Origin of the sequence: Methylobacterium sp. Leaf469, from assembly GCF_001424745.1 — a bacterium.
Taxonomy (GTDB): Bacteria; Pseudomonadota; Alphaproteobacteria; order Rhizobiales; family Beijerinckiaceae; genus Methylobacterium.
Window position 1 is genome coordinate 115344 of the sequence record NZ_LMRE01000043.1, and the last position, 55992, is coordinate 171335.

Consider the following 55992-nt stretch of genomic DNA (forward strand, 5'->3'; position numbering starts at 1 on the left):
CGTGCTCTATCTGACGGGCTCGTTCTTCATGCTCGAAGTCTATGATCGCGTCATTCCCAGCCGATCCGTGCCGACTCTCGTCGGCCTCTGTGCCCTCGTTCTCGTGCTTTATGGCTTCCAGGGGCTCCTCGAGACCCTGCGCGCCCGGGTGCTGATCCGGATCGGCGCGGCCCTGGACGAGGCTCTCAGCGCGCGCGTCTTCGACATCGTCGTGCGCGCGCCCCTCAAGGGCGCCACCCCCGGCGATGGCCTCCTGCCCTTGCGCGACCTTGATGCCCTGCGCGCCTTCCTCGGCGGGTCCGGCCCGTCCGCCTTCTTCGATCTGCCCTGGATGCCGATCTATCTGCTGATCTGCTTCCTGTTCCATCCGCTCATCGGGGTCGCCGCGGTGGTGGGAGCGGCCGTGCTCGCGACCTTCGGCCTCCTGACGGATTGGGCGACGAAGCATCCGGCGCAGACGGCAACCGGCCACGGCCTGCGCCGCAACGGCCTGGCAGAGGCCGGGCGCCGCAATGCCGAGGTTCTGGCCGCCATGGGCATGCAGGGACGCCTCGCTGCACGCTGGACCGGGGCCAACCGCGACTACATGCGGGCCCAGCAGCACGCCTCCGACGTCGCCGGCGGGTTCGCGGCTGCGTCCAAGGTGTTCCGCATGGCCCTGCAATCGGGCGTGCTCGCGATCGGCGCCTATCTCGTCATCAACGGCCAGGCCAGTGCGGGCATCATCATCGCGAGCTCGATCCTGGTGGCGCGAGCGCTCGCTCCGGCCGAACTCGCCATCGCCAACTGGAAGGGTTTCGTCCAAGCCCGGCAATCCTGGGCGCGCCTGTCGGAGCTCTTCGCCCGCATGCCGGCGAGCCGCCAGCGCCACGCGCTGGCGGCTCCCAGCCGATCCCTTCAGGTCGAGAGTCTCAGCGTCGCCCCTCCTGGCACTCCGCGCCTTGTGGTCCAGGACGTAAATCTCAGCCTCCAGGCTGGCCAGGGGCTCGGCATCATCGGGCCGTCCGCCTCGGGCAAGTCGAGCCTGGTCCGCGCCCTCGCGGGCGTCTGGCCGGCGGTGCGCGGCAAGGTCCGCCTCGATGGGGCGGCGCTCGACCAGTGGTCGGCCGACGACCTCGGAGTCCATCTCGGTTTCCTGCCCCAGGAGGTGGAGCTGTTCGCCGGCACCATCGCCGAGAACATCGCCCGCTTCGACCCGCTGCCCCCCTCCGGGGCGGTGATCGCCGCGGCGCAGGCGGCGGGCGTGCACGATCTGATCCTGCGTCTTCCCGAAGGCTACGACACCCGGATCGGCGATGGCGGGGCGGGCCTGTCTGCGGGCCAGCGCCAGCGCATCGGGCTGGCGCGTGCGCTCTACGGCGACCCCTTCCTGGTGATCCTGGACGAGCCCAACGCCAACCTCGACGCCGAGGGCGAGAATGCCCTGACCGAGGCGATCCTCGGCGTTCGACGGCGCGGCGGTCTCTGCATCGTCATCGCCCATCGGCCGAGCGCGCTCGCCGCCGTCGACCTCATCCTGATGATGGCGGAGGGGCGAGCCCAGGCCTTCGGCCCCAAAGACGAAGTGCTGAAGCGCGTGCTGCGCCCGGCGCCCGTTCTCGTGGAGACGCGTCCCGCCGACACCCGCGCCAAGGCCGGCGCCCTGCAGGAGCGTGCCTGATGGATCTCGCGCTCCCCTCCACGGGTCCCGCCTCCCCGGGGCCGCCTGCCGCCACCGAGAAGTCGATCGCGCGGGAGTCGATCCGCCGCCATCTCGTCGTCGGCCTCGTCTTCAGTCTGCTCCTGGTGGTGGGGGTCGGCGGCTGGGCGACGTTCACCGAGATCTCGGGTGCGGTGATCGCGCCAGGTCAACTCGTGGTCGAGTCCGATCTGAAAAAGGTGCAGCACCCGACGGGCGGTGTCGTCGGTGAGTTGCGGGTACGCGAGGGCGCCCGGGTCCAGGCCGGCGACATCCTCATCCGCCTCGACGAGACCCAGGTCCGGGCCAACCTCGACATCATCCTGAAGGCGCTGGACGAGCTGTCCGGCCGCCGCGCCCGCAACGAAGCCGAGCGCGACGGCGCCACCCACATCACCTTCCCGCCCGAGTTGCTGGCGCGCGCCGGCAGCGACCGGGCGGTAGCCCACCTGATCGATGGGGAAACCCGGCTGTTCAGTGCCCGCGTCGCCGGGCGCGCGGGTCAGAAGGCGCAGCTGCGCGAGCGAGCACAGCAACTTCGCGAAGAAATCAAGGGCCTTTCCGAGCAGATCGCGGCCAAGGCGCGCGAGGTCGGGTTCATCACCGGCGAGCTGCAAAGCGTGCGCGAACTCTACAGCAAGAACCTGGTGCCCCTCGCCCGCGTCAATGCCCTTGAGCGGGATGCCACCCGGCTCGATGGCGAGCGCGGACAGCTCATCGCCGCGACGGCCTCCGCGCGTGGCAAGATCGCAGAGACCGAGTTGCAGATCCTGCAGATCGATGGCGACATGCGGACGGAGACCGGAAGGGATCTCGCCGAGATTCGGGGCAAGTGGTCGGAATTCGTCGAGAAGCGGGTCGCGGCAGAGGATCAGCTCAAACGCGTCGACCTCCGCGCACCGCAATCCGGCATCGTGCATCAGATGACCGTGCACACCATCGGCGGGCTGGTGACGCCCTCCGAGCCTGCCATGCTCATCGTGCCAGAGGCCGACCAACTCGCGGTCGAGGTGAAGATCCAGCCGCAGGACATCGACAACGTCCGCCTCGACCAGCCGGCCGTCCTTCGCTTTCCCGCGTTCAACCAGCGCACCACGCCGGAGATCGGCGGCGTGGTGAGCCGGGTCTCCGCGGATGTCAGCGTCGATCCGAAGACGGGTTCGAGCTACTATACCGCCCGGATCCGTGTGCCCGAGGACCAGCGGCAGCGGCTCGGCAGCGTGCGCCTCGTGCCCGGAATGCCCGTGGAGAGCTTCGTGCAGCTCGGGGATCGTTCGGTGTTGAGCTACCTGCTCAAGCCGTTCTCCGATCAGGTCGCCAAGGCGTGGCGCGAGCGGTAGCGGTGTCTGGTGCCGCCGATCAGGGGGCGATGCTCGATCCCTTTCTCGGCGCCCGGGAGACCAGACGATAGAATGTCCCGATCGCGACCACAAAGACGGCCAGACCGATGAGGGGGGTGAAGGGGGTGACCCCGGGACCTGTGATCGCCAGGGAGGCGCTGCGGCCGGTGAGGGTGTCCGCACCGGCCAGAAGTACGCCGATGAAGCTCTCCCCGACGAGGAAGCCCGAGGACAGGAGCACGCCGCGACGGCGCACCGCCTCGTAAGCGTCGTCCGTGGCCGACGTGCGACCCTCGAACCCGCTCCGAAAGGCCCGCTCGCTCAACCAGGCGATGACACCCCCGATGGCGATCGTGACGACGACGTTCAGCGGAAGATAGATCCCGATTCCCACCGTCAGAGCGGGAAAGACGCGTCCGCTTCGGCGCAACCAAGCCTCGAAACCCACGAGCAAGGCGCCGAGCCCCATGCCCGTGAGCACCATGGCCCAGGGCAGCTCGCCGTGAACGATGCCGCTGGCTATCTGCGTCATCAGGGCTGCCTGTGGCGCCGGCAGGGCCGCGGCTTCGTCCATGCCTTCCCGCGGCAGGGCGCCGACGAAGCCATAGGCGTTGTAAAGGAGCGCCAGCAGGGGTGCGATGACCAGGGATCCGACGCCGACACCGACGATCAGCACCGACTCCTGTCGCCAGGGCGTCGCGTCGACGAGCTGGCCCGTCTTCAAGTCCTGCAGGTTGTCGTTGGCGATGGACGCCATGGTGACGATCACCGCCGCGATGAAAAGGGCGAGGCCGATGACGAACCGGTCTCCCTCGGGTCCCGCCGCGCGGCCAACCACGAGGGGCAGCAACAGGGCCACCAACATCGTGGTGAGGATGCCAATGCCGGAGATCGGACTCGATGACGAACCGAGTAGACCCGCAAGGTAGCCGCACGCCGCCGCCATGAGAAAGCCGAATGACACGGTGAACACCGTCGCGGCGAGGATCAGCACCGGAAGCAGGCCGGCGAGTTCGGCACCCATCGAGAACTGCCCGAACAGCAGGGCCAGTGGAACGGTCAGCGCGGCGGCCGCTCCGACGACCCAGGTAATGGGAATGTCCCGCTCCTGGCGCGGCAGTTCGCTGAGTCCTCGGCCGGTACCGCGCGCGGCCTTCAGGGCGGCCCGGACGCTGGCGAGGATCGGTCCCACCAGGGTCGCCACGGTCCAGGCGCCTCCGACCGCGATGATGCCCGCCCCGATCAAGCGCACCTGCCCCGACCAGACCGCTTCCGCCGCGGCATCGGGCGCGAGCCCGCCCTCGGGCGCGAACGCCGTCATGAACGGGACGGCCAGGCCCCAGGCGATGATCACGCCGGTGAGCAGGGCGAGGCAGGCGCCGATGCCGACGAGATAGCCGACCCCGACGAGGGCGAGGGAGAAGCCGGTCCCGACGCGAAACAAGGCGTGGCCCGCCTGCAGGGTCGTGTGGAGGCCCTCACCGAGAAGGCGCAGGCCGCTCGTCCCGAACGCGATCAGGGCCGCCGCGCCGCCGGCGCCGAGCAGGTCGCGCAGGCCGGAGCCCCCGGCGCCGTGATCGCCCGATGTGTCACCGGCTTTCAGTACCTCGGCAGCGGCGGCCCCTTCCGGGAACGGCAATCCCGCTTCGGCCACGAGCGCCCGCCGAAGTGGGATCGAGTAGGCGACGCCGAGCAGTCCGCCGAGGAGACACACGCCGCTCGTCTGCCACAAGGGAAATCCGTTCCAATGTCCGATCAAGATCAGGCCCGGCAAGACCAGGATGACGTTGCACAGCGTCCCTGCCGCCGAGGCTTGGGTCTGAACGATGTTGTTCTCCAAGATGGAGCTGTCGCCGAACAACCGCAGCAGTCCCATCGATAGCATCGCGGCTGGGATCGACGACGAGAACGTCATTCCCGTCTTGAGGCCCATGTAGACGTTGGCTGCCATGAACACGACCGTGATGGCGGCCCCGAGCAACAGACCACGAAGGGTCAGCTCACGGGACCGGTCCGCATGCGTGCGATGTCGGCCGGTCTGAGCATTCATCGATCAAACCTTCCCGTGCGTCCGATGCACCGCCATCGGCCGATCGCTCGGCGGCCCGCCCCGGATGTGCCCGGACGGTGTCCACGGTGCCTGGAGAAGCCATTGTGTATGCCATGAAGAGGTTATCGGAAAGGTCGATAGCCTAGAGCGAAGCTATCCAAGCATAAAAATCAAGAATTAACATAGTTTAATTTAGGTTTATCATCGCACATCGGAACAATAGAATCATACATGCGTTGTCGATCCAACATCATCGCTCAAGCTGGCGCGCCGCTGAATCCGTGCTGCCGCGGGCAAAGTCCGCGCCCGGATCGCTCTATGCTCGGGCGACAGCAATCCAAGACGAACCACGCCAAGAAGCACCGGATCCGCATGCTCTTTCCGACGGACGATGCCAGTCACCCCCTCGCCGAGCGCTTTCGTTCTTTCATTCGCGATGTGTCGTTCTCATGCGTTGGCGCAAAGTCCGCCCTCGCGCGCAGTCAGCTCAAGATTCTCGTTGCGCGCGATATTACGGCACACGCAGACGACTTGCGGATCTATACGGCAGTGCTTGCCTTCATTTGTCGCTATCGCGCCCGGCCCGACCAGTTTCAGAGCTTCGCGGTGCTTTTCGAACAGCCGGCATCCCTCACTGAAGTGGCCTTCGAGCATTTTCTCTGGACGCGGGCCCAAGCGTTGTCGAACCAGGACAGCGGCTTGGGGCACGCCTACGATTCCCGCGTCAGCCCCGATCCGGAGGATCCGCACTTCTCTCTCAGCCTCGGGGGAGAAGCGTTTTTCATCCTTGGTTTGAATCCACGGGCGAGCCGGCCGGCGCGACGTTTCGAGCGGCCGGCACTCGTCTTCAACTTGCACGACCAGTTCGAGCGCCTCCGGACCGCCGGTCGCTACGAAGGTCTGCGCGACGCCATCCTTCAGCGCGACATCGCGCTTGCAGGTTCGGTCAACCCGATGCTGGCGCGGCACGGTGAACGTTCGGAAGCCTGCCAATACAGCGGGCGTCACGTCCAGGAGACCTGGGCCTGTCCGTTCACGCGTCAGCCGGAGACCCGTCCACGGCCGGATGCTCAGGACGGGATACGCATCGTGGAGGATCTACGGAGCGGTGCCTTCGCGGTCTGACGCCGCCTTCCGAAACGAATCCGATTGTCGCACAGGGAGACGAGCGAGATGAACCCGATACGGCGTGAGACGGAGGACGCGCTCGTCGGCCTGATCCAGGCGGTGCGGGCAACGGGTTACGCTTTCACTACGGTGACGCCGGCGAGCCATGCCCGTGTCAACGCGCGACCGGGCGCAGACTGGGCACGCGATCTCGGCGACGTCCTCGGCTGGAGCCGCCCGTTCCGCGAGGGGGTCGTGCCGCCGGATCTCCTCGGCGCCATGTACCGGGCGGGTGTGATCGAGACCGTGGAGGGGGGTGCGCGCGCGACCATCCGGGTCTCGAGCCTCGATGGGGAACTCTTCCTGCACTCGGCCTACCCGCCAAGCGCCACCGATGCGGTCTTCTTCGGGCCCGATACCACGCGCTTCGTCTCTGCGGTGATCATGCATCTCTCCGAGCGTGACCAGCCTATTCACCGCGCCGCCGATATCGGCGCGGGGTCCGGGGCTGCGGGCATCGCCATCGCGAAGCGCGCACCGGGCGCCGAGGTGGTCCTGGTCGACATCAACCCGGCCGCCCTGTGCGCCGGCCGGATCAATGCCAGGGCGGCCGGTGTCGGCGGCATCGTACCCCGGCAGAGCAATCTGCTACGGGAGATCGAGGGTCGGTTCGACCTCATTGTCTCCAACCCGCCGTTCATGATCGACCGGAGCGGGCGCACCTATCGCCACGGCGGCGGTGCCTTCGGCGAAGGCTTGTCCCTGGCCGTGGTCGAGGCTGCCGCCGAACGCCTCGCCCCCGGCGGCAGCCTCGTGCTGTTCACCGGATCCGTCATCGTGGGCGGCACCGATGGTTTCCGCGACGCTGCGCTGCATCTCTGTGAACGGGCCGGTCTGCAGGCCCAGTACCGCGAATTCGATCCGGATGCCTACGGCGAGGAACTCGACGACCCGGCCTATGCGGAAGCGGACCGCATCGCCCTGGTGGTGCTCACGGCGACCCGTCCCGCGTGACGTCCTGACGTCCAACGAAAATTCCGAAAGATCCGCTTCATGACAGAGACCGTGGTCGACGTGTCGATGGCCCAGGCCGATGTGTTGTCGAACATCCTGCAGGGATTGTCCGAAGCGCAGAAGCGCCTCCCAGGCAAACTCCTCTGGGACGAGAACGGCTCGGATCTGTTCGAGCGGATCTGCGCGAGCGTCGATTACTATCCGACCCGTACCGAAATTGCTCTTCTGACTCAGGTTTCGGCCGAAATTGCTCCATCGATCGGCTCCTGTGTCACGATCGTCGAGTTCGGCAGTGGAGCGAGCCGCAAGATCCGTACGCTGCTCGACGCCCTTGATCGGCCGGCGCGCTACATCGCCCTCGATATCTCGGGGGATTACCTCGACGCCGCCATCGCGGGTCTCGCACCGTCCTATCCCGGCGTCCACATGATCCCGGTGCACGCCGATTACACGACGCCGGTGCAGGTGCCCGTCGATCTCTCCGGGACCACGGTGCTGGGGTTCTTCCCCGGAACGAGCATTGGCAATTTCCTGCCCGACGATGCGAAGCGGTTTCTCGAGCGGGCCCGCGCCACCCTCGGACCGAGCCGTTTCCTCGTGGGGGCCGATCCGACGCGCGACGTCGCGAGCCTGATGCGCGCCTATGGGAACGCCGACGGCCTGATGCCGGCATTTCACATCAACCTTCTGGCGCGCCTGAACCGCGAGTTCGATGCCGATCTCGACAGCGACAATTTCCACCACACGGTGCAGGTGCACCACGATCCGTTTCGGGTCGAAGCGCACCTCGTGGCGCACACGAGCGCGATCTACCGCCTCGGCGGCACCGCGATTCGATTTCGGGCCGGCGAGAGCATCCTGACGGACGTCTCTTACAAGTATTCACCGGACGAGTTCCAAGCCCTCGCGAGGGAAGCGGGATGGTATCCGGAGCGGGTATGGCTCGATCCGCAAGGCTTGTTCAGCCTCCATCTGCTCCAGACCTGATGGCGGACGGTAGACTTCCGCCAGTGCATGTCAGGGTGCGTCAATGACGATTGATCGAAGTGACCTCGCGGACTTTCCGACCTCGGCAGCGATTCTATTCGGACTCGGTATCGGCGGATTTTTCGACGGGATCGTGCTGCACCAGGTCTTGCAATGGCACCACATGCTCACGAGCGCCGGGTACCCGCCCGACAGTGTGGCGAATCTTCAAATAAACACCCTGTGGGATGGGCTGTTTCACGCAAGCACCTACCTGTTCGTCTTCGGGGGGCTCGTCGTTTTGTGGCGCCACGCACGCCGGAACCACCTGCGCTGGTCGGGCTGGCTGCTGCCGGGTGGCATTCTGATGGGCTTCGGACTCTTCAATCTCGCGGAGGGCACGATCAACCATCACCTTCTGGGCCTGCACCACGTCAACGAAACGGTTCCACGTGCACAGTGGATCTATTGGGATCTGGGTTTCCTGATCTGGGGCGGTGTCATGCTGATCGGTGGTTGGATCATGCTGCGATGTGGTCGAATGCACACGTGATCGCTGCGCGGTCGGTCGGAGACATATCGGCCCTACCGTGAAGCCCAACGATGTCCGGCGAGGCATCAACGGAGGGAACTGGCCGAGATCGGTCGAGTGTTCGCCCGCAATCGCGCCGATGCACAGAACAACCGTGTGGTTCTGACGCCAGCACGGTTGTTCCGGGCGCGCGTACGAAACAAATAGGCGTCCGGTCGCTCTACCGCCCACCGCCGCTGCCGCCACCGGCACTTCCGTTCGGAATCGCCCGCTCGGGGAGGCTCGCATTCCCGCCCGCTGCCGAGTCCGTGGTCACCGTGTCGGCTCCCGTCGGGCCCCGCGAGATCACCAAGTCGATGTCGTTGCCGGTGGTGTTCGGTTGTTGCTGCACGATGGTTCCGGGTGGGAGCGTGTCCCCGCGCCCGATCGGAGTCTGCGCCAGGGCCAATGATCCGGTGGCGGTCAAAAAGCAGAGTGCAGCATAGGCCGAAGTTTTAGATTTCATTGCACGCTCCTGTGGTCGGATCGATTTGAGGTAAGACAGCTGTTCGAGGTTGGCTGCTGTCCGGGAAGTCATCGGCACCATTCGGGCCGGTAAGTCGACCAAAGCCTCGATCTTCTCGGAAGATGACCGGGTGTCACGCCGCCTCAAAGGCGAGTGGGGTGCGGCGCGTACGAATGAGCGTCTAAATGATCGGTTTGCCACCCGTCACCGCGACCGTGGCGCCTGAGACGTAGCTCGCTTCGGAACTCGCCAGCATCACGTAGACCGGTGCGAGTTCGCAGGGTTGCCCCGGACGTTTCATTGGTACTTGCGAGCCGAAGCTGCGGACCTTTTCCTCGGGCATCGTCGCCGGGATGAGCGGTGTCCAGATCGGGCCCGGCGCGACGCAATTCACCCGAATCTCGCGCTCCGCCAGCATCTGAGCGAGTCCGCCGGTGAAGTTCTGAATGGCGCCCTTCGTGGTGGCGTATGCGAGCAAGTGGGGGCTCGGCGAGTCGGCATTGACCGACGTGGTGTTGATGATAGCGCTGCCCGGTTTCATATATGGGAGCGCAGCCTTCACAAGGTAGAACATTGCGTGAATGTTCGTTGCGAAGGTGATTTCCCACTCAGCGTCGGAGATCTCTTCCGGGTTCGCGAAGGTTTTCTGGTGAGCGGCATTGTTGACCAGAACATCGACTCGCCCGAACTCCACCACGGCCCTGTCGACGATGGCGCGGCAATGGCTGGAATCCTTCACATCCCCCGCCATCCGGATCGCCTTGCGGCCTGCGGACTGGACCAGGCGGCACGTTTCCGCAGCGTCGTCGTGCTCGTCGTAATAACTCACGAGTACGTCCGCCCCTTCGCGTGCATAGGCCAGGGCCACGGCGCGGCCTATTCCACTATCGGCACCGGTGATGATCGTGCTCCGGCCTGCGAGGCGTCCCGAGCCCTTGTAATGCGCCTCGCCGTAATCAGGTTTCGGATCCATATCCACATCGCGCCCCGGCGGTGTGAGGGGGCGCTGATTCTCGAACGGCGGCTTTGGGAATTGCGTCATGGCGAACGAGGTTTCCTTGCCGAATTTTTCTGTCGAACAAGTTCACTTGCAGAACTGACCCTGGAGCCGTCGACCCGGGAGACCGCGTGTCGACCGAGGCCGCATCGTGGATGCGACCTCACCGGTTACGGGTATGCGGGGAACGGGGATGGCGAAGCGACCGCGAGAAGACCCGAGCCGCTCCGACACCGCCGGTTCGGAACGCCTCAAATCAGGCGATCTGTTCCTTTTGCGCGCCGCTGTCGGGGCGTGCGGGCCCCAGAACCGGCTCTTCACCCATGGGTACGTTCTGCACCACGTTGTAGGTTCCCTTGCCGTCCAGCGACGGACCGCTCGTCCAACGGCCTTCCGGCGGCACCGTGCCGTCCGCGGCCGTTCCGAAGAAGCTATAGCTGAACTTCTCGTGCTCCTTGCTTTGCGGGAAGCTGTTGGGGATCGGCAGGGCACCCTCGTGGCCCCCCAATTCTTCGACGACGGCGAGCCATTGTTGCTGGTGCATCGTGTCGCGCGCGATGAGGAAGCTCCACATGTCGCGCATTCCAGGGTCGTTCGTGGCGTTGAACAGGCGAACGGCCAATGTCCGCCCCGTCGCCTCCGCCGCCACGTTACAGTACATGTCGGCGGCAAGATTCCCGCTGGCATAGATGTGTGACATGTCGAACGGAGCGCCGTCACAATTGGCCGGAAACGCAGCCATCCCCGTGGACAGCAGATGTCGGTGCAGCATTCCCTCGACGAGATGCCGGGGGTTCTCACCACCCATGACGGCGCCCACCACGGCATCCGCCACACCGGCTTCCTGAACCTTCGTCGGGGCCGTCTCCAGATTCATCGCGACGGCGGTCGCCAGCATCTCGATGTGGCCGATCTCTTCGGTCGCGGTGTGAAGAAGCATGTCGCGATACTTCGTTGTCGGTCCCCGTGCGCCCCAACCCTGGAAGAAGTACTGCATACAGACGCGGATCTCACCTTCGATGCCGCCGATCGCCTGTTGCAGCATACGCGCGTAAACCGGATCGGGTGAATCGACCTTGACGGGATATTGGAGACGCTTGTCGTGATAGTACATGGTTTAAGCCACCTCAATGCATCGCCGCCCCATGCTTGCGGCCCGGGACGGCATGGATGGTGAACCGCGGTCCCACCGCACGGCATGCGCGGCAGGAGAGGACTTGGAGGTGTGGGCCGAGTCCAACGCCGTAAAACGGAACTGGACTTGACTCATGCCTCCTTATCGAAACGGACGTGGCCGACTCGAATACAGGACCAGGAAGGCAGATCTCGCGCTTTAGCCTGCCGACCCGTGTCCTGATGTGACTTCAGCGGTCAGGAACCACGACCGCCGTGGCTCGCCTCGCCGCCTTTTTTGCCGGCCTCCGAAGCCCGCTCGCGGTCGTTGGCAAAGTTGCCACCGCTGGCCTGTCCGCCCTTGTGGCCAGCCTCCGAAGCCCGCTCAGGGTCGTTGGCGAAGTTACCGCCACTGGCTTGTCCGCCCTTGTGCCCGGCTTCCGAGGCACGTTCCCGATCTTCGGCGAAGTTGCCGGATCCACCGCGGTGCTCGGACTGACCCTGATTGCCGTTGGATTGTGTCATCTCACCCTCCTGATTGTTCGGTAGATGAGATCCAAGAACTCCAGACTTAAAAACAATGTTCCAAGAAAAATCGTGGTATCGAACCAAAAATATGTAGATATAATCTATGATAAAGCGAGATAACTCAGGATAAGCCGATGATAGATGCTGGTTTTATCCGCAGGCTTGGGACGGCGTGCCCCTCCGAACAGATCGCGAGCCCAGGATGGGGTTTTGGGACCCGCGAGGCCCACCGCAGCTCGACAACCGGCGGTCAGGCATGCGCTCGGTCAGCGCAGTCCACAAAGATTCCGGTCCGATGGAGCTGCTGCATTCCGAGGTAAGGGGCGCCTGCCATGTCTGCAGACCGGGCGCGCCTTGATTTCCCGCTAGCCTCATCTGGACCGATGTCGCATGCATCGCTCGACGCGCTATCTCCGCGTCAGGGATCGGCGGTCCGGACCGATGTCCGTGGTATCGCCGAGGAGTCTGCGTCCGGACCCGATGACTTGCAATGCGTCTCGGCTGGAGCACTCCCGCCGGGCGACGGCCTCGAGGTCTCGCAGGTAGATGATCACAGGTTCGCGAATGGTGTCGGTGCGGCCGATCACGGGCTCGACTTTAGCCGTGACATGCGTGATCACCGTATCCCAGAATTCCGGGGTTTTCGCGCGATTTCTTGGCATGAGGTACGACTCCTCCGATCGATACCGACACGTGTCGGACATCGAAAGGGAAGCTTCATCAACATAGGTTTCAGGTGGTGTGCGATTCTCGTTGTGCACCTTCGATCCGCTGGGCCGTTCATGGGGCCTGCATCCCTGCGAGGGGGCTTGCATGTTGCAGGTGGGCCTGGAGGTGCGCCTGGGTCGGACTAGGCACTCGGGACAAGGTCGGCGTCGTGTGGGCTTAGGATCTGTTCACGTCCGGTTGTCGACACCTCGGGCACGAGGATGAGCCGTCGAAGGTTCACGCCATGCGAGGATTCCATGAGCAGCGATGACGGGGACGACTGGTCTCCTTCCCCGGACGGCAATCTGGCGGGTCGTTGGTCCGAGCCTGAAGCGCACCCGATCGCGCTTCCACACCGAAGCCGGAACGTCCTGGGCATGATGCGTTCCGTCATCCGGCGTACGGTCGAGTCGAGTGAGACGCTCGAAGACTTCGCCCTGCATATCGAAGGTCGCCTCGACGCGCTCACCCGTACGCAGTCGGCGATCGATTGCGCGTCGGATGGAGGCGTGGATCTTGCCACCCTTCTGGCGACGGAGTTCATGGCCGGCCAAGCCCGTGAAGACGATCAGGTTTCCCTCGATGGGCCATCGGTTCGGCTGGCACCAAGGGCCGCGATGAGCCTGGGATTGGCATTCCAGGAACTGACTACGAACGCGATCAAGTACGGAGCCCTGTCGGCCCGGGGCGGCCACGTATCCGTGACATGGCGCCTGAAACTATCCCACGATGCGCATTGGCTCGCGGTCACGTGGCAGGAGCGCGGCGGTCCGAGGATCGCGGCGGCACCGCTCGTCACTGGCTTCGGTACCGAGATGCTGAACCGTACGCTCGCGGATGAACTCCAGGCCGAGACGATACTGAGCTATGATGCGGACGGTCTGCGCTGTAGCCTCAACTTGCCCTTCACCGATCACGCCTTCGCGCGCGAGACGTGAGATGTGATTCGCTGAGCCAGGCGTCGACGACGGCGGCTCGCCCGATAGGCACGTTCGTGAAGAAAAAGAGGGTTCCGATCCGTCGTGGCCTGCGACGGCACGATGCGATCGCTGCTCGGTGATGTCCAATCCAGATTTCACAACGTGCCGGCTATAGATGGTTCAGTATAGTCTAGCGCCGACCGACCAATAGATCACTGCGTGACGATGGTTCGGTGCTCTACCGAGGTTCGAGCTTTAATCCATCAATCTTATGTGAAATCTACCGCGGAACGAATCCCTGAGATTTGTTTTGGATCGTTTGCCTACGCGCTTCCCGGTTGAGGTCCAGGATCGGGCGAACTCATGACACGAGTGAGGTGCCCGTCCCGGTGCTGCGTGTTCTACTGTGGTTCGGGCTCGCCCGAATATCAGGAATTTATATTTCCATCTGGATGACGAATATTTGATCCATCTGATATAAAAATCGGCGAGGTTTATACAAATGTCACTCAATGGTAATCAATACGGCTCGGCGGAAAAGAGAAAATCGAAAAACTTGCTGTTAATCCTGGGAATTTTGGTGGTACTGATCGCCGTCGTTTTCTTGGCACTCTACTTGTTCGGACAGCGCTTCGGCGTTCCAGTCTGAGCATGCCCCATCGGATCGGCAGGAAAGATTTCAGCTTCATGGGGTCGAAGTCGCAAGGACGACGGATTCGCGTGACCATCCTATCCAGCCTCTGCATCCTATCCTTGACGTGGCTCCCAGCACGCGCGAACCCTTCGATGGCTGGCGCGATGACGCAGAAGTCGGATTGGCGGGAAAAGTGCGAGCGACGTGCCCAGCAGAATGGGATGCGGCACAAACTAAGGGCGCCGTTCGTCACGCAGTGTATCGCAGGATATCGCATCAACGCGGGCAAAGATCTTCAATCGAAGAAACAGAAATTCTAATCACCTCCGGTCGGTCGATGCCTCGTCATTGAGAAGAAAGCGCGCGCCGCGGAGCCGAAAGAGAGCTTTGGAATGGTCGTATCCCTGGAGGGCGAGTGAGCGCGGTCGATCTGGGTTCGAATTCGCGCCCCGGGTATTTCATCGGAAGCTCGGCGCCACAGCCTTGTCACTTCGGCAGCCTCCTCGCCATTCCCGGCAATGTACGTGTAGCCGCGACGCTGGGCAGCACGCATCTCGAAAGGCCGAGCGCTCGGGGTTGACCGACCGCGAGACCCATGGCTTCTACGGGCGCTGGCACTCCCGACTCCGTAGCTCAGCTGGATAGAGCAGCCGCCTTCTAAGCGGCAGGTCGTTGGTTCGAGCCCAACCGGGGTCGCCAGTTTCTGCCGCACCAACTCTTCGAATCTCGGAGTGTTTCGATACCGCCGACCCGGACCCCCGGCGTTCGCCCGTCGCTCAGGCGGATCCGACCCGGTACTGGCGCGGCGGGGCCGTGCCGTTCACCGCGAAGTCGCCGACCGTGCGGTCGCGGTAGATCCGGGGATTGTGCGAGGCGATGGTGCGGGCGTTGCGCCAATGCCGATCCAGGCCATGGCCACCCTTCACCGCCGAAGCGCCGAGGGCGTCGAACAGCGTCGTGGTGGCTTCCAGCACGAGGTTGGTGACCACGCTGACGGCCTGGTTGACCTCGACATCCGCGATGGCCGCAGTGGACTCGGCGGATCGACCGGTGCGATGCACCGCATAGGTCCGTTCCAGGGACTCGGCCGCCTTGAGGACGATGGCGCCGGCGGCGTAGGCCGCGCCGCGCACGCGACCGACCACCTGCTGCACCTGAGGGTCGTCACCCGAACGGCTGCCGTTGCCGTGGCTGTAGACGCGCTGGCGCTCCGCCACGAGACGCGTGACGTCGAGGGCCGCCGAGCGACCGATCCCCGCGAGGGTCGCGAGATGGACGAGTTGGAAGAACGCCATGGCGTAGGGGAAGCGTTCCGGATCGGGCTTGATCAGCTCCGGCCCGAGGCCGACGTTCGTGAACACCGCCGTGCCGCTGGCCGTCAGCGCCTGTCCGAACCCGTCCCAGTCGTCGAGGATCTCGACACCGGGTGCGCGCACGGGGACCGCCGCCACCATGGCGACGCCGGCCTCGTCCTGCGCCGAGACGTGGATCCAGTCGGCGAAGAGCGAGCCGGTGGTGTAGAACTTCCGGCCGTCGAGGCGCCATTGCGCTCCGTCCGGCCGCAACACCGTGTCGAACTGCCCGACCTTGGCCTCGCCGGTCTCGGAGACGCCGCTGCCCACGGTCTCGCGGTCACCGATCCGGCCGATCCAACGGGCCCGCCACGCATCCGACGACGAGCACAGCATGTCCTCGGTAAAGCCGAAATGCGCCCGCAGGGCGTTGGTCACGTTGGGATCGGCCTGAGACAGCTCGATGAGCAGATTGAACAGCTCGGGCAGACTCGCGTCGAAACCACCCGCGTCGCGTGCCAGCCGGAGGGTGGTGAAGCCGGCCTGCTTCAGCCAGCCGATTTCCTCATGGGGCAGCGTACGCTCCCGGTCGCGGGTCACGGCGGTGGCGCGGATCCGCGCGAACACCGGCCGGAAGCCCGTGGCGAGATCCTCGTAACGTGCGCTCGGCCCCGCGCCCCATCCCGCATCTGTTTGTACCATCGATCGTTCCCATCCCGGCGAAGGCGCGGAATCGAGGGCACCCGGCAAGGCTCTGCCCAACCCGATGTCACGCCGCATCGCCTTGGAGTCGGCAATCCGCAGTGTCGAAGCAAGTCTCAAATGGCAGGATCATCGTATTTGAAAGATGACTGTCAGTCTTGGTGTCTACAGAGACCAGCTGTTTCCAAGTGGGGTATCGCGTGAAAGATCATGCTCCGGCGTTCTGCGACGGCCGGGCGGATCCCCGGGCCGTTCAGCGCAGGCGCGGTAGGATCGTCTCGGCGAACCGGCGCATCTCCGCCTCGAACGGTTGGAACTGGAGCATGAACAGGTCGATGCCGGCTGCGTGAAAGGCGGACAGGCGTTCCGCGATCCGACCGTAGCTGCCCACCAGCCCCGCGGCGGTGCCACCGTTGGTGCCGACATGGCGGACGGGTCCGTCGGGCTGGGCGAGACCGGGCTTGGCGAACATCACGGCGGCCGGGTCCGTCCGCGCGCGGGTGTCGGCCCGGATGGCGGCGTCGCGTTCGGCGAGTGCGATGAGCCGCGCATGCTCGGCCTCGGCCTCGTCGTCCGTGTCGCGGGCGATGACGAAAGCCGAGAGGCCGTAGCGCAGGGGACCATTGGCGGCCGGGCGCCGGGCGACGTCGGCGATCAGCGCCGCGACCTCTTCCAGGGGCTGGCCGTTGATGAACCAGACATCGCCGTGATCGGCCACCAGGGCGCGGGCCGGTTCGGATTCCCCGCCGACATAGAGGGTTGGCCGGCGGCCACCGGTGCCGGCGGGCCGCAACTGGTAATCCTCCACCCTGAAATGTTCGCCCGTGAACCGGACCCGTTCGCCCCGCATGAGCCGGTCGACGAGGCCGATCCATTCCCGGCCATAGGCGTAGCGTGCGTCGTGAGCCGGAAACGGCAGGCCGGCCCGCTCGAACTCGGCCTTGTTCCAAGCATTGACGAGGTTGAGCGCGAAGCGTCCCTCGCTGATCCGGTCGATGCCCAGCGCCGCCTTCGCGAGTACCACCGGATGGACGAGGCCCGGCTTGATCGCCGCGATGATCTCGATCCGGTGCGTCAGGGCGGCCAGCGCCGCCGATGCGCTCCAGGCATCGAGCTGGTCGCGCGCCTCGTCGTAGGGGTTCATGGTGTGCTGGGCGACGAGCACGGAATCGAATCCGAGGGTTTCGGCCTCCAGCACCAGGGCGCGGGTGCGTGCCCAGCTCGCGTCGTCGGGCTCGTCGGGATCGTGGTGGGCGGCGCGCGATCCGTGCACGGGCGCCCAGACGCCGAAGCGTGGGGAAGCGGCGGCCATGCTCAACCCCGGCTCGCGGCGGGTCGCCAGATCCGCACGGCGGTGGCGTCGATCTTCCGGGGGATCAGGCCGGCCTCTTGGAAGGTGTCGGCGATGGTCTGCTGCTCGGACAGGGCGGCCTTCTCCACGGGCTGGATGGCGTAGCTGCGCCGTTCGTTGACCGTGGCGACGATGTCGGGCGGCAGGTCGCCCCAGACGGGGCCGAGAAGCGCGACGGCGTCCTTCGGGTTGGCCTTGACCCATCGCCCGGCCTCCACGAGGGCATCGAACACAATTCCCACCACCTCCGGGTGCGCGGCGGCGAAGTTGTCGTTGACGAGAAAGTAGCGGTTGTACCTCGACAGGCCGGTCGCGTCGGCAAGCACCCGAACGGGGCGTTTGGCCTGGGCGATGGCGAGGAACGGGTCCCAGATCGCCCAGGCGTCGAGGCTGCCCCGGGCGAACGCGGCGGCCCCGTCGGGCGCCTCGAGATAGGCGGGCGTGATGTCGGAGAACCGCAGGCCTTCGCGCTTGAGGGCGGCGGCGAGGATGAAGTGGCAGCCCGAGCCGCGCGAGACGCCCACCGTCTTGCCCTTGAGGTCCGCCACCGAGCGGATCGGGGATTCATCGGGCACGATGATCGCCTCGGCGCGGGGCGAGCCCGCCTCCATGGCGTAGAAGGTCAGGGGCGCGCCAGCCGATTGCGTGAAAACCGGAATCGCGTCGGCGACATCGGCGTGGAGGTCGACGGCGCCGCTGTTCATGGGCTCGATCACGCCGGTGAACTGGTGCCAACTCGGCGCAAAACCCTTCGCGGCCAGGCGCTCGACCAGGGTGCCCTTGAGCTTGAGCACGGTCAGCAGGGTCGACGAGCGCTGGAAGCTGAGGCGGACCGGCTTGTCTGCGCCGAGCGCCGGGCGTCCACCCGTGGCACCGAGGGCCAGGGCGGCTCCGGCGCCGCCGAGGAGGCCGCGCCGCGTCCAGGGGGCGGAAGTTGTCATGGATCGTATCCTTGGGCTCGTTCCCGGAGCGTTTGCCCGGAAGACGGAGGTTGGCCATCGGACGGGACGGAATCGTTGCGGCCGCGGCGCGGGGCCCTTGGGAAGCGGGCCCGCGGCGATCGAACGCCCGAAGGTGTGGTGGCCGAGGAGGGCCGCGGCGCCGGCCAGCAGGGCCGGGTCCGGAGGTGCCTCAGCAGAACCGGACGGATCCGGCAGCATCGCGTGCAGGATGCGGATGAGGCGTCCGGTCATGCCGCCCCCGTCGGCAGCAGGTCGCCGTAATGGCGCGCGGCCACATCCGGGTGCGAGCGCAGACGGCCCTTGAGGGTGTTGCGGCCGACCTCGTGGAAGAGCGGTTTGTCGGGATCGCCCACTGGGCCCCGTGCCTTGTCCGCGAGGGAAGGCGGAAGAGTCAGGAGCGGCACGACGGCGTCGTGACGTGCGCCGAGGAAGAACGCCACGGAGAGCCGGTCGCGCCCGGCCGGTGGCGTCAACACCCGGTGTACCGTGGCGCGCAGGTAACCGTCGGAGGCGAGCTCCAGCAGCTCGCCGACATTGACGACGAACCGGCCCTCCCGCGGCTCCACGGAAATCCAGCCCTCCGGCCCTTCGACCTCGAGCCCGCTCTGCCCGTCCTGAACCAGGAGGGTGAGGAGCCCGCTGTCCTTGTGGGCGCCCACGCCCTGGTCGCCCTCGGTGCCGTCGCGGCCGGGGTAGCGGATGATCTTGATGTGCTGGTTCGGGGCGCCGGCGTAGATCGGCTCGAACGCGTCCTCGGGTTGGCCCAGCGCCTCGGCGAAGGCGCGCAGAACCCGGATGCCGACCCGCGTCACCGCCTCCTGCCAGCACAGCAGGCCGACCCGCAGCTCCGGCAGGCCGGCGGGCCAGAGGTTGGGGCCCTGAAGCCGCGTCCAGGCCGGATCGCCCGCACGCCGCGGCAGGGCGGGACGCTCGGCGCCGATGTCGAACTGCTCGCGCCAGTCCGGGGTGCCGCGGGTGATCTCGCGCCCGGCTTCCGTGTAGCCGCGAAAGTGCGGCGAGCGGATCATGGCCACCGCTCGCTTCTCGGAAAGCGACAGGGCGAAGAAGCGTCGCGCCAGGGCCTGGGTCTCGGCAATCTGCGCCGGGGAAATGCCATGCCCGGACAGGGTGAAGAAGCCGACGTCCCGGGCCGCCTGCCGCAGGGCGGCGAGGAAGGCCGCCCGTTCGGACGGTCCTTCGTCGAGGCGGCGCAGGTCGAAGTCTGGAACTCCGGCCACGGGTCAGGCCGCCTTGGCGTAGGTGCCGACCGCCGCCAGCGCCTGGTCGAGGTCGGCCAGGATATCGTCGATATGCTCGAGGCCGATGGAGAGGCGCACGTAGCCGTCGGACACGCCCGAGGCGCGTTGGTGCTCGGGCGAGAGCTGGGCGTGCGTGGTGGTCGCCGGGTGGATGGCGAGGCTGCGGGCGTCGCCGATGTTGGCGACGTGGTAGAACAGCTTCAAGCCCTCGATGAAGCTGCGCCCGGCCTCGCGCCCTGCGGCGAGTTCGAAGCCGACGAGGCCGCCGTGCCCGCCCCGGAGGTATTTGGCGACCCGCTCGCGCGCCTTGCCGGTGTGGTGCGAGGGATGGATCACCCGCTCGATCTCGGGCCGGCCGGAGAGATAGTCTGCCACCGCCTGCGCATTGTGACTGTGGCGCTCGATGCGCAGGGCCACGGTCTCGATGCCCTGAAGGGTGAGGAAGGCGTTGAGCGGCGAGACCGCCGGGCCGAGGTCGCGCAGGAGACGGACACGGGCGCGCAGCACGTAGGCGATGGGTCCCAGCGGCTTGGCCGCCTCCGTCCAGACGGCCCCGTGATAGCTCGGGTCGGGGGTGGTCAGGGCGGGTTGGCGCTCCGGATGGGCCGACCAGTCGAACGTGCCGCCGTCGATGATCGCCCCGCCGATGGCGATGCCGTGACCGCCGAGATACTTCGTCGTCGAATAGACGACCACGGCGGCACCGTGGTCGAACGGGCGCGCCAGGAGCGGCGTCGCGGTGTTGTCGATGATGAGGGGGATGCCGAGCGGCCGGCCGATGGCCGCGACCTCCGCGATGGGAAACACCGCGAGTTTCGGATTGGCCAGGGTCTCGCCGTAATAGGCCCGTGTGCGCGCGTCGGTGGCGCGGGCGAAGTTCTCGGGATCGGCGGGGTCGACGAAACGAACCTCGATGCCCTGCTCGACCAGGGTGTTGGCGAACAGGTTCCAGGTGCCGCCGTAGAGATCGGTGGAGGAGACGATGTTGTCGCCGGCCCGCGCGAGGTTCTGAACCGACAGCGCCGAGGCCGCCTGCCCCGAAGCGACGGCCAGTGCCGCGGTACCGCCTTCCAGGGCCGCGAGGCGCTGTTCGAGCACATCGACGGTCGGGTTGTTGACCCGGGTGTAGATGTTTCCGAACTCTTTGAGAGCGAACAGGCTCTCGGCGTGGCCGGTGTCGCGGAACTGGTAGGACGTGGTCTGGTGGATCGGCACCGCGACGGAGCCCGTCGTGGAATCGGCACGCCATCCGGCATGGAGCGCGAGGGTCTCGGGATGCGAGGAAGCGTGTGGGCTCGGCATGATGGGATTCCTGCAGGGCATTCGACGAATGCGTCGCCTTCCCACGGAACGAACGAATTTCGATCCAGTAAGGCCAGAGCAATTCGTTCGGTCGGATGATTATCCCAGCGCCTGTCGTCACGATCATTTGCTGAGTTGCCTGATGATGAAGCAACGCGGCCCGTAGTCAATGAAACGGTCTTTTGAAGAATCCTATTCTGCGACGAAAATATTCGCGATCATGCGCCGCACGGGGGACGGAACGTTTGTCGCGTCCCGGGGAACCCATCCAAAAAGGAGCACGCAGGTATTTCCATACGTCGGAAAGGCGCCGATAGTCCGTGCCTTGACGTGGGCGCCGTTGGCGTGGCGCCATCGATTTTTCGCTGATTCCCGTCGCTTCGCGCCACGCGTTCGGCCCGGTTCCGGACGCATGGCAACGAAGGAGCGTGGCGAAGGCATAGGGTATCGGACGCACGGGCATGAACGACGGCGCGATTCTTCTCCTGACCGATCGGCCCGATCGTAGTGCGGCCCTGGAGACGATTCTCAATACAGTGGGGCGTTGCGAAGTCGTGGCCGGAGACGGAAAGCTTTCGCTCGGCACCCGGCCCATCGCCATCGTGGCCGACCTCACCCTGACCCGCCGTGAATCCGTCGGACGTCTGCGTGCGGTGCTGCCGGTGGGCCAGGCCACGCCGCAGATCGTGAGCCAGGTTGCAAATCCGGTCGCCGGCCGCGTCGTTCGCATCCCGGTGATCTGCCTGATGCGCTCGACGTCCGATCAGGACTTGCGGCAGGCCCGCGACCTCGGCGCCACGGTCTGCCTGCCGGCCTATACGGCGCCGCACCTCGTCGCCCAGGTGATCCGGGATCAGGTCTCCGCGCGCGGCGAGACCGCGAGCGGCGTGTCGGGCCAGGGAATCGTGCGCGCCACCGAGGCGCTCACCGGCCTGTTCGCAGCGGCCCGCGAGGGCGGCGACATGGCGCTCGGCGTCGTCGAGGCGGGTCTGACGCCGATCCTGGCAGCGGTGCGCGAAGGCGGGCTGACCCAGTGGCTCGACACCGTCTGGACCCACGACGACGCCACCTACCAGCACTGCCTGCTGGTTGCCGGCGTCTCGGCCCAGTTCGTCAATTTTCTGCAGTTCCGCGAGCAGGACCGGCAGCACTTCGTCCGGGCAGCCCTGCTGCACGATCTCGGCAAGGCCCGGATCCCGCAGGCGATCCTCAACAAGCCGGGCCGCCTCGACGCCGACGAGATGGCGATCATGCGCACCCACCCGGTGATCGGCTACGAGATTCTGCGCGACAGCGGCTGCGACGCCGCGACTCTGAGCGCCGTACGCCATCACCACGAGATGCTGGACGGATCCGGCTATCCCGACGGTCTCGCCGGATCGGCGATCGGCGACACCGTGCGGCTCCTCACCATCTGCGACATCTACGCGGCCCTGACCGAGCGGCGCTCCTACAAGCCGCCGATGCCCATGCGCGACGCCCTCGCGGTCCTCGAGAGCATGGATACCAAGCTCGAAGCCGGCCTCGTGCGGTGCTTCGGTGATGCCATGTCGGCCACGACAGCATGACGGTTATGCAGCGATCGCGCACGGGACAGGCCCTCGGGCCGCGCGGTTGTCGTGGGACGTGATGGCGGTGATCCGCCTGCCGCTGTCGAAGTCGGCCATCGCGGAGGCCGCCCCCCGGCATCGGCTCGATCGCCGTGGCTGCACGGACGCCGTCGGAGAATCTGGCGCACTGGCGACCCGTCGGGACCGTGGCGCTGGCGGCGGCTCGTCCGATGCGGGCGCTGGCCGGCTCCGCGATCCGGCCCTTCCGGTGGGTCGGAACGCCGACGGCCCGATACGGCAGGCCCCGGGCCGAAATCGCCCGGAGCCTGCTGTCACACGTCACGGGGGTGGGGCGAACCCCATGAGCCTCAGGGCTGGAGGACGCCGTTGATCACGTGGATCACGCCGTTCGACTGCATCACGTTGGCGACGGTGACCGTGGCGGTGCTGCCCTTGGCATCGGTCACGTAGACCTTCTTGCCCTTGGATTGGACGACCAGGGGCTCACCCTGGACGGTCTTGAGCTGGGCTTCGCCACCGCCATCCTTCGCGAGCTTCATCAGGTCCTTGGCGGTGTAGGTGCCGGGGACCACGTGGTAGGTGAGGATCTTGGTGAGGGTGGCCTTGTTCTCGGGCTTCACCAGGGTCTCGACGGTGCCGGCGGGCAGCTTGGCGAACGCGGCGTTGGTGGGGGCGAACACCGTGAACGGGCCGGGACCCGACAGGGTCTCGACGAGGCCGGCGGCCTTCACGGCGGCGACCAGGGTGGTGTGGTCCTTCGAGTTGACGGCGTTCTCGACGATGGTCTTCGAGGCGTACATCGGCGCGCCGCCGACCATCGGGTTCTTGGCGAGGGCGGCGGCCGGGAGGGCGGCGCCGATGGCGAGGCTGAGGCCGAGGGCGGCGAGCTTGGAGGCCAGCGGGCGGCGGGCGGTGAGGTTATGCATCGGATTCTTGTCTCCTCTGATGTCCCGAGCGGGGCAATCGAGGTGACTTACGGCGCGTTTGGAGAGAAAGTTTCAGGAATGATCTGTTAGACGATCCGCTCGCCCGGTCGGTCCTCCCGTGGGGATCGCCAAGACTTGCGAGAAGGACTTGCGAGAAAGCCAGCGCCTCGGGCGCCAAGGCTTCGAGACCGAGCAGGGAGAAGAGCGATGGGACGTTCGGTGGCGGTGCCGTGTGACTGACGATGTTCTGCTTCAGACGCGACTGACAGCCATCGCGGCCGGTGACGAGACGGCGCTGAAGGCGCTCTATGACGAGACGGGAGCGAAACTCTTCGGCCTCGTCCTGCGTATCGTCCGTAGTCGTGAAGCGGCCGAGGACGTGCTTCAGGATGTCTATCTCCGGATCTGGCAGAAGGCCGAGACCTACGCGCCCGCAGCCGGCCGGCCGATCACTTGGATGTGTGCCATCGCCCGCAACAGGGCCATCGATGTGGTGCGCGCCCGCAAGGAGACTCCTCTGGCGGATCTCGTCGACGGCGAGGATTGGATGAATCAGGTGCCCGACCCGCACGACGGCGAGAGCGATGTTCTGGATCGCGGTGCCCTGGCCCTGTGCCTCGGCCGCTTCGACGCCGTGCACCGGCAATGCCTCGTGTTGGCCTATTGCGAAGGGTTCTCCCGCGAGGAACTGGCGGCGCGGTTCGATCGACCGGTGAACACCATCAAGACGTGGCTCCACCGCGGACTGGCGAGCCTGCGCTCGTGCCTGGACGCCAACGCATGACCGGCGATCCCTTCGATACCGAGGATTCCTTCGGCGCCGGCTCGCCCGACCGCGACATACAGGCCGCAGAGTATGTGCTCGGCACCCTGCCGCAGGCCGAACGCACCGCCTTCGCCCGTGCCCTGGCGACGGATGCGAACCTGCAGGCCGCCGTCGCCAACTGGCAGACGCGCCTGGCGCCCCTCGCGGAGACCGTGCCGGAGGTCGCGCCGCCGGCGGGAACCTGGCTGCGCATCCGGGCGGCGCTGAGGCCAACCGGCGACGATCCCCGCGTCGAGAGCCTGACCCGTGGTCTGCGGCGATGGCGCCTGGGAGCGCTCGGCGCGTCGGCCCTGGCCGCCGGTCTCGCCTTGGCGCTGGGCCTCGGCCGCTTCCTGCCGCCCGACCCGGATACGGGCCAGTACGTCGCCGTGGTCAATCGGGGCGGCGAATTGCCGGCCCTGGTGGTGCGGGTCGACACGCGACGCGGCGTCGCGCAGGTCCGCTCCGTTGCAGCCGACACGCCCCGCGAGAAGAGCCTGGAGCTTTGGTACATCGCTGGCGGTGGCGCACCACGCTCCCTCGGCCTTGTCGAGGCCGGGCGTGCGAGCATGGCCATGCCGGAAATCGCGCGTGGCGCCAGCCTCGAGACCGCCGTGCTGGCCGTGAGCGTCGAACCGCCCGGTGGCTCACCGAGCGGGGCACCGACGGGACCGGTGGTCTATTCGGGCAAGCTTCTGCGGGACTGAATCGCCCGACGGCAGGCCGGATCCCTCGCCCCTCGGCGACCGCCCGTTGCGGCCGTCCAGTTGTCCACGTTCCACAAGGGTTCCTGGCGGTCGACGGTCGCGAGGAGCTCTTCGATGGGCTTCGACAGCATGGCCTCGAGACGAGGGCGGCATCGAAGTTCTATTCGCGGTCGAACGACAGGTCGCCGGGGCTGCAATGCTCGAGATCCCCCCGCCGGGCGAACCGAATGTTTCCGCAGCCATATCGCCGGGGCGGGTTGCCCATGTGCCCAATCGCTGGCAGGCCTCGCCGCATGAAGGTCTCCTCCGTTCCACGGCCCGTATCCGCCCTTCGTGCCGCCCTGCGGAGCGATGCCGGCGGTGGCCTCGTCCTCATGGCGAGCGCGGCCTTGGCGCTCCTCATCGCCAACTCGCCCCTGGCGTCAGCCTACTTCGGATTGCTGGCAGCCCATCTCGGGCCCTTGAGCGTGCTGCATTGGGTCAACGACGGCCTCATGGCGGTGTTCTTCCTGCTGGTCGGCCTCGAGATCAAACGTGAAGTCCTCGACGGCCGCCTGCGTACGTGGCCCGACCGGATCCTACCGGGTGTGGCGGCCCTCGGCGGCATGCTCGCGCCGGCGTTGATCTACGTGTTCGTGAATCGCGCCTCACCGGAGACCCTGCGCGGCTGGGCGATCCCGACGGCGACCGATATCGCGTTCGCCCTGGGAGTCCTGGCGCTCCTCGGGCCGCGCGTGCCGGTCTCCCTGAAAGTGTTCCTCACGGCGCTCGCCATTCTGGACGACCTCGGGGCGGTTCTCATCATCGCCGCGTTCTATACCACCAGCCTGTCGCTGCCGATGCTGGTCGGGGCCGTGATCACCGTCGCGGTCCTGGTCGCCCTGAACCGAGCCGGGGTGAGCCGGCTCACCCCGTACCTGCTCCTCGGCGCGGTCCTGTGGGTTCTCGTTCTCGGGTCCGGCATTCACGCCACCATCGCGGGCGTGGTGCTGGCCCTGACGATCCCCTTGCGCACCAGCCCGGCCAAGCCCGACGACCCGGCATCCCCGCTGCACAAGCTGGAGCACGCCCTCCAACCCTGGTCGTCCTTCGTGGTGCTGCCAATCTTCGGCTTTGCCAATGCGGGCGTGGCGCTGGGGGGCATGTCCGCCGCGATGCTGTTGGAACCGGTGACGCTCGGCGTGGCCCTCGGGCTGTTCCTCGGCAAGCAGATCGGGGTGTTCGGCATGATCGCCGTCGCCGTCAAACTCGGCCTCGCCCCGCGTCCGGCCCATGCAGGGTGGTGGCAGCTCTACGGCTTGTCACTCCTGTGCGGCGTCGGCTTCACCATGAGCCTCTTCATCGGTCTCCTCGCCTTCGCGGACACACCCGCCCTGGAGACCGAAACCAAGATCGGCGTTCTCCTCGGCTCCGTCAGCTGCATGGTCGCCGGGGCCCTCGTTCTCCTCTTCGCACCACGGCCCGGATCGACGGCTCGAAGCTGACGCTCGACGGAAACCCATGCTCGCCCAGACGTCTCCCACGGCCCCCGACGACATCGCCCACGTCATTCAGATCGCCCTCGCGCCGGCCTTTCTGCTGACGGCGCTGGCGACCCTGCTGAACGTGTTCTCGACGCGCCTCGGGCGCGTGGCCGACAAGGTCGACGCCGCGTCGTCCCACCTGCGCGGGGCCGGCCCAAACGAAGCAGGGCGGCTCGCGCGGCAATTGTCCTACCTGCGCCGACGCTCGTTCGTGCTCGATGTCGCGGTGGTGCTCGCCTCGATCGGCGGCATCATGACCGGCCTCGCCGTTCTGACCCTGTATGTCGGAGCGTTGCGCGATGCGGCCACCGCCTCGATCCTATTTGGATGCTTCGGCGTGGCGCTGATCTGCACTGTCGCCGCCATTGCGGCCTTCCTGTCGGAAATCCTCATGGCGGGCCGCGGTGTTCGGGACGAGGTCGATCGGCAGACCCGCCACGCGACGGATCTCGAAGGCTCCGGTCCATGAGAACCGGCGTCGGCGCAAAGCCTACCGGCCGGTCTGAAACTTGAGATCGAGGGCTGCGAGCGCCAGGAGCGGCGGCGGCATCGGAACGCCGGCCTTGCGCATGGTGCGGGCCGCCGCGCGGCAGCCGGCCTGGTCGTTGCTGGCGGCTGCGGTCTCGATACCCGCCACGGTGGCGGCGTCGGGTTTCGGCGGCGGGGGCGAGGCCGCCGGTGCAGCCGCCGCCTTTGCCGATGCGTTCGCCTGGGCGAGGGCACTCTTGCGATCGCCGGGCGCCACCGTGTCGCTGGATCCCGTGGCGCCGCTCAAGCCGGATTTCTGTTGAGGCTCACCGCCACCGCCGGAGGGCTTGCCCTCGCTCTTGCCGGACGGGTTCGACACCGCCGTCGTCTGGCTCGGTGGCGTGGCGCCCTCCTGCTTCTTGGCTTCCGGCGCCGTCACGAACGCCAGCAACTCCTTGCAGAGATCGGCCGGTCCGCCTGACGCCGCCGGAGGGGCGGCGTCCTGCGCCGAGGCCGGTAACGCGAGCAGGGTCGCCGTCGTGAGGAGTGCGATGCGCGACAGGGATTTCAGCATGCTCGTTTCCTCAAACTCCTGGGACCGCGCGGGTGTCTGTCCGATGCGACTGGTCCGCAGATCCGATGGCACGCGCGTCAGGACCGCTTCGGGTGGGAGGCTTCGCCTTCGGCCTTGCCGTGAGCGGCGTCGTTGGCCTCGCCCACCACCGGCATGCCGTTCCATTTCGGTCCGACGAGATTGATACCCGGCTCCGACACGCGCGCACCCGAGGTCGCGAAGGCCTGATAGGCGAAAGTCTGGTTGCTGGTGAGCGCATACATGGCCAGCACGCCGAGGGCGATGGCGGCGATGACGGCGGCGGCGAAGGCTTTCATGACGTGTTCTTCCTCGTCCGTATCATTCGGCCGGCGCGGGGTGGCGTCCCGTGAGCTGCGGGCCGCTGGCCGTCTTGGCCTGTTCCTTCTCCACCCAGAGGTCATGGTGCGCGCGGGCCCAGGCGAGATCGACCTTGCCGCTGCCCATGGCGTCGTAGGCGCCCTTCATGCCGAGCGTACCGATGTAGATGTGCGCGAGGATGCCGACGATGAAGGCGACACCGATGAGGGCGTGGATCACCTGCATGACCTGCATGCCGTTGATGTCGAGGAGCGCGAACGGGAACAGCATCATCAGGCCGGTGACACCCATGGCCGCACCGAATCCCGCGACCATCCAGAACACACCCTTCTGGCCGGCGTTGAAGCGCTCGGCATGGGGGTGGGTTTTTCCGATGAAGCCGCCGCCGGCCTTGATCCAGGCCCAATCGATCCGATTCGGGATGTTGTCCTTCACCCAGACGGCGATCATGATCACCACGCCGAGCATGAACGGCCACGCGAGGTAGACGTGGCTGTACTTGGCCCATTGCGCCAGGGTGCCGAAGGCCTCCGGGCCGATGACCGGCATGAGCAGGCGCTTGCCGAAGATGTAGTTCAGGCCGGACAACGACAGGATGATGAAGCACGTGGCCGTCATCCAGTGGGCGAACCGTTCGAACGCGTTGAACCGCAGGATCTTCTTGCCCGATTCCTGGGTGTCGTCCGTGAGGATGCGTCCGCGCCACAGGAAGAACCCACCGAGCGCCGCGATCATGCCGAGGATGCCGAGCGCGCCGATCCAGGGTAGCCAGGACTCGCGAAAGGCCCGGTACTCGCGGCCCTGCGGCTGAATCAGGTTGGCGGATTTCCGGTCGGGGATGCTGACGCGGCCGGTGATCTTGTCGGCCTGCTTGAACAGGAATTCCTCGTTGACCGAATCCGCCGTGGGCTTGGCGCCCATGGGGTTCTGCCCGTCCTGGGTGATCGGGTTCTGCGCCCGTGCGGCGTCGAAGGCGCCCGGGGCGGCCAGGAGCGTCGTCGCGAGGACGAGAGTGCTGAAGAGCGTGACTGCCCGCCGCATCGGCGTTCCTTTCGAATGCTTCTCGTCGTTGAGGCCGCCGCGGGCGGCGGCCCCGGAGGGGCGATCAGATCGCCACGGTCTCGCGGTAGGCGGTCTTCCAGCCCCAGGCGCCGGAGCCGTAGCCGCGCTTGACCACGCGCTGCTTGTAGATCTCGGCGATCATCTCGCCGTCGCCGGCGAGCAACGCTTTCGTCGAGCACATCTCGGCGCACAGCGGAAGCTTGCCCTCGGCGAGGCGGTTCGAGCCGTACTTCTCGTACTCGGCCACCGAGAAATCGGCTTCTGGACCGCCCGAGCAGTAGGTGCACTTGTCCATCTTGCCGCGCGAGCCGAAGTTGCCGACGCGCGGATACTGGGGCGCGCCGAACGGGCAGGCGTAGAAGCAGTAGCCGCAGCCGATGCAGATGTCCTTGGAGTGCAGCACCACGGCGTCGGCCGTGGTGTAGAAGCAGTTCACCGGGCACACGGCGGCGCAGGGCGCGTCGGTGCAGTGCATGCACGCCATGGAGACCGAGCGCTCGCCCGGCTTGCCGTCGTTGAGGGTGACGACGCGGCGGCGGTTGATGCCCCAGGGCACCTCGTGCTCGTTCTTGCACGCGGTGACGCAGGCGTTGCACTCGATGCAACGGTCGGCGTCACAGAGGAACTTCATACGGGCCATAATGGATGCGCTCCTCTCACGCGGCCTTGATCTGGCACAGGGTACACTTCGTCTCCTGCATGCCCGTCACAGGGTCGAAGCCGTAGGTGGTGACTGAGTTCGAACTCTCGCCCAGCACCACCGGGTCGGTGCCCTTCGGGTAGTAGTCGCGCATGTCCTTGCCCTCGTACCAACCCGAGAAGTGGAAGGGCATGAAGGCGACGCCCTTGCCGACGCGGTCGGTGACGAGCGCCTTCATCTTGGCCTTCGCGCTGTTCTCGGCGCCCGTCACCCAAACGAACTGACCGTCCTTGATGCCGCGCTCGGACGCATCACCGGTGTTGATCTCGACGAACATGTCCTGCTGGAGTTCGGCGAGCCACGGGTTCGAGCGGGTCTCCTCGCCACCGCCCTCGTACTCGACGAGGCGGCCGGAGGTGAGGATGATCGGGAAGTCGCGCGCGACGTTGCGCTCCACCGCCGATTTCTGCACGGAGAAGCCGATGTTCGGCATGCGGAACTGACGCTCGTCCGGCCGGGTCGGATACTTCGCCACGAGGTCGGGGCGCGGCGTGTAGATCGGCTCGCGGTGCACCGGCACGGGGTCCGGCAGGTTCCAGGCGTTGGCGCGAGCCTTGCCGTTGCCGAACGGGATCACGCCGTGGTCGAGGCAGACGCGCTGGATGCCGCCGGACAGGTCGGTGGCCCAACTCACGGTGTCGGGCTTCTCGCCGCCGATCTTCAGGATGGTGGCGCGCTCCTCATCCGTGAGGTCCTTGTCCCATCCGAGCTTCTTGAACACCCCGAAGGTGAACTCGGGATAGCCGTCCGTGAGGTCGGAGCCCTTGGTGAAGGAATCTTCCGCCAGCAGGGTCTCGCCGTTGCGCTCGGTGCCGAAGCGCGCCCGGAAGGTGCTGCCGCCATCCTTCACGTGAAGCGATGTGTTGTAGAGGATCGCCGAACCCGGATGCCGGAGTTCCGGCTTGCCCCAGCACGGCCAGGGCAGGCCGTAATAGTCGCCGCCGACCTCCGGATCGTCCTTCGGCGCGCGCAGGGTGATGAGGTCGAACTTCGCCTGGTTGCGCATATGCGCCTTCAGGCGCTCGGGGCTCTGGCCGCAATAGCCCGTGGACCAGCCGCCGCGGTTGATCTCGCGCAGGAGATCCTCCGCCGAGGGAATGTTGTTCTCGACCTTGATGTTCTTGAACAGGGTTTCGGCGAAGCCGAGCTTGGTCGCAAGCCGGTACAGCACCTCGTAGTCGTTCTTCGACTCGAAGGCCGGTTCGACGATCTGCTCACCCCACTGGATCGAGCGGTTCGAGGCCGTGCGCGAACCCTCCATCTCGAGGGAGGTGCAGATCGGTAGCAGGTAGGTGTTGTCCTGGCGGGCATCGAGGGCTGCGAAAGTCGTGGGGTGCGGATCGGCCACCACCAGCAACTCGAGCTTGTTCATGCCCTCCACCGCCTCGGGCAGGCGGGTGACGGTGTTGCCGCCGTGGCCGAACACCATGAAGGCCTTCAGCGGGCTGCGCTGGTCGATCTGCTCCGGCGGCAGGTTCACCGCATCGAACCACCGGGTCGAGGTGATGCCCGGCGCTTCCATGTTCTCCTTGCGCGTGCGGGCCTTGCGACCCGCCGTGGCCGGCACCTCGTCGAAGCGCGACTGCAGCCACTCGTAGGGTACGTCCCAGACGCGGGCCCAATGGCGCCATCCGCCCTCGACGAGGCCGTAATAGAGCGGCAGCGACGTGACATCGAGGCCCAGATCGGTGGCGCCCTGCACGTTCGTGTGACCGCGGAAGATGTTGGCGCCGGTGCCCGGCTTGCCGACGTTGCCGGTGGCGAGACACAGGATGCAGAGCGCACGCACGTTGGCGGTGCCCACCGTGTGCTGGGTCGCGCCCATGCACCAGATCAGGGTGGCGGGCTTCTCCTTGGCGAACTTCTCCGCCACCCGGCGCAACTGCTCGCCGGGCACGCCGGAGACGCGCTCGACCTCCTCGGGCGTCCATTTGGCGACTTCCTTACGGACGTCGTCCATGGCGTAGACGCGCTGGGCGATGAACTCCTTGTCCTCCCAGCCATTCTGGAAGACGTGCCAGAGGATGCCCCAGACGACCGGGATGTCCGTGCCGGAACGGATGCGGACGTACTCGGTGGCGTGGGCGGCCGTGCGGGTGAAGCGCGGATCGATGACGATCATGTTCGCGCGGTTGATCTCCTTGCCGGACAGCACGTGCTGCATGGAGACCGGGTGCGCCTCGGCCGGATTGCCGCCGAGGATGATCATCGTCTTGGCGTTGCGGATGTCGTTGTACGAGTTGGTCTGGGCGCCGTAGCCCCAGGTGTTGGCCACCCCCGCCACCGTGGTCGAGTGGCAGATGCGCGCCTGGTGGTCGACGGAGTTGGTCCCCCAGAATGCGCCGAACTTGCGCATGAGGTAGGCGGCCTCGTTGGTGAACTTGGCCGAGCCGAGCCAGTAGACCGAGTCGGCGCCGTTCTTTTCACGGATCGCCGCGAGCTTGTCGCCGATCTCGTCGATGGCCTGGTCCCACGAGATGCGCTGCCACTGGCCGGCAACGAGCTTCATGGGGTATTTCAGGCGGCGATCGGAGGAGACGAGTTCGCGAATGGCCGCGCCCTTGGCGCAGTGCGTGCCGCGGTTGATCGGGCTCGCGTAGGACGGCTCCTGACCGACCCAGACGCCGTTGACCACTTCGGCCGTCACCGTGCAGCCCACCGAACAGTGGGTGCAGACGTTCTTCTTGATGACGGTCTCGGGGCCGACCGCCGAGGAGCCGGCGGCGCGGGCCTGCCGCACGGAGCCGAGCTGGAGCGAGCCTGCCGCCGCGAGCGCGCCAGCGGCGAGACCGGATTTCTGCAGGAACCCGCGGCGGTCGAGCATGCCGGAGGCGAGGCCGGCGGCCACGGCCTGATGCTTGGTGCGGCTCGCCGCGCCGCTCTTACGCTTCGTCAGCATGGCTGCCTCACTTCTTGCCGGCGTCGTTGGTGCTGTTCTTCAGCGTCTCGTACCCGTTGGTCCGGTAGAACGCCTTCACGTGGTCGGTGAGCCGGTAGCGCCCCTTGGTCTCGTCCTGGCCGGGGTCGTAGGCCTGGGCGTCCGTCGCCGTCATGGGCGTCGCCGAGACACCGACGGCGGCCGCGACCGTTCCGCCGCCGAGCGCGCGGAAGAACTGGCGACGACCGAGCCGGTCCTTCTGGTCTTTCGGATCCTGTCGCATGGTCGACACTCCTCAAACGGCGGGGGATGCGCCGTCGGCGCGATCCATTGAATTCGGATGGCGGGGGGTCATGCGTCCATCGCGAAGGCCTGCGCCTCCACCTCGATGAAGGCACGACCCAATCCACCGACGGTCCGATAGAAGCGCGCGGCCTTCGCCCGCTCCAGATCGGCGAAGAAACGCCCGGCCCAGGGCTCCAGATGCCTCGTGAAAAAGTCTCGCGCGGCGTCGGGTGCCGCGTCGAACCGACCGGCCACGAGCCCGGCCATGCAATCGAGGAGGATCGCGAGGTGATCCTCGGGCTCGGTCATCGCCGTATCCCGCTCGATCCCGAGACTCCGCAGATCCTCACGCACCCGAGCGAGGGGCCGTTCGTTGAGGAAGCCGGTGAGGTAGTAGGACGCGTAGGGCAGGAGCTCGCCGCGACCGACCCCGACGAAAAGGTCGTGATATTCGCGTGCCACCGTTTCCGGGGCCACCTCGCGGCTGGCGCGCGCCAGAACCTCGACGGGCTGGCCGAGCAGACTGTCCCCGCCCCGAAGTCGCCCGAGGGTTTCGAGCACGGCCCGGTCCGGCGCATGCCCGAGGAGAACGGCGAGAAGATCGTAGTGCTGGGCGCGCCCATGATCGACGTCGTCGACGGTCGCGCTCATCGGAGCGTGACCGTTCTGACGCCCTTCGTCCGCGTGCTCGTTGGCCCCTGCGACGGAACGCATCCCACTCTCGAACCTGAACCTTGCGACCTTGAACCCGGGACGATCCCGATCTGCGTGACCTTCACGGAACGTCCGCTGCGCCATGGCGCGAGCCGACGGTATCCGGGTGTTTCGCTCAGCACCGTAAGCCGGGATCGTACTTTGGAGCTACGATAAAAAGCGTTCGAGACTGGCGCAATCCCGATTCCACAGCTCAGCTTGGCCTAGCACCGCCATGGCGTCGCAGGCGCGATACTGAAACTGTATTGATCGATGTTGCGCGTGCTGGTTCCGGGGAATTCGCAGGAGCGGTACTATCCATCGGTTTTGCCAGGAGCTTCGACGCGTCCGACGCCTCGGCGACCGGCTGCCCTTCGGAAGCAGCGCTCTCGAAAGTCTCGCTTTCGGCATCGGCCTGCGGTGCCGGTTCCACCCGGCTCGTGTCGGCGGCGAGCGGTTCGGATGGATCGCGGTTGAACAGCCGGCCGAGCATGGCCTTCACGTCGTCGACGGGCAGGAGCGGGCCGAGGCCCGGCACGCCGCCGGGCGTATTCCAATCGTAGGCATATTCCCGCGCTTCGCTGACGAAGTCGCGGATGGCGGGATCGACGGACCACATCTTTCGAAGCGCGGCGTTGCGCATGGCCGAGGGCACGCCGGCACGCAGGAACGGCGTCAGGTCCGTCTCCGCCGTGAGGTCCGCGAGGGAGGGCAAATCGGCTAGGAGGTCGCGTTCCGCCTCGGCGGCCGCATCCGACGCGATGGTCTCGTCCGCCGGGGTGGGGGGATGGTCGACGAAGTCCTCCGCAACCGGCGGGATCTCCGCCCGCTCGCTGAGGCGAACGTCGCGCTTGCGCCGGGCCCAGCGCGACAGGAAGCCGTCGCTCATGACCGTCTCCCCTTGCGGCCGGCTCCGGTGCCGGAACCGCCGGCCTGCCGGGCCAGGGCCTCGGGGTCGGCCCGGTCTCGTTTGCGCTTCTCGAACACGCGCTCGATGTGGTGCGCTTCGAAGAAGGCGAGGAGCTTGGCTTGCAGATCGGGCGGCATCGGCACCGCCTCGACCACCTCGCCGATGCCCTCGGCCATGGATTCGCCCTCGTAGGGGTCGGCCGTGACGGTGGCGACCTCGTAATCCCCCTCGCCGAGCTTGCGCAGGGCGACCCAGAGGGAGGGGCGTCCGGACACGAGATTGTCGCGGTAATGCGCGGTCTCGGCCGGGTGCAGATGAACGTCGTAGGCACCCGCATAATAGGTGCCCTCGTCCTCGGTGCCCGAGAGGCGCGTCCCCGGCGGCGCGGCGGGGGCCGCCGGCAGGATCGCGACGGGGAGCCAGGCGTGGGTCGCCCACGGCCCTTTCAGGCGACGCTTCTCCACGACGACACCGACTTCGAAGTGATTGTCGGGGGGGGAGTCGGACATGGGGAGATTCCTCAAGCCGCCGGGGAGGCGGCACGCAGGGGCAGGCCGGCGACGATGTTCTGCGGCTTCATCTGGACCTGGTTCGTCGTTGTGCCCGCGAGGATCAGGTAGACCGGTCTGTCGCCGACCTTCGGGTCGACCTGGCCCGTGTCGGCGAAAACGAGCCGGAAGAGTGCGATCACCCGCTCCTGCGTCGTGGAATCGACGGTCTCGCCCCGCCAGAGCGCGTTGCCGATGCGCGTGCCCTCCGCGTCGAGGCCGACGAACCAGCGCCAGTCCGTGTCCTCGAGCCGGTCGAGGGGGGTCACCGTGACCTCGGTGTTGAGGAGGTGACGCACGAACACCTCGATGACGCGGGCCAGACCCTCCCGGCTCCGGGGGCTCGATCCGAGATTGAGCGCCATGGAGAACGCGTCCGAGCGGCTCCAGTAGGTCCAGGCATTCTCGTCGTTCAGCACATCGAGCTCGTTGGCGGCTTCCTTGCCGAGCATCGCCACGAGGGGGGAGAGCGGGGCGGAGCCCTCGCGCGCCTCGATCACCTCGGCATCGGCGAGGAGCACGGCGCCCTCGTGCCGGCTCACCCGCTGGGTGCGGAAGAACAGTTCGGCCGCCCGCAGGACGTAGGGATCGTCGCACGAATCCAGCGCATTGCGCAGGATGAGGTGCACGAGTTGGTTGAGGAACAGGGACGGCGTGCCCTGCAGGCCCTCGCGCACGAGACTCAAGTAAGCCGCCTCGATGGAGCGCGCAGCGAGAAGCCGGTCGCGGAACGCCAGGAGCACCGCCCAGTTCTCCCGTGCGTCGGCATCCACGATGGCCGCCAAGGCCTCCGTGGTTACGGTGCGTCGGGGCTCGGCCAGGAGATCGGCGTGGAGCCTCCGCTCGGCGGCGCACGCTTCTTCCGGCGGGATCAATTCCGGCCGCGCCAGATAGGCGAGGATCAACTCGTCGGTGGCCCCGAGGCCGCCGCCTTCCGTGCGGCGGGTGAGATGGTGGCCGCTCGATACCCAGAACTCGGTCATTCCTGGCAACGGCCCCTGTTGGCTGCGTGCGGCATCATGGCTCCATCCGGTCGCGTCGCGCGAGACCGACGAGGTCGGCGCGCTCCTCCCGCTCGTCCTCGTCGGTCTCGACGAAACGGAAGGCGCGGGCGCCGGCATGGAGGCGGTCCTCGCCGCCGGGCTTCTGGTGCAACGTGCGAAACGCTTCCGCGATCGCGCCGTCCGTCTCCGTGCGATGCATCGCCACGACGGTGCCGACGGGAAGGTCGCAGAGGGAGGCGGCGAAATCGATCTCTTCCCGCGCCGCTGCGAGGGCGGCCGCCTGGTCCGGTGCGCCGAGGCGTTCCCGCAGATGGTGCGCCAGGTCCGCGACGGCCTCGTCCCGCTCGGCCTCGCTCGCCTCGCTCACCACCACCAGGGTCGAGAACCCGAACGAGCGCACCCCGAGGAACCCCGAGCGAAAGGCGACCCGGTCCTTGCCCGTCAGGTTCGACAGATCCCGGTCCCAGAACAGGAACGAGCCGGTCACGGCCCATTCGCCGGGCTCGGCGGCGTCCGCGAACACGAAGCTGTCGGACGGGTCGAGACGCAGCGTTCGGGGTAGCTTGAGGGGGCTCACAGCCGTACCGCCCGGGTGGCGGGATCGCGCCAGACCGGCGTCGTCAGGCAGGGGGCGAGCGGCAGGCGCTCGACCGCGCCGTCATGCTCGAGGACGGCATCGCCGTTGCGGTCGATTTCCGCCCGCGCCCCGACGGCCGCCGGCACATGGGCGAGGTAGCGCGCCGCGATGCCGTCGAACCCGTCTTCCGCCCAGGTGGTGAACGCCTTCATGAGGTTTCGCGCGAAACTCTCCACCAGGGCGAGGCGGATGCCGGGCCCGAAGCCTTCCTCGTCCAGAGCCGTGGAGTCCGGAGTCAGACCAGGATCGTCGCCGTGAGGCTTCGAGACGAGCAGCATGGCGGAAAAGACCAGCCAGTCCGGAACCGCATCCTCGGCGCAGTCCCGAGGCCAGCCGAGGCGTCCGCCGCCGAGACGCGCCCCGTCGAACCTCAGTTCGTCCGGCCAGAGCAGGGTGATGGGCATCTCCGGCGGCCCGTGAGTCCCCACGGCATCGACGAGAGCCACCATGCCGAGAAGGAGGGCGCGGCGGGCCGACGCGAGCGGCTCCTCGGGGGCGAGGACGACCGCGAGATCGAGGATATCCGCGCGCTCGACCAGAACCAGGGTCCCGGCCGCATCGCCGCCTTCGTCCGCGGCGAGCGCACAGGCGCGCGCGAAGGCATCGTCTGTCGCCGGTGCGCGCAGGCCGGTGAAGGCCGGCGGCAGCACGAGGCGAGCCGGATCGGTCGCGGACGGGACTGTCATGGGCGCGCGGTCAATCCGGGTACTTTCGCGGGTGGGACTTCACGGGCCGGACGGGGGCCCCGCCCGGTGCGATCAATTGGTGCGTTCGTAGTTTCGAACCGTTCGATTATATAACGGATGCGCGAGGCCCCGCGAAGGGCCCGCGCCGGTCCCCAACGCCTCAGGTTGCCCCGTGTCCGATCGTCTCGTGTTCGCCTGTTCCTGCGAGGGCACCATGCCCCTCGACGCTACCGCCATCGCGCGCGGCTGCGGCGGGACGCTGAAGACCGCCGACCAGCTCTGTGGCCGGGAACTCGACCGCTTCCGCGAAGCCCTCGGCACGGGCGTCCCCGTCACCGTGTCCTGCACCCTTCAGTCGCCCCTGTTCGACGAGGTCGCCGAGGAACTGGGTGCCGAGGACCGCGTCACCTACGCCAAGATCCGCGAGACTGCCGGCTGGTCCACCGAGGCCGGTCGGGCCGGTCCCAAGATGGCGGCTCTTCTGGCCGCCGCGGCCGAGCCCGTCCCCGACGCCAGCACCGTCTCCATCGAGAGCCAGGGCGTGGCGCTCATCTACGGCCGCGACGCCGTCGCCATCGAGGCGGGACGGCGGCTTGCAGGGGATCTCGACGTCACCGTCCTGCTGACCCGGCCGGACGCCGTCGAGCCGCCGCAGCGCAACGACTTCCCGGTTCTCCAGGGCACCATCGCGGGCGCCACCGGCCGCCTCGGGGCCTTCGAACTCCGGATCGACGATTACGCCCTCCCCGCCCCGTCCTCGCGGACGCACCTCGTCTTCGGCCTGCCGCGCAACGGTGCCACCTCGACCTGCGACGTGGTCCTCGACCTGAGCGGCGGCACGCCGCTGTTTCCGGCTCACGACCTCCGCATCGGGTATCTGCGCGCCGACCCGCGCGACCCGGCGGCGGTGGAACGCGCCATCACGGCGGCGGCCGATCTCGTCGGCACCTTCGACAAGACCCGGTTCGTGGATTTCCGGGCCGATCTCTGCGCGCATTCGCGCTCGCGCATCACCGGCTGCACCCGCTGCCTCGAAGTCTGCCCCACGGGCGCCATCGCGTCGGCGGGCGACACCGTGGCCATCGATCCCGCCGTCTGCGCCGGCTGCGGCAACTGCGCGGCCGTCTGCCCGACGGGGGCCGCCGCCTACGCCGTGCCGCCCGCGGATGCCCTGATGCGACGCCTGCGCGGCCTGATGCTGGCCTACTCCGAGGCCGGCGGCCAGGACGCGACGATCCTGTTCCACGACGGCGATCACGGCGAGCCGCTCATCGATGCCCTGGCCCGCCACGGTGACGGCCTGCCCGCCCGCGTCCTGCCCGTGCGCCTCAACGAGATCACCCAACTCGGCCCCGAGGCGATGGCGGCGCTGTTCGCCTATGGGGCCACGGGCGTGCATGTCCTCGCCCGTGCCCGGCCCCACCACGACCTCGACAGCCTCCACCGCACGGTGGCGCTCGCCGACACCCTGGCGCAGGCCCTCGGATATGGCGGGGCGGGACCGGCCATCTCGGTGATCGAGACCGACGATCCGGACGCCCTCGGGGCGGCTCTGTCGGGAGCCCGCATCGGCGCCGCGTCGTCCCGTCCGAGCCGGTTCATGCCCGTCGGCGGCAAGCGCGAGGTGCTGCGCTTCGCCTTCCGCGAGATGTACGAGGCGGCGCCTCGCCCGACGGCCTATGTGCCCCTGGCGGCCGGTGCCCCCTTCGGCGGACTCGACTTCCGCACGGAAGATTGCACCCTCTGCCTCGCCTGTGTCGGCGCCTGCCCGACGCATGCCCTTTCGGACAGCGCCGAACGGCCGTTGCTGGCCTTCGAGGAGAGCCTGTGCGTCCAGTGCGGCCTGTGCGCGGCGACCTGCCCGGAATCGGTGATCGATCTCCGGCCCGGCCTCGACTTCGAGGCCTGGACCGCGCCGCGCCGCGTGGTGAAGGAAGAGGAGCCGTTCTGCTGCATCAGTTGCGCCAAGCCGTTCGGCACCCGCAGCACCATCGAGCGGGTCGTCGAGAAGCTGCGCGAGCGTCACTGGATGTTCTCGGGCTCCGGCGGCGCCGAACGGGTCAATGCCCTGATGATGTGCGAGGATTGCCGCGTCGAAGCGGCCCTCAACCAGGGCTTCGATCCCCATGCCGGGCCGGAGCGGACGCGCACCCGTACGACCGAGGATTACTTCCGTGAGCGGACGGAGCGGGGCGAGGCCGTCTGAGCGGGTCCGATGGACGGCTTGTCCTGGCGGCCCATGGTGCCGCACGATCTCGGCGCGGTCGTCGCCCTCGCTGAGGCCCTGTTTCCGGACCATTACGAGGCACCCGAGCGCTTCGCTGAGCGCCTCCGGGCAAGCCCGACCCTTTGCCGGGTGCTGGCGCCGGAGGCCGGTGCGATCCGCGGCTATCTCATCGCCTATCCCTGGCCGCTTGGCCGCATCCCGCCCCTGAATCAAGCCTTGGAAAGCATCGCGGGCCACGATGCGATCCACGTTCATGATCTTGGGCTGCACCCGCGGGCGGCGGGCCAGGGCCATGCCCGCGCGGCCGTGGCCGATCTCGTGGCGCGCTCCGACGGTGCGGCCATCGCCCTGGTGGCGGTGAACAGGTCCGTCCCCTTCTGGCGGGCTCAAGGGTTCCGTGAGGCGCCCTGCCCCCCTTCGGCGGAGAAGCTCGCGAGCTACGGGGCCGACGCCCGCTACATGGTCCGGCGGCCCTGACCGGCCCGTGTCACGGCAGGGCGGTCGCCTTTTCGAGGAACCGCACCAGGGCCGCGCGGTCGTCCGCGTCGGTGATGGTCTGCTCGGGCATGCGGGTGCCCGGCGTGTAGCGGGCCGGGCCGACCTCGAACAGGCGGGCGATGGTGGTGGTGTCCCAGACGAGGTCCATGGATTTCAGGGCATCGGAATAGCGATACCCGGGCTCGCTCGCGATGCGGCGACCGATGATGCCGGCGAGATTCGGGCCGGCCCGCGGGCCGGCCTCCGGCGTCAGGGCGTGGCAGGCGACGCAGGCGCGGAAGACTTCTGCGCCGCGATCGCCGTGAAAAGCCGCCAGGGTGTCGGCCGGGCGCGGCAAACTCAGGGCGCCGATGGGCTCGCCCGTGGTGGCGTTCCAGCGTCGGACCAGCCGGTCGCTGCCGCCCGTGACGAGTTCGTCGCCCCGCCACGCCACGGACCACACCGGCAGGCCCGGACCGACGAGACGGCGCAGGATGCGGCCGCTGGCGCGATCGATGAGAGCGACGGTGCCGCCCGCCGTGGCTGCGGCCAAGCGGGTCTCGTCCGGCGAGAAAGCCAGGGCGATCACCGGGTTCGGTCCGACATCGGCGGCCGCCCGCTCACCGCCGTCGGGGCGCAGCAAGCGCACGATGGCATCCCCGCCCGCCACGGCGATTTCGCCGTCACGGGTCACCGCGAGGGCGTTCAGGGGCGTCGGAAGGGGGGTGACGCGCGGCGGCCCGTCCGCACTCGGCCAGATCCGCAAGGTGGCATCGTAGCCGGCGGTGGCGATCCGTCCGTCGGACAGAAAGGCGACGGCGTTGATGGGGCCCGTGTGCCCTTCGAGCACCCGCCCGGGGCCGCCGGCCAGGGGTCGGACCCGCGCCGTCCCGTCCCAGGACGCGGAGGCGATCTGGAGCCCGTCCGGCGACACCGCCAGCCCGGCCACCGGTCCGGTGTGCTCGGAGAGGACGCGCTCGGGCTCCGACCGCCCATTGCGCCACAGGGCGATGCGGCCATCCTCCGAAGCCGTGGCGAAGCCGCCGTCCGGTAGGGTTGCGACGGCGTTCACCGCCCCTTCGTGGAAGCGCAGGACACTCAGCGCGGTGCCGGTCGCGATTCCCCACACGATCACCGCCTGGTCGAAACCGCCCGAAATCGCGATGTCTCCACCCGGGACCACCGCCAGCGCCCGCACCGGACCACCATGGCCGCGCATCTGTGCCAGGGCCGGAGGAGTCGCCAGCGACACGGCCAACAGGCCGAACATTCCAAGGACGGATCGCATGACGCGCAGGGGCCGCATGGCTCTCGGTTCCAACGGGCCGGCTCCCCGCCGGTTCGGCCGGACCATAACCGAGGCGCGACGGCCCTGTCCCCGGACGCACCCTGGGGCCCTGTGCCGCGCAGACCTGCACCGCACACGCTTGATCAACGCAGGCCGATGCCGCATGCGGAGTCGTATGGATGGCCCTGCGTGGATGGAAGCTGGGATTTGCCGACTGCGCGTCCTCGTGGAAACGGCGTGACGCGGCACGCCTCGGCGGCCCTGATGCCGCTGGCCGACGCGGTGGCACGCCTCGTCTCGGGCGTGGTTCCCGTCGCGGAGCGGGTGCTTCCGGCGACCTTGACCTTGGGTTTCGCGGCGGCCCACGACGTGGTCGCGAACCGAAACTCGCCCGAACGGCCGACGGCCCTGCGTGACGGCTGGGCGGTGGAGGCCGAAGGCGTCACCGGGGCCTCGGCATACGCACCGATTCTCCCGAGTGCGCCGCCGGTCTGGGTCGAGGCCGGTGAGATTCTCCCCGACTGCGCCGATACCATGCTGCCGCCCGAGGCTCTGGAGGGCCGGACGTTCGTCGCGGATGCCCCCGCCGGCGACGGAGTCCGCCGGCCGGGCGAGGATCTCGCGGCCGGTACGCGCGTCCTCGCCGCCGGTACGCGTGTCGGACCGCTGCACCTTCTCGCCTTGGCCGCGGCGGGCCTCGCTCAAGTCCCGGTGCGCAGCCCGCGCGTCGCCCTCGTCGCCACCGGTGGTTCGGCGCCCTTGGCCGAAACCCTGGCGGCCCTGATTGCGGCCGATGGCGGCGATCCCGGTACGCCCGTCACCGTACCGGATGATCCCGCGGCGATCGCGTCGGCGATCCGTGCGGCTGCGGTTGACGCCGTTCTGGTCCTCGGCGGAACCGGTCCGGGGCGGACGGACCACAGCGTCGCCGCCCTGGCGCTGGCCGGCGAGGTCCTGGCTCACGGCATCGCGATCCGGTCGGGCGAGACCGCCGCCATCGGGCGCGCCGACGGCCGTTCCGTCCTGCTGCTCCCGGGCCGCCCGGAAGCCGCGCTCTCCGTGTACCTCGCCCTCGGGCGTCCACTCCTCGCCGCCCTGTCGGGTGGCGATGGGCCAGAGCCCGTGAGCGGAATCCTGACGCGCAAGGTCAGCGCCACCATCGGGGTGAGCGACGTGGTGTTCGTGCGCCGCCACGCCGGCGTCGTCGAGCCGCTCGGCGGGGCCGACCTCGCCCTGTCGCGCCTCGCCGAGGCCAACGGAGCGATCCTGGTGCCGCCGGAACTGGAAGGCTATCCGGAGGGCACGACGGTCGAGGTCCTGACCCTGTGACGATGCCGGAGAACGAGATCCCGTTTCGCGAACGCCTGGCCGCCGCCGCCCGGCAGGAGCAGTTCCTGTCCGTGGTCAGCCGGGAGGAGGCCGCGACGCGCTTTCGGGCGGCGGTTCCCCATCGGGTCCTGCCGCCCGAGGACGTCCCGTTGGCCGAGGCCCTTGGCCGTGTGCTCGCCACGGATGTCGCCTCCCCCATCGACGTGCCGCCCTTCGACCGGGCCCTGGTGGATGGCTTCGCCGTGCGGGCCACGGACACCCAGGGCGCCGGTGCGGCGAGCCCCCGGCGCCTCGTCCTCAACCGTGAGATCCTGGCCTGCGGTGTCGCGCCGAGCCTCGCCGTGGCCGAGGGCAGCGCCACCCCCATCGCCACCGGCGGCGTCATCCCGCGCGGCGCCGACGCGGTGGTGATGGTCGAGCAGACCGAGTTCCTCGACGCGGTGCTGGCCATCGACCTCGTTCAGGCGGCGCGGCCGGGCCAGTTCATCGGCTACGCCGGGGGTGACATGGCCGCCGGCGAGACGGTCCTGCGCCGGGGCCTGCGCATCACCGCCCGCGAGATCGGCATGCTGGCCGCCTGCGGCCTCGCCCGCATTCCCGTGGTGCGCCGGCCCAGGGTCGCGGTGCTGTCCACCGGCGATGAACTCAGGGCGGCCGGACTGCCCCTTCCCCCGGGGGCGATCTACGATTCCAACGGGCCGATCGTTGCCGCGTCCGTCATCGAGAACGGCGGCGAGGCCGTGTCCCTCGGCATCGTTCGCGACGATGCGGCAGCCCTTCGCGAGGCCCTGCAGGCGGCCCTCGCCGAGAATGACATCGTCGTGCTCTCGGGGGGCACCTCGAAGGGCGCTGGCGACGTCTCGCATCGTATCCTGCGGGATCTCGGGAGCCCCGGCATCCTCGTTCACGGCGTCGCCCTCAAGCCCGGCAAGCCGCTCTGCCTCGCCGTGGCGGAGGGCAAGCCCGTCGTCGTGCTGCCGGGTTTTCCGACCTCCGCGATGTTCACGTTCCACGATTTCGTCGTGCCGCTCATCCGCGCCATGGCGGGGCTGCCTCCGCGCGAGGACGAGGCCGTCGCGGCCGTGCTGCCCCAGCGCGTGGCCTCCGAACTCGGGCGGACCGAGTTCGTGATGGCGTCGCTGGCCGAGACGCCCGAGGGGCTCGTCGCCCTGCCGGTCTCGAAGGGATCGGGCTCCGTCACGGCGTTCTCGCAGGCCGACGGCTTCTTCTCCGTTCCGGCCGCCCGCTCGGGCGTCGAGGTCGGCGAGACCGTGTCCGTCACCCGCCTCGGGGCGGGGGTGCGCCCGCCCGACCTCACCCTGATCGGCAGCCATTGCGTCGGGCTCGACCGGGTGATCGGCCTGCTGGCCGAGCGGGGTCTTCGCGCCCGCACCCTCTGGGTCGGCTCCGCCGGGGGCCTCGCCGCCCTCCAGCGCGGCGAATGCGATCTCGCCGCCCTGCACCTCCTCGACCCCGAGACCGGGCTCTACAACGGTCCCTTCCTCGCCGAAGGCTTCCGCCTCGCGCCCGGTTGGGGGCGGCTCCAGGGCGTGGTGTTCCGGCGCGGCGATCCGCTGTTCGAGGCGAGGGCGGCCGAGGCCGCCGTCACCGCCGCCCTCGCCTTGCCCGACGCCGTGATGGTCAACCGCAACGTCGGCTCGGGCACCCGCGCCCTCGTCGACGATCTCCTGAAGGGCGCCCGGCCCGCCGGGTTCTGGAACCAGCCGCGCTCGCACAACGCCGTGGCGGCGGCCGTGGCGCAGGGGCGTGCCGATTGGGGCGTCGCCATTTCCACCGTGGCCCGCGCCTACGGCCTCGGCTTCCTACCGCTCACGGAGGAGCGCTACGATTTCGCCTACGCGGCGGACAGGCGCGACACGCCGGCCCTGGCGGCGTTCCTCGACGTGCTCGCGGACGATCGGACCCGCGCGGCGCTGCGCGATCTCGGTTTTCGCGTCGGAGACACCCCATGACCGCCCCCCGGATCATCGGCCTCGCCGGCTGGAGCGGGGCGGGCAAGACCACCCTGCTGACGCGGCTGATCCCCGCCCTCGTGGGACGCGGGCTACGGGTGGCGACCCTCAAGCACGCCCATCACGACTTCGACGTCGACCGGCCGGGTAAGGATTCCCACCGCCACCGGGAGGCGGGCGCCGGCGAGGTCATCGTCTCGTCCGCCCGGCGCTGGGTCCAGATCCACGAAGTCGCGGACGGCCCGGAGGCGACGCTCGCCGATCTTCTGCGCAAACTCTCGTCGTGCGACCTTGCCCTCGTCGAGGGGTTCAAGCGCGCGGCGCACGCCAAGCTCGAAGTCCACCGGGCGGCCAACGGCCGGCCACCGCTCCATCCCGGCGATCCGCGTATCGTCGGGGTCGCGAGCGACACCGATTTCCCGGAGGCGGGCGTTCCGGTGGTCGATCTCGACGATATCGCCGGCATCGCCGATCTCGTCCTCGCCCGGGCCGAATCCTTGGAAGCGACCCTCGATCGCCTCGAGCTCCCGGAGGACGCATGGCGCAGCTGAGCGACGATTGCTTCGCCTTCGGCGGGGCGCTGATGCGGATCGAGGACGCGGCGAGCCTCATCGCGGCGCGCCTGCCCGTCCTCGCCGGCACCGAATGGGTGTCCCTGGTCGACGCCGACGGGCGCGTGGCGGCCGAGGATGTGGTGGCCGGTCACGACGTGCCGCCCTTCGCGAATTCCGCCGTCGACGGTTACGCCGTGCGCCATGCCGACTTGGATGGGAACGGGGAAACCCGGCTCCCCGTCCTGGGTCGGCTCCCCGCCGGCGCCGTGCCGGATGCCCTCGCGGCATCCGGTGGCGCCGTCCGCATCTTCACGGGTGCCGCCCTGCCGCCCGGCGCCGACACGGTGTTCATGCAGGAGGACGTGCGCCGCGAGGGCGACGCCGTCCTGTTGCCGCAAGGGTTGAAGCCTGGCGCCAACGCGCGCGCCGCCGGCGAGGATGTCGCGCGGGGCGAGCGGATCATCGCGGCGGGGCGACGGCTCGTGCCGCAGGACCTGGCCCTCGCCGCCGCCACCGGCCATGCGCGCCTGCCCGTCCGCACGCGTCTGCGGGTCGCCCTGTTCTCGACGGGCGACGAGCTCGCCGAGCCGGGAACGCCCCTCGGGCTCGGTGCCATCCACGATTCCAACCGGGTGATGCTGGCGGCCCTCCTCGGGCGCCTCGGCGTCAGGGTGGACGATCTCGGCATCCTGCGCGATGCGCCCGAGCCCCTGGCGAGGCGTCTCGTGGACGCCGCCCGCGACCACGATCTCATCCTCACCTCGGGCGGGGTCTCGACGGGGGAGGAGGACCATGTCCGGACCGCCGTGGAGGCGGTGGGCCAGCTCCTGTTCTGGCGGCTCGCCATCAAGCCCGGCCGCCCCGTGGCCATGGGTCTCGTCGACGGCACGCCCTTCGTCGGCCTGCCGGGCAACCCCGTCGCGGTCTACGTGACGCTGCTGTTCGTGGTGCGTCCCCTGCTCGCGCGCCTCGGTGGGGCGAGTGTCGTACCCCCGGTTCCGCAGAAGGTCCGCGCCGCCTTCGCCTATCGCAAGAAGTCGGGACGCCGCGAGTTCGTCCGGGTGACCCTGGCACCCGGCCCCGACGGGGTGATGGAGGCACACAAGTTCCCCCGTGAGGGCGCAGGCCTTCTCACGTCGTTGACCCAAAGCGATGGCCTCGCCGAACTTCCGGACGACGTCATCGGCGTCGCGCCCGGCGACACCGTCGCGTTCTATCCCCACGCCGTACTCTGGTAGCGCGTCCCCGATCATTTGCGGTCGGGGATAAGACGCCGCTCTGCATCGGAAGAGAACTTCTTATTGCGCTCGTCCGCCCGGGCGTTGCATCGCAGCCGAACCCCTGCTTCCGGCACGCATGACCGAGACCCTTCACGAGACGTTCGCACGGCTGGCCACCCTCGATCGCGACGTCGTCGCCATCGCGTGGCTGTCCTTGCGCGTCAGCCTGTCGGCCGTGGCCATCGGCCTCGTTCTGGGCATTCCCTTGGGTGCGTTCCTTGCCGTGACACGGTTTCGGGGCCGGTCCGCGCTCGTCGGGCTGCTCAACGCGTTCATGGGGCTGCCGCCGGTGATCGTCGGGCTCGTGCTCTACCTCGTCCTGTCACGGTCGGGACCGTTCGGGTCGCTCGGCCTGCTGTTCACCCCTGGCGCCATGGTGGCGGCGCAGGCGGTCCTGGCGACCCCCCTCGTCGCGGCCCTGACCCGCCAAGTGATCGCCGACGCCGAGGACCATCTCGGCGAGCAGTTGCGCTCACTCGGTCTCTCCGCTCCGCGCCGGGCGGGCGTACTCATCCACGACACCCGCTTCTCCCTCGTGACCACGGCACTCGCGGCATTCGGAAGGGCGATCTCGGAGATCGGCGCCGTGCTGGTGGTGGGCGGCAACATCGACGGTCACACCCGCACCATGACGACGGCGATCTCCCTGGAGACCCAGAAGGGCGATCTCAGCCTCGCCCTGGCGCTGGGCCTCGTCCTCATCGGACTCGTGGTCACGGTGAACGCGGTGGCGGCCCTCCTGCGCGGCCACGCCGCCCGCGCCTACGGGTGAGCGCGATGGCGGGCATCACCCTCACGGACATCCGCCTCGTCCTCAATCGCACCACGATCCTCGACAGCCTGAGCCTCGCGATCCCGCCCTCCGGCATCACCGCCCTCGTCGGCCCCAACGGGGCGGGCAAGAGCGCGACCCTGCGGGTGATCGACGGGCTGTTGGTTCCGACGGGTGGCAGCCTGCGGGTGCCGGGTGCGGCGCGCCGGGCCTTCGTGTTCCAGAAGCCGGCCCTCATCCGGGCGAGTGCCGCCGCCAACGTCGCCCTCGGCCTCGTGCCCCTGAGCCTGTCTCGGCCCGAGCGCCGGGAGCGCACCCGCGCGGCGCTCGCCCGCGTCGGCCTCGCACACCGGGCCGGCGACCCGGCCACCCGCTTCTCCGGCGGCGAGCAGCAGCGCCTCGCCCTCGCCCGCGCCTGGGCGGCCCGGCCCGACCTCCTCCTCCTCGACGAGCCGACGGCGAACCTCGATCCCAGTGCCACCGAGCTCGTGGAAGCCCTCATCGCCGAGATGGCGGCGGAAGGCACCAAGGTGGTGCTCGTCTCCCACAATCTCGCACAGGTCGCGCGGCTCGCCGCCGACGTGATCGTCCTCGCCCGGGGCCGCGCCGTCGAGCACGGCCCGACCCGGACCACCCTCCTGTCCCCGCGCACGCCCGAAGCGCGCGCCTATTTCGATGGAGAACTGCCTTGGACTTCCCTCGCCGCAGCGTCCTGACCCTCGGTCTCCTCGCACTCCTGGGGGCTTCCCCCCTGGGGGCTTTCCCCGCGAGCGCCGAGCCGGCCTCCATCGTCGTGGCCTCGACCACCTCGACGGAGCAGTCCGGCCTGTTCAAGCACATCCTCCCCGCCTTCGCGGCGAAGACCGGCATCACCGTGAAGGTGGTGGCGCTCGGCACCGGTCAGGCCCTCGACGCGGCGCGCCGGGGTGACGCCGACGTGGTTCTCGTCCACGACCGGGCGGCGGAGGACGCCTTCGTGGCGCAGGGCTTCGCCAAGGCGCGGTTCGACGTGATGTACAACGACTTCGTACTGGTGGGGCCGAAGGGCGACCCGGCCGGCACGAAGGGCACCGACATCACCGCCGCCCTCCGGAAGATCGCCGCGGCCAAGGCGCCCTTCGTCTCGCGCGGTGATCGTTCGGGAACCCACAGCGCCGAGCTGCGGAGCTGGAAGGAGGCCGGGATCGATCTGCCCGCGGTGAAGGGCGAGTGGTACCGCGATGTCGGCCAGGGCATGGGACCGGCCTTGAACACGGCCTCCGCCCTCGGCGCCTACATCCTGGCCGATCGCGGAACGTGGCTCGCGTTCAAGAACCGGGGTGATCTCGCGATCCTGGTCGAGGGCGACAAGCGCCTGTTCAACCCCTACGGCGTGATGCTGGTCGACCCGGACAAGCATCCCACCGTGAAGGTGAAGGAGGGGCAGGCCTTCATCGACTGGCTCGTCTCGCCCGAGGGCCAAGACTCCATCGCAGCGTATCGGATCGGCGGCGAGCAGCTGTTCTTCCCGAGCGCCGGGACCGTTCGCGCGCCGTGACCCTCAGCGCGACTGACGCTGGCGCACGACGTACCAGAGGGCGGCCCCGAGCACGATCGCCACGAGGCTTACCCAAACCCAATTGAAATCCATCGCCGCCAGGGTGTTGGCGCTGGAGTTGGAGCCCGCCGGCCCGGTCTCCGGGATCGGCGGGGCCGGGTTCATCGACTGTGCGACGGCCTCGCCCACGGCGCCGAGCAAAATCGGTACGGCCAGTATCCGGTTCATCGGTCGATCCTCACGGTTGCCGTCCGGCCGTACCGTCGAATGTGAAAGCCGGCGCAGCGGCGAGCTCGGCCTTCGTCAGCCGCAGCTCCGCCCGGACGGGTGCGTTGCCGGAGGCGCCTGCGAGCACGGTCGCGCGTTCCCCCGTGGGCGTCTGCGCGCCCGTGGAACCCGTTGCGTCGGTGACCCGCCCGCTGTGCTTGTCCTCGACGGCGCCGAGGACGTCGCGGGTGGTGTCGCTCCCCGGCATCGTCTGCGGCCCGGCCTGGGCGGCCTCGGCCGTCGACGCGGCATTCTGGGGGGTGGCGACCGAGGTCGGCCCCGAGGTGAGTGGCACGTCGCCGACGTTCCAGGCCAGCAGTTCGAAGGGGACCGCGACGTACTTCTCACCGATCCCCAGGAAGCCGCCGACGCCGATCACGACGGTCTCGATCCGGCCGTCGGCTGCGAGCAGCACATCCTCGATGGTACCGACCCGGACGTGATCCATCCCGACGACACCGACCCCGATCACCTTCGAAACCCGCATGGTGCCTGGGGCCGGTGCGGTCCGGAACTGAGCCGGCTTCGCGGCACTCGCCTCATCGGCGGCGCGTGCGGGTGCGTTCAGGGTCAGGGCGCCGGATCCGCACAGGATGGCGGCAAGGAGTACGGCGCTCCACCGATACGATTTCATGGCTGACTCCAGGCGCCGGGACACGGGCTTCACGGTCTCAATGCGCGGGCGTGCGGTCCGGTTCATCGCGGTCCCATTCCGGGCGCCGGGGCGACAAACCACGAAAAATCGTCCAGAGCACCCAGCCGGACCCCGCTTTCGAGGCCCCTGCCCCTGATGCCTGCCGAGCCCCTCCTCGTCGCGGCCGCGCTCCTGCCCTTCCTCGGCAGCGTGGCGGCGGCCCTGCTGCCCCGCGACGCGCGCAACGCCGCGGCCCTTCTCGCGGGGTTCGTCACACTCGCAAGTCTCGCCTGTATCGGAGCGCTGTATCCCCGCATCGGCGGGGCGCCGGTGGTGCAGACCCTCGACTGGCTGCCCTCCCTCGGGGTCGCACTGGTGCTGCGACTGGATGGCCTCGCCTGGCTGTTTGCCGTCCTCGTCCTCGCCATCGGCGCCCTCGTGGTGCTCTACGCGCGTTACTACATGTCGGCGCAGGACCCGGTGCCGCGGTTGTTCTCGTTCTTCCTCGCCTTCGTCGGCGCGATGCTCGGCATCGTGCTCGCGGGCAACCTGATCCAGCTCGTGGTGTTCTGGGAACTGACGAGCGTCTTCTCGTTCCTGCTCATCGGCTACTGGTACGACAACCGCGCGGCGCGGGACGGCGCGCGCATGGCCCTCACCATCACGGCCCTCGGCGGCCTGTGTCTCCTCGTCGGCATGGTGATCGTCGGGCGGATCGTCGGCAGCTACGATCTCGCCGTGGTGCTCGCGTCGGGGGATGCCATCCGGACGAGCCCGCTCTACCTGCCCGCCCTCGTGCTGATCCTGGCGGCGGCGCTGACGAAATCGGCGCAGTTCCCGTTCCACATCTGGCTGCCCCGGGCGATGGCGGCACCCACGCCGATCAGCGCCTACCTGCACTCGGCCACCATGGTGAAGGCCGGCATCTTCCTGATGATCCGCTTCTGGCCGGTGCTGGCCGAGACCGACGCCTGGTACTGGATCGTCGGCACCGCCGGTATGGCGACGATGCTGATCGGTGCCTGGAGCGCGATCTTCCAGCACGACCTCAAGGGCCTGCTCGCCTACTCCACCATCAGCCATCTCGGGCTGATCACCCTGCTTCTCGGCCTCAACTCGCCGCTGGCCGTCGTCGCGGCGATCTTCCACACGGTGAACCACGCCACCTTCAAGGCGTCGCTGTTCATGGCCGCCGGCATCATCGACCACGAGACCGGCACGCGCGACATGCGCCGCCTCAGCGGCCTGTGGCGGGCCATGCCCTACACCGCGACCCTCGCCATGGTCGCCGCCGCCGCCATGGCGGGCGTGCCGCTGCTGAACGGCTTCCTGTCGAAGGAGATGTTCCTGTCGGAGGCCGTCGACAACGTGGGCGACCATCCGCTCCAACTCGCCCTGCCGGTTCTGGCGACCTTGGCCTCCGCCTTCACGGTGCTCTATTCCCTGCGCTTCATCCGCCAGACCTTCTTCGGGGCACCGCCGCACGATCTGCCGAAGGCGCCGCACGAGCCGGAGCGCTGGATGCGCCTGCCCATCGAGGTCCTGGTGCTGGCCTGCATCAGTGTCGGACTCGTGCCCAACCTCACCATCGGGCCGGCCCTGGAGACCGCTTCGCGTTCGGTGTTCGGCGAGGCCGGCCCAGCCTACGACCTCGCGATCTGGCACGGCTTCAACGCACCCCTCGCCCTCAGCATGGGGGCGCTCGCCGGCGGTGTCGGCCTCTATTTGGCGTTCGGCCGGCGCATCAACACCAACCCCCGCGGCGGCCCCTGGCTCATGCACCGCCTCGACGGCGGCTGGATGTTCGAGCGCGCCATGACCGGCCTCGTGCATGCGGCCCGCGGGCTCGAACGGGCGCTCGGGGCGACGCGCGTACAGGTGCAATTGCGCGCCTTGTTCCTCGTGGCCCTCATCGCGGGCCTGTCGGCCGTGCTCGCGCGCGGCCTGCCCGCCCTGCCCGTCCCCGATCCCTCCGGGATCGATCCCGCCTTCGCGCTCCTGTGGCTGGTGGGCGGCGCCTGTGCCGTGGGGGCCGCCGAGCGCGCCAAGTACCATCGCCTGTCGGCCGTGATCCTCACCGGTGGGGCGGGCCTCGTCAGCAGCCTCACCTTCGTCTGGCTGTCGGCACCCGACCTCGCCGTCACCCAACTGCTCATCGAAATCGTGACGACGGTGTTGCTCCTCCTCGGCCTGCGCTGGCTGCCCAAGCGCGATGAGGCCATCCTGGCACCGGCGGCCGAGAACCGCCGCGCCCGGCGCCGCCGGGTCACCGACTTCGTCGTCGCGGGCGCCGTCGGCATCGGTCTCGCCGGCCTCGCCTACGCGGTGATGACCCGTCCGTCGCCCGAGGGCATCGCCCGCTGGTTCGTCGAGGAGGCCTATCCCCAAGCCGGCGGTCGCAACGTCGTCAACGTCCTGCTGGTGGATTTCCGCGCCTTCGACACCATGGGCGAGATCTGCGTGCTCGGAATCGTCGGTCTCACGGTCTTCGCCCTCCTGCGCCGCTTCCGTCCAGCCGCCGACAGCCTGGAGCGGCCGAAGCAGCAGCTCAGGCAGGAGGCCGCCGACCTCGCCCACGCGGAGCGCAGCGTCGGCGACACCGCGTCCGACGCCCTGCTGATCCCCTCCGTGGTGATCACCTGGCTGTTCCCGTTCGTGTGCGTGCTGGCCCTTCACCTCTTCCTGCGCGGGCACGATTGGCCCGGCGGCGGTTTCGCGGCGGGCATCGCGCTCACCATCGCGTTCGTGCTCCAGTACATGGCCCACGGGGCGCAATGGGTGGAGGAGCGCCTGCGCATCCGCCCGATCGCCTGGATCGGCTTCGGGCTCCTCGTCGCCGTTCTGGCGGGGGCGGTGCCCTGGCTGTTCGGCCGCCCCTTCCTCACCGCCGCCTTCCAGTACGCCGACGTGCCGGTCCTGGGGAAAATCCCCCTGGCCAGCGCCGTTGCCTTCGATCTCGGCGTCGTCGTGCTCGTGGTGGGGGCCAGCGTGCTCATGCTCGTCGCCCTGGCGCGGCAATCCCTGCGCCGCGCCCGCGAAGCGGCCGCCGACCTGGAGACCGACGCCTGATGGAAATCGTTCTATCCCTGGGGATCGGCCTGTTCGCCGCCTCGGGCGTATGGCTGCTCCTGCGGCCGCGCACCTTCCAGGTGGTTCTCGGGTTGTCGCTGCTCACCTACGCGGTGAACCTGTTCATCTTCGCCATGGGCCGCCTGACGATCGGCGCCCCGCCGGTTCTCGAAGCCGGCGCCGATGCGGCGCGGATCGCCGATCCGGTGCCCCAGGCCCTGGTGCTCACCGCCCTCGTCATCAGCTTCGCCCTCACGGCGCTGTTCCTCGTCGTCCTGCTCGCCGCACGGGGCATCACCGGCAGCGATCACGTCGATGGCCGCGAGCCCGGCGCATGAGCGCACCGAGCGATCACCTCGTCGTCCTGCCCATCGTGCTGCCCATCGCCGCGTCGGGCCTGATGCTGCTCCTCGACGAGCGGCGCAGCCGCCTCAAGGCGGCGATCAGCCTCGCGACGACCACGGTCCTGCTGGCCACCGCCCTCATCCTGGCCTGGGGCACGCTGGAGGCTCCCCAGGTCTACCGCCTCGGAAACTGGGCCGCCCCCTACGGCATCGTTCTCGTCGCCGACCGGCTCGCGGCGATGATGCTGGTGCTGACGGGAATCCTCGGCCTCGCGGCCCTGGTCTTCGCCGTCGCCCGCTGGGACCGGGCGGGGCCGCGCTTCCACGCCCTGTTCCTGCTGCTGCTGATGGGGGTGAACGGCGCCTTCCTCACCGGCGACCTGTTCAACCTGTTCGTGTTCTTCGAGGTGATGCTGGCCGCGTCTTACGGCCTCGTGCTGCACGGCTCGGGCGAGACGCGGATCAGGGCCGGGCTCACCTACATCGCCGTCAACCTCATCGCGTCGCTGTTCTTCCTCGTCGGCGTCAGCCTGATCTACGGCACCATGGGGACCCTCAACATGGCCGACCTCGCCCGCCGCCTGTCGGGGCCGGCTGGGGCCGAGGCCGGGCTGTTCGAGGCCGGCTGCGCGGTGCTCGGCGTCGCCTTCCTGATCAAGTGCAGCGCCTGGCCACTCGGGTTCTGGCTGGCCCCGACCTACTCCGCCGCGAGCGCGCCCGCCGCCGCCATCCTGGCGATCCTGAGCAAGGTCGGCATCTACGTCGTCGTGCGCCTGAGCCTGCTGCTGTTCGGCACCGGCGCCTCTGCGGAGTTCGGCCAGGGTTGGCTGTTCGCCGGCGGCCTCGCCACCATCGCGTACGGCACCATCGGGATCCTCGCCGCGCGCGACCTCACGCGGGCGGCGGCCTACGCGGTGATGATCTCGTCCGGCACGGTGCTGGCCGCCCTCGGAACCGGCAGCCGGGCCGCCCTGTCGGGCGCCCTGTTCTACCTCGTCGGCTCGACCCTGGCGGCGGGGGCGCTGTTTCTGCTGGCCGAGATCCTCCAGCGCGGCCGCGACCCGGCCGCGGCGTCCCTGGCCGTGTTCGCCGACGAGTACCACGATCCCTTCGACGACGACGGTGCCACCGAGACCGGCCGGGCGATCCCGGCGGCCGTGGCCATCGTCGGCGGCGGGTTCCTGCTCTGCACCCTGATGCTCGCCGGGTTGCCTCCGCTGGCCGGCTTCATCGGCAAGCTCGCGATGTTCACAGGCCTCGCGGGCGGTGCAATGGCGCCCATGGCCTGGAGCTTCATACTCGTCCTGACGGTCTCCAGCCTCGGGACCCTGATGCCCCTGGTGCGCCTCGGCATCCAGGGCTTCTGGGTGCCGCACGACGGTCCCGATCCGGTGATCGGGCGGCTCGAATTCGCGGCCCTGGCTGGACTGATGACCGTCTGCCTCGGCCTCACACTCTGGGGCGGGCTCGGGCTCGCCTACACCGATCGCACGGTGGCGTGGCTCGCCGACCCCACCGCCTACGTCCGCGCGGTCCTCCCCGGGGGCGCGCCATGAACCGGTTCCTGCCCTATCCCCTGCTCTCCCTCGCCCTTGTCGCGACGTGGCTGCTGTTGAACCCGCCGCTGACCGTCGCGACGGCATTTCTTAGCGTCGTCGTCGGATGGCTCGTGCCCTTCGTCATGCGGGCCCTGCGGCCCGAGGCCGTGCGCGTGCGTGCGCCGGGCACGATCCTCGGGCTGGCGGGGCGCGTTCTCGGCGACGTGGTGCGATCCAACATCGACGTCGCGAAGGTGATCCTGGGCCTGCGCCGCGGCGCACGCCACACCGGCTTCGTGTCGATTCCCCTCGACCTGCGCAGCCCCTACGGCCTCGCGGTGCTGGCGATCATCCTCACGGCGACGCCCGGCACGCTGTGGATCCAGTACGATTCCAACACCGGGCGCCTGCTCCTTCACGTTCTCGACTTCGTCGAGGGCGACGAATGGGTCCGCAGGGTCAAGGATCGCTACGAGCGCCCATTGATGGAGATCTTTCCGTGAGCCCGACCCTCGTCCTCACCTACGGCCTGGGGCTGGCGCAGGCGATGCTGGTCCTCGCGATGGTGCTCGCCGCCTGGCGCGTCCTACGCGGTCCCCGAGCCCAGGATCGCGTGCTCGGCCTCGACACGGTCTACCTCAACGGCATGCTCGCCATCGTGGTTCACGGCCTGCGCACCGGCAGCGGGCTCTACTTCGAGGCGGCGCTGATCATCGGCTTGCTCGGCTTTGCCGCCACCCTGGCACTGGCGAAGTTCCTGATGCAGGGCGAGGTGATCCAGTGACCGGCGCCGACCTGCCCGCCTGGGCCGCCTGGCTCGTGGTCGCCCTGGCGCTCGCCGGGGCCGGCTTCTCGCTCACCGGCGCCGTCGGCCTGATCCGCCTGCGGACATTCTACGAGCGCGTGCATGCGCCGACCCTCGGGGCGACCCTCGGCATGGCCCTGATCGTCACTGCCTCCGTGCTGTACTTCTCGGTAGCAGAGGGGCATTTGGTCCTGCGCGATCTCCTGATCGGGCTGTTCCTCACCGTGACTACGCCCGTCACCCTGATCCTGCTCGGCCGCGCCGCCACCTACCGCGACCGGGCCGAGGGCAACGCCGACGCACCCCCCGACCCGTAAAGCGTGCGCCTCACCCGCTCGCCCGCAGCGAGGCGCCGAGGATTGCCCTGAGCTGGCGGGTGGTGGACGCATTGGCATCCGGATCGCCCGGCCGGGGCGTGGCGATCGCGAAGATCTCGTGGATGCGGCCGGGCTTCGGGCGGAGCACCACGGCCCGGTCGGCCAGCACGGCGGCCTCCCCGACATCGTGGGTGACGAGGACGATGGTCGGGCGCGTCTCGGCCCAGAGGCCGAGAAGGTGGCCGTGCAGATCCTGGCGCGTCACCGCGTCGAGGGCCGAGAACGGCTCGTCGAGGAGGAGAACC

At 68.5% G+C, this 55992-nt stretch carries 54 protein-coding genes and 1 tRNA gene (2 of these 55 running past the window's edge); 28 read left to right on the plus strand and 27 right to left on the minus strand.

All coding sequences use genetic code 11. From position 1 onward, the window contains the following. On the plus strand, positions 1–1660 hold the 3' portion of the coding sequence (locus ASG60_RS18720) for a type I secretion system permease/ATPase (protein WP_156398956.1). The gene continues 89 nt to the left of window position 1, outside the view; only the last 1660 of its 1749 coding nucleotides appear in the window; the start codon falls outside the window, past its left edge; its stop codon occupies positions 1658–1660. Continuing rightward, positions 1660–3018, plus strand: a complete 1359-nt coding sequence (locus ASG60_RS18725) for an HlyD family type I secretion periplasmic adaptor subunit (RefSeq protein ID WP_056387104.1) — start codon at positions 1660–1662, stop codon at positions 3016–3018. Before ASG60_RS18720 ends, ASG60_RS18725 begins: the two co-directional genes overlap by 1 nt. A gap of 19 nt (positions 3019–3037) precedes the next feature. Here the strand turns inward: ASG60_RS18725 and ASG60_RS18730 are convergent, their stop codons facing one another. Further along, positions 3038–5068, minus strand: a complete 2031-nt coding sequence (locus ASG60_RS18730; protein WP_056387106.1) for an oligopeptide transporter, OPT family — start codon at positions 5066–5068, stop codon at positions 3038–3040. 372 nt (positions 5069–5440) lie between these two features. Here ASG60_RS18730 and gntA point away from each other — a divergent pair, with 372 nt between their 5' ends. The 4 genes from gntA to ASG60_RS18750 are packed head-to-tail and all read left to right on the plus strand — an operon-like array spanning position 5441 to position 8708. Then, the gene (gene gntA / locus ASG60_RS18735) at positions 5441–6193 is read left to right on the plus strand and encodes a guanitoxin biosynthesis heme-dependent pre-guanitoxin N-hydroxylase GntA (protein WP_056387205.1); all 753 of its coding nucleotides are present in this window, start codon (positions 5441–5443) and stop codon (positions 6191–6193) included. Positions 6194–6241: 48 nt separating this feature from the next. Further along, complete coding sequence (locus ASG60_RS18740) at positions 6242–7189, plus strand: methyltransferase (protein WP_056387107.1); 948 nt, start codon at positions 6242–6244, stop codon at positions 7187–7189. Between the two features lie 39 nt (positions 7190–7228). Further along, positions 7229–8176, plus strand: coding sequence for an L-histidine N(alpha)-methyltransferase (gene egtD / locus ASG60_RS18745; protein WP_056387108.1), 948 nt, complete (start codon positions 7229–7231; stop codon positions 8174–8176). A gap of 43 nt (positions 8177–8219) precedes the next feature. After that, positions 8220–8708 carry a DUF2243 domain-containing protein gene (locus ASG60_RS18750; RefSeq protein ID WP_056387110.1) on the plus strand — a complete coding sequence of 163 codons (489 nt, stop codon included), beginning with the start codon at positions 8220–8222 and terminating at the stop codon, positions 8706–8708. Between the two features lie 199 nt (positions 8709–8907). Here the strand turns inward: ASG60_RS18750 and ASG60_RS18755 are convergent, their stop codons facing one another. From ASG60_RS18755 to ASG60_RS22250, 4 genes are all read right to left on the minus strand, one after another. Continuing rightward, positions 8908–9078, minus strand: coding sequence for a hypothetical protein (locus ASG60_RS18755; protein ID WP_244476718.1), 171 nt, complete (start codon positions 9076–9078; stop codon positions 8908–8910). Between the two features lie 295 nt (positions 9079–9373). Next, positions 9374–10234 (minus strand): SDR family oxidoreductase, encoded by an 861-nt coding sequence (locus tag ASG60_RS18760; protein ID WP_056267395.1) that lies wholly within the window; start codon positions 10232–10234, stop codon positions 9374–9376. A gap of 211 nt (positions 10235–10445) precedes the next feature. Further along, positions 10446–11303 carry a manganese catalase family protein gene (locus tag ASG60_RS18765; protein ID WP_056167237.1) on the minus strand — a complete coding sequence of 286 codons (858 nt, stop codon included), beginning with the start codon at positions 11301–11303 and terminating at the stop codon, positions 10446–10448. Positions 11304–11560: 257 nt separating this feature from the next. Beyond that, entirely contained in the window at positions 11561–11827 is a 267-nt protein-coding gene (locus ASG60_RS22250; protein ID WP_056267398.1) for a general stress protein, read from the minus strand. A 968-nt stretch (positions 11828–12795) separates the two neighbouring features. Between ASG60_RS22250 and ASG60_RS18780 the strand changes: the two genes are divergently transcribed. Further along, positions 12796–13476 carry a sensor histidine kinase gene (locus ASG60_RS18780; RefSeq protein ID WP_162238656.1) on the plus strand — a complete coding sequence of 227 codons (681 nt, stop codon included), beginning with the start codon at positions 12796–12798 and terminating at the stop codon, positions 13474–13476. A 1238-nt stretch (positions 13477–14714) separates the two neighbouring features. Further along, a tRNA-Arg gene (locus ASG60_RS18785) sits at positions 14715–14791 on the plus strand. Between the two features lie 77 nt (positions 14792–14868). On the opposite strand, the gene ASG60_RS18790 is transcribed toward ASG60_RS18785, so the two are convergent. From ASG60_RS18790 to ASG60_RS18810, 5 genes are all read right to left on the minus strand, one after another. Beyond that, positions 14869–16086, minus strand: a complete 1218-nt coding sequence (locus tag ASG60_RS18790) for a monooxygenase (protein WP_056387114.1) — start codon at positions 16084–16086, stop codon at positions 14869–14871. A 253-nt stretch (positions 16087–16339) separates the two neighbouring features. Continuing rightward, a complete protein-coding gene (locus tag ASG60_RS18795) occupies positions 16340–17398 on the minus strand; it encodes an LLM class flavin-dependent oxidoreductase (RefSeq protein WP_056267404.1) in 1059 nt (352 codons plus the stop codon). 2 nt (positions 17399–17400) lie between these two features. Then, positions 17401–18378, minus strand: a complete 978-nt coding sequence (locus ASG60_RS18800) for an aliphatic sulfonate ABC transporter substrate-binding protein (protein WP_056387115.1) — start codon at positions 18376–18378, stop codon at positions 17401–17403. 248 nt (positions 18379–18626) lie between these two features. Beyond that, positions 18627–19637 (minus strand): 2-oxoglutarate and iron-dependent oxygenase domain-containing protein, encoded by a 1011-nt coding sequence (locus tag ASG60_RS18805; RefSeq protein ID WP_056387117.1) that lies wholly within the window; start codon positions 19635–19637, stop codon positions 18627–18629. A 3-nt stretch (positions 19638–19640) separates the two neighbouring features. Beyond that, the gene (locus ASG60_RS18810) at positions 19641–20960 is read right to left on the minus strand and encodes a PLP-dependent transferase (protein ID WP_156398957.1); all 1320 of its coding nucleotides are present in this window, start codon (positions 20958–20960) and stop codon (positions 19641–19643) included. Between the two features lie 461 nt (positions 20961–21421). On the opposite strand from ASG60_RS18810, the gene ASG60_RS18815 reads away from it, so the two are divergent. Then, a complete protein-coding gene (locus tag ASG60_RS18815; protein WP_056167215.1) occupies positions 21422–22528 on the plus strand; it encodes an HD domain-containing phosphohydrolase in 1107 nt (368 codons plus the stop codon). Positions 22529–22878: 350 nt separating this feature from the next. Here the strand turns inward: ASG60_RS18815 and ASG60_RS18820 are convergent, their stop codons facing one another. Beyond that, a complete protein-coding gene (locus ASG60_RS18820) occupies positions 22879–23457 on the minus strand; it encodes a fasciclin domain-containing protein (protein ID WP_056167212.1) in 579 nt (192 codons plus the stop codon). A 232-nt stretch (positions 23458–23689) separates the two neighbouring features. On the opposite strand from ASG60_RS18820, the gene ASG60_RS18825 reads away from it, so the two are divergent. The 4 genes from ASG60_RS18825 to ASG60_RS18840 all read left to right on the plus strand — a co-directional run bounded on the left by ASG60_RS18825 (position 23690) and on the right by ASG60_RS18840 (position 26961). After that, on the plus strand, positions 23690–24241 hold the full coding sequence (locus ASG60_RS18825) for a sigma-70 family RNA polymerase sigma factor (protein ID WP_056267413.1): 552 nt from the start codon (positions 23690–23692) through the stop codon (positions 24239–24241). After that, positions 24238–24969, plus strand: coding sequence for an anti-sigma factor (locus ASG60_RS18830; protein WP_056387120.1), 732 nt, complete (start codon positions 24238–24240; stop codon positions 24967–24969). The genes ASG60_RS18825 and ASG60_RS18830 overlap by 4 nt, the downstream gene beginning before the upstream one ends. Positions 24970–25262: 293 nt before the next feature. Further along, positions 25263–26453, plus strand: coding sequence for a Na+/H+ antiporter NhaA (gene nhaA / locus ASG60_RS18835; RefSeq protein ID WP_056387122.1), 1191 nt, complete (start codon positions 25263–25265; stop codon positions 26451–26453). Positions 26454–26469: 16 nt separating this feature from the next. Continuing rightward, positions 26470–26961, plus strand: coding sequence for a DUF2721 domain-containing protein (locus ASG60_RS18840; protein WP_056167205.1), 492 nt, complete (start codon positions 26470–26472; stop codon positions 26959–26961). 21 nt (positions 26962–26982) lie between these two features. On the opposite strand, the gene ASG60_RS18845 is transcribed toward ASG60_RS18840, so the two are convergent. From ASG60_RS18845 to ASG60_RS18900, 12 genes are all read right to left on the minus strand, one after another. Beyond that, a complete protein-coding gene (locus ASG60_RS18845) occupies positions 26983–27534 on the minus strand; it encodes a hypothetical protein (RefSeq protein ID WP_056167200.1) in 552 nt (183 codons plus the stop codon). A 77-nt stretch (positions 27535–27611) separates the two neighbouring features. Beyond that, complete coding sequence (locus ASG60_RS18850; RefSeq protein ID WP_056167198.1) at positions 27612–27851, minus strand: hypothetical protein; 240 nt, start codon at positions 27849–27851, stop codon at positions 27612–27614. 22 nt (positions 27852–27873) lie between these two features. Continuing rightward, positions 27874–28914 (minus strand): formate dehydrogenase subunit gamma, encoded by a 1041-nt coding sequence (locus tag ASG60_RS18855; RefSeq protein WP_056167194.1) that lies wholly within the window; start codon positions 28912–28914, stop codon positions 27874–27876. Between the two features lie 64 nt (positions 28915–28978). Further along, positions 28979–29575, minus strand: a complete 597-nt coding sequence (fdh3B, locus tag ASG60_RS18860; protein ID WP_056167191.1) for a formate dehydrogenase FDH3 subunit beta — start codon at positions 29573–29575, stop codon at positions 28979–28981. A 16-nt stretch (positions 29576–29591) separates the two neighbouring features. After that, on the minus strand, positions 29592–32534 hold the full coding sequence (locus tag ASG60_RS18865; protein ID WP_056167189.1) for a formate dehydrogenase subunit alpha: 2943 nt from the start codon (positions 32532–32534) through the stop codon (positions 29592–29594). Between the two features lie 7 nt (positions 32535–32541). Beyond that, complete coding sequence (locus ASG60_RS18870; RefSeq protein ID WP_056167341.1) at positions 32542–32796, minus strand: formate dehydrogenase; 255 nt, start codon at positions 32794–32796, stop codon at positions 32542–32544. Positions 32797–32864: 68 nt separating this feature from the next. Further along, positions 32865–33449, minus strand: coding sequence for a molecular chaperone TorD family protein (locus ASG60_RS18875; protein ID WP_056167338.1), 585 nt, complete (start codon positions 33447–33449; stop codon positions 32865–32867). A gap of 256 nt (positions 33450–33705) precedes the next feature. Further along, positions 33706–34380, minus strand: a complete 675-nt coding sequence (locus ASG60_RS18880) for a DUF3306 domain-containing protein (protein ID WP_056387123.1) — start codon at positions 34378–34380, stop codon at positions 33706–33708. After that, positions 34377–34910, minus strand: a complete 534-nt coding sequence (locus ASG60_RS18885; RefSeq protein ID WP_056167181.1) for a DUF3305 domain-containing protein — start codon at positions 34908–34910, stop codon at positions 34377–34379. The genes ASG60_RS18880 and ASG60_RS18885 overlap by 4 nt, the downstream gene beginning before the upstream one ends. An 11-nt stretch (positions 34911–34921) precedes the next feature. Then, positions 34922–35932 carry a DUF6352 family protein gene (locus ASG60_RS18890; RefSeq protein WP_056267433.1) on the minus strand — a complete coding sequence of 337 codons (1011 nt, stop codon included), beginning with the start codon at positions 35930–35932 and terminating at the stop codon, positions 34922–34924. 34 nt (positions 35933–35966) lie between these two features. Beyond that, a complete protein-coding gene (locus ASG60_RS18895) occupies positions 35967–36530 on the minus strand; it encodes a DUF6505 family protein (protein WP_056387126.1) in 564 nt (187 codons plus the stop codon). Next, complete coding sequence (locus tag ASG60_RS18900) at positions 36527–37276, minus strand: biotin/lipoate--protein ligase family protein (RefSeq protein WP_056387127.1); 750 nt, start codon at positions 37274–37276, stop codon at positions 36527–36529. The genes ASG60_RS18895 and ASG60_RS18900 overlap by 4 nt, the downstream gene beginning before the upstream one ends. 214 nt (positions 37277–37490) lie before the next feature. On the opposite strand from ASG60_RS18900, the gene ASG60_RS18905 reads away from it, so the two are divergent. After that, complete coding sequence (locus tag ASG60_RS18905; RefSeq protein ID WP_056387207.1) at positions 37491–39482, plus strand: 4Fe-4S dicluster domain-containing protein; 1992 nt, start codon at positions 37491–37493, stop codon at positions 39480–39482. A gap of 9 nt (positions 39483–39491) precedes the next feature. Beyond that, on the plus strand, positions 39492–39980 hold the full coding sequence (locus ASG60_RS18910) for a GNAT family N-acetyltransferase (protein ID WP_082531837.1): 489 nt from the start codon (positions 39492–39494) through the stop codon (positions 39978–39980). Between the two features lie 10 nt (positions 39981–39990). On the opposite strand, the gene ASG60_RS18915 is transcribed toward ASG60_RS18910, so the two are convergent. Beyond that, positions 39991–41250: a c-type cytochrome gene (locus tag ASG60_RS18915; protein WP_244473110.1), complete on the minus strand. Its 1260-nt coding sequence runs from the start codon at positions 41248–41250 to the stop codon at positions 39991–39993. Positions 41251–41505: 255 nt separating this feature from the next. Between ASG60_RS18915 and ASG60_RS18920 the strand changes: the two genes are divergently transcribed. From ASG60_RS18920 to ASG60_RS18950, 7 genes are all read left to right on the plus strand, one after another. Continuing rightward, positions 41506–42597: a molybdopterin-binding protein gene (locus ASG60_RS18920; RefSeq protein WP_244476713.1), complete on the plus strand. Its 1092-nt coding sequence runs from the start codon at positions 41506–41508 to the stop codon at positions 42595–42597. Positions 42598–42599: 2 nt separating this feature from the next. Then, on the plus strand, positions 42600–44570 hold the full coding sequence (locus ASG60_RS18925) for a molybdopterin biosynthesis protein (RefSeq protein ID WP_056387128.1): 1971 nt from the start codon (positions 42600–42602) through the stop codon (positions 44568–44570). Next, the gene (gene mobB, locus ASG60_RS18930; RefSeq protein ID WP_056167171.1) at positions 44567–45121 is read left to right on the plus strand and encodes a molybdopterin-guanine dinucleotide biosynthesis protein B; all 555 of its coding nucleotides are present in this window, start codon (positions 44567–44569) and stop codon (positions 45119–45121) included. The genes ASG60_RS18925 and mobB overlap by 4 nt, the downstream gene beginning before the upstream one ends. Beyond that, on the plus strand, positions 45109–46362 hold the full coding sequence (gene glp / locus ASG60_RS18935) for a gephyrin-like molybdotransferase Glp (RefSeq protein WP_056387131.1): 1254 nt from the start codon (positions 45109–45111) through the stop codon (positions 46360–46362). The genes mobB and glp overlap by 13 nt, the downstream gene beginning before the upstream one ends. Positions 46363–46480: 118 nt before the next feature. After that, positions 46481–47176, plus strand: a complete 696-nt coding sequence (locus tag ASG60_RS18940) for an ABC transporter permease (protein WP_056167165.1) — start codon at positions 46481–46483, stop codon at positions 47174–47176. A 5-nt stretch (positions 47177–47181) separates the two neighbouring features. Then, the gene (locus tag ASG60_RS18945; protein ID WP_156398959.1) at positions 47182–47892 is read left to right on the plus strand and encodes an ATP-binding cassette domain-containing protein; all 711 of its coding nucleotides are present in this window, start codon (positions 47182–47184) and stop codon (positions 47890–47892) included. Further along, positions 47865–48713 carry an extracellular solute-binding protein gene (locus tag ASG60_RS18950; RefSeq protein ID WP_056387133.1) on the plus strand — a complete coding sequence of 283 codons (849 nt, stop codon included), beginning with the start codon at positions 47865–47867 and terminating at the stop codon, positions 48711–48713. Before ASG60_RS18945 ends, ASG60_RS18950 begins: the two co-directional genes overlap by 28 nt. Before the next feature lie 3 nt (positions 48714–48716). Here the strand turns inward: ASG60_RS18950 and ASG60_RS18955 are convergent, their stop codons facing one another. Both ASG60_RS18955 and ASG60_RS18960 read right to left on the minus strand, forming a co-directional pair. After that, positions 48717–48941: a hypothetical protein gene (locus ASG60_RS18955; RefSeq protein WP_056387135.1), complete on the minus strand. Its 225-nt coding sequence runs from the start codon at positions 48939–48941 to the stop codon at positions 48717–48719. Positions 48942–48951: 10 nt separating this feature from the next. After that, positions 48952–49614 (minus strand): PRC-barrel domain-containing protein, encoded by a 663-nt coding sequence (locus tag ASG60_RS18960; protein WP_056167326.1) that lies wholly within the window; start codon positions 49612–49614, stop codon positions 48952–48954. A 156-nt stretch (positions 49615–49770) separates the two neighbouring features. Here ASG60_RS18960 and ASG60_RS18965 point away from each other — a divergent pair, with 156 nt between their 5' ends. From ASG60_RS18965 to mnhG, 6 genes are read left to right on the plus strand one after another with little or no spacing between them, the layout of a single operon-like run. Continuing rightward, positions 49771–52683, plus strand: a complete 2913-nt coding sequence (locus ASG60_RS18965; protein ID WP_056387137.1) for a monovalent cation/H+ antiporter subunit A — start codon at positions 49771–49773, stop codon at positions 52681–52683. Continuing rightward, positions 52683–53021, plus strand: a complete 339-nt coding sequence (locus tag ASG60_RS18970; RefSeq protein WP_056167144.1) for a Na+/H+ antiporter subunit C — start codon at positions 52683–52685, stop codon at positions 53019–53021. The genes ASG60_RS18965 and ASG60_RS18970 overlap by 1 nt, the downstream gene beginning before the upstream one ends. Next, positions 53018–54583: a monovalent cation/H+ antiporter subunit D gene (locus ASG60_RS18975; protein WP_056387139.1), complete on the plus strand. Its 1566-nt coding sequence runs from the start codon at positions 53018–53020 to the stop codon at positions 54581–54583. The genes ASG60_RS18970 and ASG60_RS18975 overlap by 4 nt, the downstream gene beginning before the upstream one ends. Then, complete coding sequence (locus ASG60_RS18980; protein WP_056387141.1) at positions 54580–55068, plus strand: Na+/H+ antiporter subunit E; 489 nt, start codon at positions 54580–54582, stop codon at positions 55066–55068. Before ASG60_RS18975 ends, ASG60_RS18980 begins: the two co-directional genes overlap by 4 nt. Next, on the plus strand, positions 55065–55349 hold the full coding sequence (locus ASG60_RS18985) for a K+/H+ antiporter subunit F (protein WP_056167134.1): 285 nt from the start codon (positions 55065–55067) through the stop codon (positions 55347–55349). The genes ASG60_RS18980 and ASG60_RS18985 overlap by 4 nt, the downstream gene beginning before the upstream one ends. Beyond that, complete coding sequence (gene mnhG, locus ASG60_RS18990; RefSeq protein WP_056167132.1) at positions 55346–55687, plus strand: monovalent cation/H(+) antiporter subunit G; 342 nt, start codon at positions 55346–55348, stop codon at positions 55685–55687. Before ASG60_RS18985 ends, mnhG begins: the two co-directional genes overlap by 4 nt. Before the next feature lie 10 nt (positions 55688–55697). On the opposite strand, the gene ASG60_RS18995 is transcribed toward mnhG, so the two are convergent. Beyond that, positions 55698–55992, minus strand: the 3' portion of a protein-coding gene (locus tag ASG60_RS18995; protein WP_056387143.1) for an ABC transporter ATP-binding protein. The gene runs 440 nt beyond the window's last position; the window shows 295 of its 735 coding nt (coding positions 441–735); the start codon falls outside the window, past its right edge; the stop codon is at positions 55698–55700.

Coding starts and splice junctions, on each gene's coding strand:
- ASG60_RS18760 (WP_056267395.1), bottom strand. CDS start 10,234: ATGACGCAATTCCCAAAGCCGCCGTTCGAGAATCAGCGCCCCCTCACA.
- ASG60_RS18880 (WP_056387123.1), bottom strand. CDS start 34,380: ATGAGCGACGGCTTCCTGTCGCGCTGGGCCCGGCGCAAGCGCGACGTT.
- ASG60_RS18840 (WP_056167205.1), top strand. CDS start 26,470: ATGCTCGCCCAGACGTCTCCCACGGCCCCCGACGACATCGCCCACGTC.
- ASG60_RS18830 (WP_056387120.1), top strand. CDS start 24,238: ATGACCGGCGATCCCTTCGATACCGAGGATTCCTTCGGCGCCGGCTCG.
- fdh3B (WP_056167191.1), bottom strand. CDS start 29,575: ATGGCCCGTATGAAGTTCCTCTGTGACGCCGACCGTTGCATCGAGTGC.
- ASG60_RS18885 (WP_056167181.1), bottom strand. CDS start 34,910: ATGTCCGACTCCCCCCCCGACAATCACTTCGAAGTCGGTGTCGTCGTG.
- ASG60_RS18900 (WP_056387127.1), bottom strand. CDS start 37,276: ATGACAGTCCCGTCCGCGACCGATCCGGCTCGCCTCGTGCTGCCGCCG.
- ASG60_RS18965 (WP_056387137.1), top strand. CDS start 49,771: ATGCCTGCCGAGCCCCTCCTCGTCGCGGCCGCGCTCCTGCCCTTCCTC.
- ASG60_RS18780 (WP_162238656.1), top strand. CDS start 12,796: ATGAGCAGCGATGACGGGGACGACTGGTCTCCTTCCCCGGACGGCAAT.
- mobB (WP_056167171.1), top strand. CDS start 44,567: ATGACCGCCCCCCGGATCATCGGCCTCGCCGGCTGGAGCGGGGCGGGC.
- ASG60_RS18750 (WP_056387110.1), top strand. CDS start 8,220: ATGACGATTGATCGAAGTGACCTCGCGGACTTTCCGACCTCGGCAGCG.
- ASG60_RS18865 (WP_056167189.1), bottom strand. CDS start 32,534: ATGCTGACGAAGCGTAAGAGCGGCGCGGCGAGCCGCACCAAGCATCAG.
- ASG60_RS18855 (WP_056167194.1), bottom strand. CDS start 28,914: ATGCGGCGGGCAGTCACGCTCTTCAGCACTCTCGTCCTCGCGACGACG.
- ASG60_RS18955 (WP_056387135.1), bottom strand. CDS start 48,941: ATGAACCGGATACTGGCCGTACCGATTTTGCTCGGCGCCGTGGGCGAG.
- ASG60_RS22250 (WP_056267398.1), bottom strand. CDS start 11,827: ATGACACAATCCAACGGCAATCAGGGTCAGTCCGAGCACCGCGGTGGA.
- nhaA (WP_056387122.1), top strand. CDS start 25,263: ATGAAGGTCTCCTCCGTTCCACGGCCCGTATCCGCCCTTCGTGCCGCC.
- ASG60_RS18740 (WP_056387107.1), top strand. CDS start 6,242: ATGAACCCGATACGGCGTGAGACGGAGGACGCGCTCGTCGGCCTGATC.
- ASG60_RS18945 (WP_156398959.1), top strand. CDS start 47,182: ATGGCGGGCATCACCCTCACGGACATCCGCCTCGTCCTCAATCGCACC.
- ASG60_RS18905 (WP_056387207.1), top strand. CDS start 37,491: ATGCCCCTCGACGCTACCGCCATCGCGCGCGGCTGCGGCGGGACGCTG.
- ASG60_RS18875 (WP_056167338.1), bottom strand. CDS start 33,449: ATGAGCGCGACCGTCGACGACGTCGATCATGGGCGCGCCCAGCACTAC.
- ASG60_RS18795 (WP_056267404.1), bottom strand. CDS start 17,398: ATGGCCGCCGCTTCCCCACGCTTCGGCGTCTGGGCGCCCGTGCACGGA.
- ASG60_RS18815 (WP_056167215.1), top strand. CDS start 21,422: ATGAACGACGGCGCGATTCTTCTCCTGACCGATCGGCCCGATCGTAGT.
- ASG60_RS18845 (WP_056167200.1), bottom strand. CDS start 27,534: ATGCTGAAATCCCTGTCGCGCATCGCACTCCTCACGACGGCGACCCTG.
- gntA (WP_056387205.1), top strand. CDS start 5,441: ATGCTCTTTCCGACGGACGATGCCAGTCACCCCCTCGCCGAGCGCTTT.
- ASG60_RS18975 (WP_056387139.1), top strand. CDS start 53,018: ATGAGCGCACCGAGCGATCACCTCGTCGTCCTGCCCATCGTGCTGCCC.
- ASG60_RS18910 (WP_082531837.1), top strand. CDS start 39,492: ATGGACGGCTTGTCCTGGCGGCCCATGGTGCCGCACGATCTCGGCGCG.
- ASG60_RS18725 (WP_056387104.1), top strand. CDS start 1,660: ATGGATCTCGCGCTCCCCTCCACGGGTCCCGCCTCCCCGGGGCCGCCT.
- ASG60_RS18970 (WP_056167144.1), top strand. CDS start 52,683: ATGGAAATCGTTCTATCCCTGGGGATCGGCCTGTTCGCCGCCTCGGGC.
- ASG60_RS18820 (WP_056167212.1), bottom strand. CDS start 23,457: ATGCATAACCTCACCGCCCGCCGCCCGCTGGCCTCCAAGCTCGCCGCC.
- ASG60_RS18915 (WP_244473110.1), bottom strand. CDS start 41,250: ATGTTCGGCCTGTTGGCCGTGTCGCTGGCGACTCCTCCGGCCCTGGCA.
- ASG60_RS18870 (WP_056167341.1), bottom strand. CDS start 32,796: ATGCGACAGGATCCGAAAGACCAGAAGGACCGGCTCGGTCGTCGCCAG.
- ASG60_RS18800 (WP_056387115.1), bottom strand. CDS start 18,378: ATGACAACTTCCGCCCCCTGGACGCGGCGCGGCCTCCTCGGCGGCGCC.
- egtD (WP_056387108.1), top strand. CDS start 7,229: ATGACAGAGACCGTGGTCGACGTGTCGATGGCCCAGGCCGATGTGTTG.
- ASG60_RS18765 (WP_056167237.1), bottom strand. CDS start 11,303: ATGTACTATCACGACAAGCGTCTCCAATATCCCGTCAAGGTCGATTCA.
- ASG60_RS18730 (WP_056387106.1), bottom strand. CDS start 5,068: ATGAATGCTCAGACCGGCCGACATCGCACGCATGCGGACCGGTCCCGT.
- ASG60_RS18960 (WP_056167326.1), bottom strand. CDS start 49,614: ATGAAATCGTATCGGTGGAGCGCCGTACTCCTTGCCGCCATCCTGTGC.
- ASG60_RS18940 (WP_056167165.1), top strand. CDS start 46,481: ATGACCGAGACCCTTCACGAGACGTTCGCACGGCTGGCCACCCTCGAT.
- ASG60_RS18925 (WP_056387128.1), top strand. CDS start 42,600: ATGCCGGAGAACGAGATCCCGTTTCGCGAACGCCTGGCCGCCGCCGCC.
- ASG60_RS18790 (WP_056387114.1), bottom strand. CDS start 16,086: ATGGTACAAACAGATGCGGGATGGGGCGCGGGGCCGAGCGCACGTTAC.
- ASG60_RS18890 (WP_056267433.1), bottom strand. CDS start 35,932: ATGACCGAGTTCTGGGTATCGAGCGGCCACCATCTCACCCGCCGCACG.
- glp (WP_056387131.1), top strand. CDS start 45,109: ATGGCGCAGCTGAGCGACGATTGCTTCGCCTTCGGCGGGGCGCTGATG.
- ASG60_RS18980 (WP_056387141.1), top strand. CDS start 54,580: ATGAACCGGTTCCTGCCCTATCCCCTGCTCTCCCTCGCCCTTGTCGCG.
- ASG60_RS18810 (WP_156398957.1), bottom strand. CDS start 20,960: ATGCCGAGCCCACACGCTTCCTCGCATCCCGAGACCCTCGCGCTCCAT.
- ASG60_RS18850 (WP_056167198.1), bottom strand. CDS start 27,851: ATGAAAGCCTTCGCCGCCGCCGTCATCGCCGCCATCGCCCTCGGCGTG.